The 41,728-nt window shown below is 65.6% G+C and carries 36 protein-coding genes and 1 pseudogene; 23 read left to right on the top strand and 14 right to left on the bottom strand.

The window, feature by feature from the left end:
- The first annotated feature begins 320 nt into the window (after positions 1 to 320).
- The 5 genes from O1Q03_RS21535 to O1Q03_RS21515 all read left to right on the top strand — a co-directional run bounded on the left by O1Q03_RS21535 (position 321) and on the right by O1Q03_RS21515 (position 8,475).
- Positions 321 to 1,322 carry a LysR substrate-binding domain-containing protein gene (locus tag O1Q03_RS21535; RefSeq protein ID WP_269505974.1) on the top strand — a complete coding sequence of 334 codons (1,002 nt, stop codon included), beginning with the start codon at positions 321 to 323 and terminating at the stop codon, positions 1,320 to 1,322.
- A 28-nt stretch (positions 1,323 to 1,350) separates the two neighbouring features.
- Positions 1,351 to 2,277 carry a LysR substrate-binding domain-containing protein gene (locus tag O1Q03_RS21530; protein ID WP_269505973.1) on the top strand — a complete coding sequence of 309 codons (927 nt, stop codon included), beginning with the start codon at positions 1,351 to 1,353 and terminating at the stop codon, positions 2,275 to 2,277.
- A 188-nt stretch (positions 2,278 to 2,465) separates the two neighbouring features.
- Positions 2,466 to 3,722 (top strand): aromatic ring-hydroxylating oxygenase subunit alpha, encoded by a 1,257-nt coding sequence (locus O1Q03_RS21525; RefSeq protein WP_269505971.1) that lies wholly within the window; start codon positions 2,466 to 2,468, stop codon positions 3,720 to 3,722.
- A gap of 751 nt (positions 3,723 to 4,473) precedes the next feature.
- Positions 4,474 to 4,680: a hypothetical protein gene (locus O1Q03_RS21520; RefSeq protein WP_269505970.1), complete on the top strand. Its 207-nt coding sequence runs from the start codon at positions 4,474 to 4,476 to the stop codon at positions 4,678 to 4,680.
- Positions 4,681 to 4,953: 273 nt separating this feature from the next.
- Positions 4,954 to 8,475, top strand: a complete 3,522-nt coding sequence (locus O1Q03_RS21515; RefSeq protein ID WP_269505969.1) for a pyruvate carboxylase — start codon at positions 4,954 to 4,956, stop codon at positions 8,473 to 8,475.
- A 195-nt stretch (positions 8,476 to 8,670) separates the two neighbouring features.
- Here O1Q03_RS21515 and O1Q03_RS21510 read toward each other — a convergent pair whose 3' ends face one another.
- The gene (locus O1Q03_RS21510; protein ID WP_269505968.1) at positions 8,671 to 8,817 is read right to left on the bottom strand and encodes a hypothetical protein; all 147 of its coding nucleotides are present in this window, start codon (positions 8,815 to 8,817) and stop codon (positions 8,671 to 8,673) included.
- A gap of 15 nt (positions 8,818 to 8,832) precedes the next feature.
- On the opposite strand from O1Q03_RS21510, the pseudogene O1Q03_RS21505 reads away from it, so the two are divergent.
- A pseudogene (locus O1Q03_RS21505) lies at positions 8,833 to 9,093 on the top strand (aldose epimerase family protein); the annotation flags it as partial.
- 77 nt (positions 9,094 to 9,170) lie between these two features.
- Here O1Q03_RS21505 and O1Q03_RS21500 read toward each other — a convergent pair.
- Positions 9,171 to 10,031, bottom strand: coding sequence for a PhzF family phenazine biosynthesis protein (locus O1Q03_RS21500; RefSeq protein WP_269505967.1), 861 nt, complete (start codon positions 10,029 to 10,031; stop codon positions 9,171 to 9,173).
- A 189-nt stretch (positions 10,032 to 10,220) separates the two neighbouring features.
- Positions 10,221 to 11,192, bottom strand: coding sequence for an AraC family transcriptional regulator (locus O1Q03_RS21495; protein ID WP_269505966.1), 972 nt, complete (start codon positions 11,190 to 11,192; stop codon positions 10,221 to 10,223).
- Positions 11,193 to 11,286: 94 nt separating this feature from the next.
- On the opposite strand from O1Q03_RS21495, the gene O1Q03_RS21490 reads away from it, so the two are divergent.
- Both O1Q03_RS21490 and O1Q03_RS21485 read left to right on the top strand, forming a co-directional pair.
- Positions 11,287 to 12,120, top strand: coding sequence for an oxidoreductase (locus tag O1Q03_RS21490; RefSeq protein WP_269505965.1), 834 nt, complete (start codon positions 11,287 to 11,289; stop codon positions 12,118 to 12,120).
- 397 nt (positions 12,121 to 12,517) lie between these two features.
- Positions 12,518 to 13,354, top strand: a complete 837-nt coding sequence (locus O1Q03_RS21485) for an alpha/beta fold hydrolase (protein ID WP_269505963.1) — start codon at positions 12,518 to 12,520, stop codon at positions 13,352 to 13,354.
- Positions 13,355 to 13,509: 155 nt separating this feature from the next.
- Here O1Q03_RS21485 and O1Q03_RS21480 read toward each other — a convergent pair whose 3' ends face one another.
- Both O1Q03_RS21480 and O1Q03_RS21475 read right to left on the bottom strand, forming a co-directional pair.
- The gene (locus tag O1Q03_RS21480; protein WP_269505962.1) at positions 13,510 to 14,916 is read right to left on the bottom strand and encodes a 3-deoxy-D-arabino-heptulosonate 7-phosphate synthase; all 1,407 of its coding nucleotides are present in this window, start codon (positions 14,914 to 14,916) and stop codon (positions 13,510 to 13,512) included.
- A gap of 175 nt (positions 14,917 to 15,091) precedes the next feature.
- Positions 15,092 to 15,853, bottom strand: a complete 762-nt coding sequence (locus O1Q03_RS21475) for a 2-keto-4-pentenoate hydratase (RefSeq protein WP_269505960.1) — start codon at positions 15,851 to 15,853, stop codon at positions 15,092 to 15,094.
- 275 nt (positions 15,854 to 16,128) lie between these two features.
- Between O1Q03_RS21475 and O1Q03_RS21470 the strand changes: the two genes are divergently transcribed.
- Both O1Q03_RS21470 and O1Q03_RS21465 read left to right on the top strand, forming a co-directional pair.
- On the top strand, positions 16,129 to 16,608 hold the full coding sequence (locus tag O1Q03_RS21470; RefSeq protein ID WP_269505959.1) for a universal stress protein: 480 nt from the start codon (positions 16,129 to 16,131) through the stop codon (positions 16,606 to 16,608).
- 15 nt (positions 16,609 to 16,623) lie between these two features.
- On the top strand, positions 16,624 to 16,815 hold the full coding sequence (locus O1Q03_RS21465) for a DUF2964 family protein (RefSeq protein WP_269505958.1): 192 nt from the start codon (positions 16,624 to 16,626) through the stop codon (positions 16,813 to 16,815).
- A 198-nt stretch (positions 16,816 to 17,013) separates the two neighbouring features.
- Here the strand turns inward: O1Q03_RS21465 and O1Q03_RS21460 are convergent, their stop codons facing one another.
- Positions 17,014 to 17,298, bottom strand: a complete 285-nt coding sequence (locus O1Q03_RS21460; protein WP_269505956.1) for a hypothetical protein — start codon at positions 17,296 to 17,298, stop codon at positions 17,014 to 17,016.
- Here O1Q03_RS21460 and O1Q03_RS21455 point away from each other — a divergent pair.
- Positions 17,297 to 19,033, top strand: coding sequence for a site-specific integrase (locus O1Q03_RS21455; protein WP_269505954.1), 1,737 nt, complete (start codon positions 17,297 to 17,299; stop codon positions 19,031 to 19,033). The genes O1Q03_RS21460 and O1Q03_RS21455 overlap by 2 nt on opposite strands.
- Before the next feature lie 213 nt (positions 19,034 to 19,246).
- Positions 19,247 to 20,158: a hypothetical protein gene (locus tag O1Q03_RS21450; RefSeq protein ID WP_269505952.1), complete on the top strand. Its 912-nt coding sequence runs from the start codon at positions 19,247 to 19,249 to the stop codon at positions 20,156 to 20,158.
- A gap of 50 nt (positions 20,159 to 20,208) precedes the next feature.
- On the opposite strand, the gene O1Q03_RS21445 is transcribed toward O1Q03_RS21450, so the two are convergent.
- Positions 20,209 to 20,784 (bottom strand): hypothetical protein, encoded by a 576-nt coding sequence (locus O1Q03_RS21445; RefSeq protein ID WP_269505950.1) that lies wholly within the window; start codon positions 20,782 to 20,784, stop codon positions 20,209 to 20,211.
- 587 nt (positions 20,785 to 21,371) lie between these two features.
- Here O1Q03_RS21445 and O1Q03_RS21440 point away from each other — a divergent pair.
- Positions 21,372 to 22,796, top strand: coding sequence for an aminotransferase-like domain-containing protein (locus O1Q03_RS21440; RefSeq protein ID WP_269505949.1), 1,425 nt, complete (start codon positions 21,372 to 21,374; stop codon positions 22,794 to 22,796).
- A gap of 51 nt (positions 22,797 to 22,847) precedes the next feature.
- On the opposite strand, the gene O1Q03_RS21435 is transcribed toward O1Q03_RS21440, so the two are convergent.
- Both O1Q03_RS21435 and O1Q03_RS21430 read right to left on the bottom strand, forming a co-directional pair.
- Positions 22,848 to 23,972, bottom strand: coding sequence for an aminotransferase (locus O1Q03_RS21435; RefSeq protein WP_269505947.1), 1,125 nt, complete (start codon positions 23,970 to 23,972; stop codon positions 22,848 to 22,850).
- An 84-nt stretch (positions 23,973 to 24,056) separates the two neighbouring features.
- Positions 24,057 to 24,839 carry an ABC transporter substrate-binding protein gene (locus O1Q03_RS21430; protein ID WP_269505946.1) on the bottom strand — a complete coding sequence of 261 codons (783 nt, stop codon included), beginning with the start codon at positions 24,837 to 24,839 and terminating at the stop codon, positions 24,057 to 24,059.
- Positions 24,840 to 25,104: 265 nt separating this feature from the next.
- On the opposite strand from O1Q03_RS21430, the gene O1Q03_RS21425 reads away from it, so the two are divergent.
- Both O1Q03_RS21425 and O1Q03_RS21420 read left to right on the top strand, forming a co-directional pair.
- Positions 25,105 to 26,253: a succinylglutamate desuccinylase/aspartoacylase family protein gene (locus tag O1Q03_RS21425; protein WP_269505945.1), complete on the top strand. Its 1,149-nt coding sequence runs from the start codon at positions 25,105 to 25,107 to the stop codon at positions 26,251 to 26,253.
- 44 nt (positions 26,254 to 26,297) lie between these two features.
- Positions 26,298 to 27,434 (top strand): succinylglutamate desuccinylase/aspartoacylase family protein, encoded by a 1,137-nt coding sequence (locus tag O1Q03_RS21420; RefSeq protein ID WP_269505944.1) that lies wholly within the window; start codon positions 26,298 to 26,300, stop codon positions 27,432 to 27,434.
- Positions 27,435 to 27,456: 22 nt separating this feature from the next.
- Here O1Q03_RS21420 and O1Q03_RS21415 read toward each other — a convergent pair whose 3' ends face one another.
- The gene (locus O1Q03_RS21415) at positions 27,457 to 28,074 is read right to left on the bottom strand and encodes a LysE family translocator (RefSeq protein ID WP_269505978.1); all 618 of its coding nucleotides are present in this window, start codon (positions 28,072 to 28,074) and stop codon (positions 27,457 to 27,459) included.
- 67 nt (positions 28,075 to 28,141) lie between these two features.
- Here O1Q03_RS21415 and O1Q03_RS21410 point away from each other — a divergent pair, with 67 nt between their 5' ends.
- Entirely contained in the window at positions 28,142 to 29,065 is a 924-nt protein-coding gene (locus tag O1Q03_RS21410; protein WP_269505943.1) for a LysR family transcriptional regulator, read from the top strand.
- A 183-nt stretch (positions 29,066 to 29,248) separates the two neighbouring features.
- Here the strand turns inward: O1Q03_RS21410 and O1Q03_RS21405 are convergent, their stop codons facing one another.
- Entirely contained in the window at positions 29,249 to 30,061 is an 813-nt protein-coding gene (locus O1Q03_RS21405; RefSeq protein ID WP_269505941.1) for an IclR family transcriptional regulator, read from the bottom strand.
- Positions 30,062 to 30,231: 170 nt separating this feature from the next.
- On the bottom strand, positions 30,232 to 30,798 hold the full coding sequence (locus tag O1Q03_RS21400; protein WP_269505939.1) for a VOC family protein: 567 nt from the start codon (positions 30,796 to 30,798) through the stop codon (positions 30,232 to 30,234).
- 146 nt (positions 30,799 to 30,944) lie between these two features.
- Between O1Q03_RS21400 and O1Q03_RS21395 the strand changes: the two genes are divergently transcribed.
- The 4 genes from O1Q03_RS21395 to O1Q03_RS21380 all read left to right on the top strand — a co-directional run bounded on the left by O1Q03_RS21395 (position 30,945) and on the right by O1Q03_RS21380 (position 36,179).
- The gene (locus O1Q03_RS21395; RefSeq protein WP_269505938.1) at positions 30,945 to 31,796 is read left to right on the top strand and encodes a fumarylacetoacetate hydrolase family protein; all 852 of its coding nucleotides are present in this window, start codon (positions 30,945 to 30,947) and stop codon (positions 31,794 to 31,796) included.
- A gap of 57 nt (positions 31,797 to 31,853) precedes the next feature.
- Positions 31,854 to 33,377, top strand: a complete 1,524-nt coding sequence (gene mhpA / locus O1Q03_RS21390) for a bifunctional 3-(3-hydroxy-phenyl)propionate/3-hydroxycinnamic acid hydroxylase MhpA (protein WP_269505937.1) — start codon at positions 31,854 to 31,856, stop codon at positions 33,375 to 33,377.
- Positions 33,378 to 33,475: 98 nt separating this feature from the next.
- Positions 33,476 to 34,801, top strand: a complete 1,326-nt coding sequence (locus tag O1Q03_RS21385; protein ID WP_269505935.1) for an MFS transporter — start codon at positions 33,476 to 33,478, stop codon at positions 34,799 to 34,801.
- Positions 34,802 to 35,054: 253 nt separating this feature from the next.
- A complete protein-coding gene (locus O1Q03_RS21380; RefSeq protein WP_269505934.1) occupies positions 35,055 to 36,179 on the top strand; it encodes a porin in 1,125 nt (374 codons plus the stop codon).
- Positions 36,180 to 36,520: 341 nt separating this feature from the next.
- Here the strand turns inward: O1Q03_RS21380 and acnB are convergent, their stop codons facing one another.
- Positions 36,521 to 39,106 carry a bifunctional aconitate hydratase 2/2-methylisocitrate dehydratase gene (gene acnB, locus O1Q03_RS21375; protein ID WP_269505933.1) on the bottom strand — a complete coding sequence of 862 codons (2,586 nt, stop codon included), beginning with the start codon at positions 39,104 to 39,106 and terminating at the stop codon, positions 36,521 to 36,523.
- A 349-nt stretch (positions 39,107 to 39,455) separates the two neighbouring features.
- Between acnB and O1Q03_RS21370 the strand changes: the two genes are divergently transcribed.
- From O1Q03_RS21370 to O1Q03_RS21360, 3 genes are read left to right on the top strand one after another with little or no spacing between them, the layout of a single operon-like run.
- The gene (locus tag O1Q03_RS21370; RefSeq protein ID WP_269505931.1) at positions 39,456 to 39,779 is read left to right on the top strand and encodes a hypothetical protein; all 324 of its coding nucleotides are present in this window, start codon (positions 39,456 to 39,458) and stop codon (positions 39,777 to 39,779) included.
- A 9-nt stretch (positions 39,780 to 39,788) separates the two neighbouring features.
- Positions 39,789 to 40,412, top strand: a complete 624-nt coding sequence (locus tag O1Q03_RS21365; RefSeq protein WP_269505929.1) for an ABC transporter ATP-binding protein — start codon at positions 39,789 to 39,791, stop codon at positions 40,410 to 40,412.
- Positions 40,409 to 41,008, top strand: coding sequence for an Arm DNA-binding domain-containing protein (locus O1Q03_RS21360; protein WP_269505927.1), 600 nt, complete (start codon positions 40,409 to 40,411; stop codon positions 41,006 to 41,008). The genes O1Q03_RS21365 and O1Q03_RS21360 overlap by 4 nt, the downstream gene beginning before the upstream one ends.
- Positions 41,009 to 41,088: 80 nt before the next feature.
- Here the strand turns inward: O1Q03_RS21360 and O1Q03_RS21355 are convergent, their stop codons facing one another.
- Positions 41,089 to 41,691, bottom strand: a complete 603-nt coding sequence (locus O1Q03_RS21355) for a TetR/AcrR family transcriptional regulator (RefSeq protein WP_269505926.1) — start codon at positions 41,689 to 41,691, stop codon at positions 41,089 to 41,091.
- Positions 41,692 to 41,728: the final 37 nt, after the last annotated feature.

Below are 41,728 nucleotides of genomic sequence, written 5' to 3'. Positions count from 1 at the left end.
CCCGGCGTGTCGCGGTGCGCTGCGCAAGCGCGCGGCGCTGCGAGCCGCGCGGCCCCCGGCGCTGCGATGTGCGGTTCGCGTTGCGGTCCCCGTCATCGATTCCGATAATAGCGACGCGGTGCACAAGCGATCGACAATAGGGGCATCATGACGCCGTCGCGGCGGCGGAGCCGCCCTTGCCAGCCTCCCGGCCGACGCGCAAGCTGCAATATTCGGATAATTGAAAAGTTTGCGATGGAACAGCCCGCGGCCAGCCTGCGCGACTGTCGTCGACGGGTTCGTCGACGCAGCGTCCCGGTTCCGTTTTGAGAGTGAAAGCCATGTTGAAGAAGCAACTATTTGCAGACCGACTCCTCGCGCAGATGCCGTCGTTGCGGGCGCTGCGGTGTTTCGTGACGGCGGCGCGCTACGAGAGCTTCACTCAGGCGGCCGAGGTGCTGTGCGTGACGCAGGCGGCGATCAGCCGGCAGATCAAGGAACTCGAGGATTCGCTGGACGTCGCGCTGTTCGAGCGTACCGGCCGGCATATCGCGCTGACGGATGCGGGGCGCATTCTCTACAACGCGTCGTACCTGTCGATCATGAACATCGCCGAGGCGGCGGAAGCCGTGCGCCGGACCGACAAGCATGCGCTGATGGTGTGCGTGTCGCATACGTTCTCGGCGCTGTGGCTGTCGTCGCGGTTGCCCGCGTTTCGCGAGCGGTTTCCTAATATCCAGCTGCACGTGATCGTTACCGAGCATTTCATGGAGCTGGACGGGCTCATCGAGCCCGACGTGATCATCACGAAGAACCCGCCGCGCGAGCCCGAGTTCGAAGCCGAGCCGCTGTTTCATGACATCGTCTATCCCGTGTGCAGCCCGTCGTTTCACGAACGCCATTTCCATGGCCGGTCGCTGAAGCCGCTGGACCTGCTGTCGAGCCCGACCCTGAACCTGTCGATGCTCGGCCGCGCGCAGGTGTGCGAGCACGTCGACTGGCGCGTGTGGCGTAACTGGTTCCAGCAGAGCGACGGCACCGATAGGATGACCGAGAACAAGTCTCTGGAAAGCAACGACTACCGGCTGCTCGTCGCGCAGGCCGAGGCCGGCGAAGGCACGCTGCTGGGCTGGCATCACCTGCTGCACCGGCAGATCGACCAGGGCATCCTGATGCGGCCGGTGCAGGACGTGCTGGTGTTTCGCGATCGCTATCACTATCTGATCACGCACCGCAATGCGCAGCCGCGCCCCGAATACCGGTTGTTCCGTCAATGGCTGAGCGACGAGGTCAGCGTGATGATGCGCGGCTGGCTCGATGCGGGCGTCGAGATCGAGCGATAGCGCGACCGTGGAACGACTCCAGCGTCAGATGAAACCCGCATCGGCACCACCGAAAGGCTATCGCCGGCTGATCCCGTCGGTCACGGCCCTCGTCGAATTCGAGGCCGTCGCGCGGCTCGGCAGCTTTACGCTTGCCGCGCACGAACTCGGCGTGACGCAGGCGGCGGTGAGCCGGCAGATCAAGTTTCTCGAGGATCTGCTCGGGCAGCGCCTGTTCCATCGGCTGCATCGCTCGATCGCGCTGACCGACGAGGGCGAGGCGTTGTACCGGGTGGTCGCGGAATCGATGCAGAAGATCGCCGGCGTGTTCGACCGGCTGACGAGCGGCCCGGTTCGCCAGGAGCTCGTGCTGGCCGCGACGTCCGCGTTCTCGCATTTCCGCTTGCTGCCGCGGCTCGCCGCGCTGAAGGCCGCGCAACCCGATCTGCAGCTGCGCCTCGCGACGCTGATGTTTACCGCCGATCTGCGCCACAACGAAATCGATATCGCGGTGCGCTACGGGAACGGCCGCTGGGCTGACGGCACCGCGATCCCGCTGTTCGACGAAACCGTGTTCCCCGTGTGCTCGCCGGCGTGGCTGCAGCGGCATGGCACGCCCGAAGCGCTGGCCGATCTCGCCGCCGTCGCGCTGATCGAGTCGGATTCGACGTCCGAGGGCTGGATGGGGTGGGAGGCGTGGTTCCATGCGTCGGGCTACCGGCCCGACCGGTTGAATTTCGCGCTGCGGTGCAGCCTGTACACCGATGCGATCGATGCCGCCCGATATGGGCACGGTGTCGCGCTCGGCTGGGGGCGGCTCGTCCAGGAACTGCTCGACGCGGGCGAACTCGTGCGCTTGCCGATCGCTTCCCTGCAGATGACGGACGCCTATTACGTCGTGGTGCCGCACGGAAAGACGATCACGCCGGCGATCGACGGTCTCGTCGCATGGCTGCGGGCGGACGCCCAGGGCTGATGCGGCCGAGTGGCGGACGATTGACGCGGCGCGCCCGCCGCCGTGCCCCTTCCTTTTCGCATAAGCGCAGGTAATGCCAGAACGAAAATAAAGCGCGTTGACGCTCTTTTTCGCCAATCCAATACTGGAATCACAGCGGGAATGTTCGAAGCCGCGCGATTTCATCAACACAGGATTGGAGAAAGACGATGTCTGAAGTGCATGTCAACACGCATGGGGACCTGATTCGCAGCCGCCGGCCCGGGCACGGGATGCCCGGCGAACTGTTCGGCCGTCAGGACGTGTTCGAAACGGATGTCGACGTCTTTTTCTCGAAGCACTGGATCCTGGTCGGCGTGACCGCCGACGTGCCGGAGCCGGGCGACGTGTCGACCGTCGATATCGGCAAGGCGTCGATCATCATCGTGCGCGACGACGACGAGAACGTGCGGACCTACCGGAACGTGTGCCGCCATCGCGGCGCGCGGTTGAAGGAGGCCGGGAAGTCGACCGTCGGCATGCTCGTGTGTCCTTATCATCAATGGACCTACGATCTCGACGGCTCGCTGCGCCACGCGACGCACATGGGCCGCGACTTCGACACGACATGCCGCAGCCTGATTCCGGTGCACACGCGCATCATCGGCACGCACATCTTCGTATGCCTCGACGACAATCCGCCGGCCGACATCGCGAAGCTCGAGGAAACGATGGTGCCGCGCTTCGCACCGTACGACCTGCGGAATACGAAGATCGCGTTCGAGCAGGAGATCATCGAGAACGGCAACTGGAAGCTGGTGATCGAGAACAACCGCGAGTGCTACCACTGCGCGGCCACTCACCCCGAGCTGACCGCGTCGTTCCTGCCCGAGGATTTCGGCTTCTGCCCGGAAAACCTGACGGAAGAGCAGCTTCAGGCGTTCGAAGCGTACAAGGCGCGCAATGCGGCCTGCCAGCTGAACTGGGAGAGCGAAGGCTTCATCGGCTCGACCGTCGAATGGCTCGACGAGGACGCCGTCACGCAGTTCCGGACGCAGCAGCTCGTGATCGCCGGCGCGGGTGAATCGCAGACGATGAGCACCAAGGTGGCGAGCACGAAGCTGCTCGGCAATCTGCAGCGGCGCGATCTGGGCGATACGCACCTGTGGACGCACAACTCGTGGACCCACGTGATGAGCGATCACGCGGTGATTTCGTACATCATCCCGCTCGCGCCGGACCGGACGCTCGTCCGCACCAAATGGCTCGTGCATGCGGACGCGGTCGAAGGCGTCGATTACACGCTGTCGGATCTGACCGAAGTGTGGGTCGCGACGAATACGCAGGACAAGCATCTCGTCGAGATCACGCATGCGGGAACGCAGGACCCGGCGTATGCGCCGGGCGTGTTCTCGCCTTTCACGGAAGCCTATGTCGACCAGTTCTCGCGCTGGTATGCGGCGCGGCTGAATGCGCATGGGGTTTGACGGGCGCGTGGGCTGACATGAAAAGGGGAGCGCCGGCGCTGATCGCGCCGGCGTTTCGACGGCAGGTTCGGCCGGGCATGGCCGGCCTCGTACGGGGCTCCGTTCGGCTGATCAGGCCGGCTCGCATGCGATCGCTACGGCTTGCGTACGGCTATGCGCATCCACTTTGTCGTTGATGTTCGACCGCGCGTTCAACCGCGAAGCGGCTGTAGTTCGAGGTAATCCAGATCGTTGCCGAGCGGGCGCCATTGTCCGACACGGCGCCTTAGTTCGGGATCCTCTACGCGCGCCAGTTCATCTTGTGCCACACGATGATGTCCCCGCACCAACAGGATGCGGGAGCGTTCGAGTTGCGCGCCAACTGGCCGGGTTGGCCGCCGGGGCCGCGCCGGCGCGAATGCGTCGATGACGATCGGGCCCGAGACGATTCCACGCTCCACCGTAACAGTCGCGCCGATCGCTCCATTCCAGAACCCGCGCCGCCACCGCGACCACCATCGCGACACGTTGCGACGGGCTGCGCCGATTTCAGAATTGAAATCTCAATTTCATCCCTGAGCCAGCGTCGGGCCCGATCGCGCGTGCGGCCCCCGTAGATCAACGCTCTCCGTCCAATCGCCGGCGTGGCCTGCTTTTTGCGTTACCGGACCGACATTCTCGATGTCCGCTCGTCTGACCGGTCTTTCCGCGCCGAACGGAAGCAACCCGACAGCTCGACGGACGACCCGCTTTCCAATCGTAAGGTGATGCAATGACTGACTACGGCAAACGAAACACGGCATGTGGCGACGACGCGCGTCGCGCTGTGCAGGAGCGGCAAGTGATGGACGCGAATCCCTCCGCGTCGCCACCCGGATGGTTCGGCGAACGACGCCGCGATACGAACTGGGCCTGGGCGAAAGGCACGACAGGTTACGATTGGATGGATCACGCACCGCTTTTCGATCACCGCGACTGATCCTGTTCCGAGCCGGGCAGTAGCGCGGGTCCGTCGTGCGTCGACCGCCGACCGACCGGCCGGTGAGCCGACCGTCGTTCCCGGTTGGTCGGCTGGATACCATTCGTCGTCGCGACGGTGATAGCGGCCGTCGGGCGATATGACGAACATGTTGACTGGCGAAAGCCGGGACGATGCAACCGCGAATGACCGATGCGACGATCCACGTCGCCCAGTGAAGCGAACGGGCGGAAGAGGGCGCGTCGGCATGCTCAATTCAACTATTCACTATCCATGGCTGCCGTGACGCCCACTCCCATCCAGTCCATCCTGATCGCGAACCGCTCGGAAATCTCGATCCGCGTGATGCGTGCCGCCGCCGAACTGAACATGCGTACGGTGGCGGTGTATTCGAAGGAAGACCGCCTCGCGCTGCATCGCTTCAAGGCGGACGAAAGCTACCTGATCGGCGAGGGCAAGAAGCCGCTCGCCGCGTATCTCGACATCGACGACATCCTGCGCGTCGCGCGGCAGGCGAAGGTCGACGCGATCCACCCCGGCTACGGTTTCCTGTCCGAGAACCCGGATTTCGCGCAGGCCGTGATCGACGCCGGCATCCGCTGGATCGGGCCGTCGCCCGACGTGATGCGCACGCTCGGCAACAAGGTGGCCGCGCGCAATGCGGCGATCGCGGCCGGCGTGCCGGTGATGCCCGCGACCGCGCCGCTGCCGGACGATCTGGACGCGTGCCGCGCGCTGGCCGCGGAAGTCGGCTATCCGCTGATGCTGAAGGCGAGCTGGGGTGGCGGCGGACGCGGGATGCGCGTGCTCGAGAACGAACGCGACCTCGACACGCTGCTGCCTGTCGCACGCCGCGAAGCGCTGGCCGCGTTCGGCAACGACGAGGTGTACGTCGAGAAGCTTGTGCGCAATGCGCGGCACGTCGAGGTGCAGGTGCTGGGCGACCTCCACGGCACGGTCGTGCATCTGTACGAGCGCGACTGCACGGTGCAGCGGCGCAACCAGAAGGTCGTCGAGCGCGCACCGGCGCCGTACCTCGATCACGACGGCCGTCACGCGCTGTGCGAATCGGCGCTGCGCCTGATGCGTGCGGTCGGCTACACGCACGCGGGCACCGTCGAGTTCCTGATGGACGCCGACACCGGCCAGTTCTACTTCATCGAGGTCAACCCGCGCATCCAGGTCGAGCACACGGTGACGGAGATGATCACCGGGATCGACATCGTGAAGGCGCAGATCCGCATCACCGAAGGCGGCCGGATCGGCCTCGCCGACGACGCGACGGACGGCGACGGCGCACTCGTCGCGCGCGCGGCCGGCGTGCCGGAGCAGCATGCGATTCCGCTGAACGGCAACGCGCTGCAATGCCGGATCACGACCGAGGATCCGGAGAACGACTTCCTGCCCGACTACGGGCGGCTCACGGCGTATCGCAGCGCGGCGGGCTTCGGCGTGCGCCTCGACGCCGGCACCGCGTATGGCGGCGCGGTGATCACGCCGTACTACGACTCGCTGCTGGTGAAGGTGACGACCTGGGCGCCGACGGCGGCCGAATCGATTCATCGGATGGATCGCGCGCTGCGCGAGTTCCGGATTCGCGGCGTCACGTCGAACCTGCAGTTCCTCGAGAACGTGATCAATCATCCGGCGTTCATCGCGGGCGACGTGACCACGCGCTTCATCGACAAGACGCCGGAGCTGCTCGAATTCGCGAAGCGCGGCGATCGCGCGACGAAGCTGCTGCGCTATCTCGGCGAGCTGAACGTGAACGGCAACGCGGAGATGAAGGGCCGTACGCTGCCGGCGCTGCCGTTGTCGAAACCGGTGCTGCCGAAGGTCGATACGGCGGTGGCGATTCCGTCCGGCACGCGCGATCGCCTGCGCGAGCTCGGCCCGGAGCAATTCGCGCGCTGGATGCTCGACCAGAAGCAGGTGCTGCTCACTGACACGACGATGCGCGATGCGCACCAGTCGCTGTTCGCGACGCGCATGCGCACGGCCGACATGCTGCCGATCGCGCCGTTCTATGCGCGCGAGCTGTCGCAACTGTTCTCGCTCGAATGCTGGGGCGGCGCGACCTTCGACGTCGCGCTGCGCTTCCTGAAGGAAGACCCGTGGGAGCGGCTCGCGCTGCTGCGCGAACGCGTGCCGAACATCCTGTTCCAGATGCTGCTGCGCGGCTCGAACGCGGTCGGCTATACGAACTACGCGGACAACGTCGTGCGCTTCTTCGTGCAGCAGGCCGCGCGCGCGGGCGTCGACGTGTTCCGCGTGTTCGACTCGCTGAACTGGGTGCGCAACATGCGCGTGGCGATCGATGCGGTGGGCGACAGCGGCATGCTGTGCGAAGGCGCGATCTGCTACACCGGCGACCTGTTCGACACGTCGCGCGCGAAGTACGACCTCAAGTATTACGTCGGCATCGCGCGCGAGCTGCAGCAGGCCGGCGTGCACGTGCTCGGCATCAAGGACATGGCCGGCATCTGCCGCCCGCAGGCAGTCGCGACACTCGTGAAGGCGCTCAAGGAAGAAACCGGGCTGCCCGTGCATTTCCATACGCACGACACGAGCGGGATCGCCGCGGCGTCGGTGCTCGCGGCAGTCGGTGCGGGCTGCGACGCGGTGGACGGTGCGCTCGATGCGATGAGCGGCCTCACGTCGCAGCCGAACCTGTCGAGCATCGCGGCCGCGCTGGCCGGCAGCGAACGCGACCCGGGGCTGGATCAGGATCGCCTGCACGAGGCGTCGATGTACTGGGAAGGCGTGCGTCGCTATTACGCGCCGTTCGAATCGGAAATCCGCGCGGGCACGGCCGACGTCTATCGCCACGAGATGCCGGGCGGCCAGTACACGAACCTCCGCGAGCAGGCGCGCTCGCTCGGCATCGATCATCGCTGGACCGAGGTGTCGCGTGCGTATGCTGACGTGAACCGCCTGTTCGGCGACATCGTGAAGGTCACGCCGACGTCGAAGGTGGTCGGCGACATGGCGCTGATGATGGTCGCGAACGATCTCGGCGTGGACGACGTGCGCAACCCGGACAAGGACATCGCATTCCCCGAGTCGGTCGTGTCGCTGTTCAAGGGCGAGCTGGGTTTTCCGCCCGACGGCTTCCCGGCCGACCTGTCGCGCAAGGTGCTCAAGAGCGAACCGCCGGCGCCGTATCGTCCGGGCGACCAGATTCCGCCGGTCGATCTCGACGCGGTGCGCGAGCAGGCCGAGACCGCGTGCGAGCAGCCGCTCGACGACCGGCAACTGGCGTCGTACCTGATGTACCCGAAGCAGACGATCGACTACTACGCGCACGTTCGCGCGTACAGCGACACGTCGGTCGTGCCGACGCCCGCGTTCCTGTACGGGCTGCAGCCGCAGGAGGAAGTGGCGATCGACATCGAGCCGGGCAAGACGCTGCTCGTGTCGCTACAGGGTCAGCACGCCGATGCGCAGGACGGCATCGTGAAGGTGCAGTTCGAGCTGAACGGCCAGTCGCGTTCCGCGCTCGTCGAGCAGAAGACGGTCGCGCATGTGGGCCAGGAGCGGCACGGGCTGAAGCGCGCCGAGCCGGGCAATCCGCTGCATATCGCCGCGCCGATGCCGGGCTCGGTGGTCACGGTCGCGGTACAGCCGGGGCAGCGCGTGACGGCCGGCACGACGCTGATCGCGCTCGAGGCGATGAAGATGGAAACCCACATCGCGGCGGAGCGCGATTGCGAAATTGCGGCCGTGCATGTGAAGCCCGGCGAGCGGGTCGCGGCGAAGGATCTGCTGATCGAGCTGAAAGATACGGCGCAATGAGGTGGGCCGCGATCGGTCGTCCGTGCTGACAGATGCCGGGCATCGTAACTGGCACGTCGGCCGACCGCATGGCGGCCTGAGCGTCCGGGACCGGCTGCCTGCACGTCGTGATCTGATGACGCGCGGGCAGTCGGTCCGCGATGTGGTCAGCAATCAGTTCGGCGAACGCGCTCCGCAACGGACGACGATGATCGATCAATCGCCTCCGTTCTTACCGGAAGTCTGCACGATCGCGCCGTGGGCCGCCACCGTCGCCGTATCGGCATGTGCGGCGTTCGCGACGGCTCCGAAGCGGCTTTCCCAGCCGCCGCCGAGCGCCTTGCACAACGTGACGAGGTGCATGGCCGCGTCGGCCTCGCTGCGCGCGCTTACGATCCGGCGTCGGGACGTTTTCTCGAGCTGTACACGACGCAGCCGGGGCTGCAGTTCTATACGTCGAACGGGTTGAACGGCAGCGTCGCGGGCAAGGGCGGCAGGGTCTACCGGCAAACGGATGCGTTCGCGCTGGAAGCCGAGCATTTTCCCGATTCGCCGAATCATCCGTCGTTCCCGACAACCGTGCTCAAGCGCGGGCAGACGCTGCACGAGGTGACGGTGTGGCGGGTCGGCGCGCGGTGAGCGGGCGGTTCGCCGGAGTACGCGTGTCGCGCGGGTAGCGGGCACCGCGCCGCGCGCGGCATGGCGGGCAGCGGCCGCTACACGTTGATCACGCCGCGCCCGAGTTCCAGCACACGGCCGCCGACGCTGATCGCGCCACGCTCGCTGACCGACAACCGAAGCAGGCAAGGGCGGCCGATGGCTTCACCCTGTTCGACCTCGAACGCGGCGGGCAGCGCATGACTGGCGGCAATCAGCCAGCCGCCCAGATTCGCGCAAGCGGACCCGGTGCCCGGATCTTCGGAGATGCCGCCGCCCTGTTTCGCAGAGAAGTAGCGGGCCACCACTTTCTCGGGGCGATGCGTGTCGAATGCGAACACATAGGCGGTCTTGCGACCGAGGCTGTTGGTCGGCCAGAGATCGACGTAAATGCTGTCGGGCCGCGCGCGGCGCACGGCCGCGGGGGTCTTGACGGCGACCAGCAATTGATCGACGCCGGTATCGACCCACAGCGGCGGCGCGAACAGGTCGTCCGTCGTCAGTCCGAGCATGGCCGCGGTGTCGGTATCGGGCAATGCGCACGGCGCCGTCTTCGGCATGCCCGTGTGCGGCGCGGTGAACGTCCACACGTTCTTGTTCGCATTGACGTCGACCACGCCGGCCCTGAATTCGAGCGACAGCGCATTGCTGGCCGCAAGCGTGTCGCGCACGACGTGCGCGGTGCCGAGGGTCGGATGGCCCGCGAAGCCCATCTCGTAGCCGGGCGTGAAGATGCGCACCCGCGCATGCGCGCGCTCCGACGGCAGCACGAAGGTCGTTTCCGACAGGTTGAACTGCACGGCGAGCGCCTGCATGGTCGCGTCGTCCATGCCGCGCGCATCCTCGAACACGCATAACGGGTTGCCGCCGAACGTGGACTCGGCGAATACATTGAGCAGACGGAACGCGTACGTGGTCATTCGAATCTCTCGTTGGGGCATGATGCAACGGCGTTCGTTCGATCCGATGCTGTCGTCGTGTAATCCGTCATTGTGCGTCGAACGCGCGCAGCAGGTGTCGCGCGACCGCGATCCGCCGGCCTGTGGAATCGGGCCGGCGATTTCGATGCGGACGCAACCAATGCGTGCGGCACCACGCCGTTTCCGATCTCAATGCGACGATACATAAACGGCATCCTCGAACGCCTGCGGAACGGCGAAACGTTCGCGCATGCGCTTCGTCTCCTGCGCGGGCGTGAGGCCGAACAGCCGCTTGAATTCCCGGCTGAATTGCGACGGGCTCGTATAGCCGACTGCATAGCACGCGGCTTCCGCCGTCAGGTCCTGACGCACCATCAACAGGCGCGCCTGATGCAGGCGCGTCGACTTCAGATACTGGATCGGCGACACCTGCGTGATCGCCTTGAAGTGACTGTGGAAGCTCGGCACGCTCATCCCGGCTTCCGCGGCCAGTTGCGGCACGTCGAGCGATTGCGCGTAGCCGGTATGGATCGCGCGCAGCGACCGGCCGATCCGGCCGAACTGTCCGCGCATCGCGAGCGCGCTTCTCATCGCGCTGCCCTGCGCGCCGGTGAGCACGCGGAAATACAGCTCGCGCAGCAGCGCCGGCCCGAGCACCGCCGCTTCGAGCGGCCGGTGCATCGCTTCCACGAAACGCAGCACGCTGGTCTGCATCGCGCCGTCCATCGGCGTCGACATCATGCTGCGGGGCGCCTGCACGGGTTCCGCGGTCCCTTCGCCGCCGATCTGCGCGGCCAGCTCGGCCGCCATCGTGAAATCGAGGTGCAGATACAGCGCCAGCAGCGGCCGCGCGGGCGTTGCATCGGTCTCCATGCTGAACGGCACGGGCACCGATACGGCCAGGTAGTGATCCGCGTCGTACAGATAGAGCTCGCCGCCGAAGTAGCCGCGCTTGCTGCCCTGGCAGACGATCACGATCCCCGGGTCGTACAGCACCGGGGTGCGCGACAGCGCGCGGTTCGAGCGCAGGATGCGCACGCTCGGCAGCGCCGTCAGGTTGTAGCCTTCGTCGGGCGCCAGGGCATTCAGCAGCGCAATCAGGTGTTTGCGGTTGCGCGCGGACAGCGACGACGATGGGGCGGAAAGGGATGCGGCACTCATAGTTTTGTGCAAGAAGATCAGCGGATTCCGACTTATTCAGCGTAGCGCATCGGACTAGCATGCAGGCTTCGATCGATATTCGGGAGAAGCTCACATGGCATTCGGCAACATCATCCTCGTCACCGGCGTCAGCAGCGGCTTCGGCCGTGCGCTCGCGCAACAGGCGCTGGCCGCGGGCCACACGGTGGTCGGCACCGTGCGAAGCGAAGAGGCGCGCGCGGCGTTCGAAGCGCTGTCCGCGCACGCGGCCTTCGCGCGCGTGCTCGACGTGACCGATTTCGAGCGCATCGACGGCGTCGTCGCCGAGATCGAAGCAAGCGTCGGGCCCGTCGGCGTGCTGGTAAACAACGCCGGCTACGGGCACGAAGGCATCATGGAGGAGTCGCCGCTGTCCGAGATGCGCCGGCAGTTCGACGTGAACGTGTTCGGCGCCGTCGCGATGATGAAGGCGGTCGTGCCGTTCATGCGCGAACGTCGCCGCGGCCGCATTCTGAACATCACGTCGATGGGCGGCCACATCACGATGCCGGGCATCGCGTATTACTGCGGTAGCAAGTTCGCGCTGGAAGGCATTTCCGAGGCGCTCGGCAAGGAGCTCGAACCGTTCGGCATCGCGGTGACCGCGGTGGCGCCGGGCTCGTTTCGCACCGACTGGGCCGGCCGTTCGATGACGCGAACGCCGCGCGCGATCGCCGATTACGATGCGATCTTCGATCCGATTCGCCGCGCCCGCGCGGAGAAAAGCGGCAGGCAACTCGGCGATCCGGTGAAGGCCGCGCGCGCGATGCTCGCGGTCATCGGCGCGGCGCGGCCGCCGGCGCATCTGCTGCTCGGTAGCGATGCGCTCGGGCTGGTGCGCGGCAAGTTGGCGGCACTGGAAGACGAAATCCGCGCATGGGAGGCGGTGACGGTTTCCACCGACGGTTGATGCGCAATTTCCGTGCGTCGTCGGGCACTTGTACGATGAGTTGCGTTGCGAGCGAGGGCCGTCCGTCATCGGCCTTCGGCGCGTGATGCCGCCCGCGCGGCATCCGGTGACGGACGCGAACGGGCCGGAACGGTGAATCCGACGCGATATTGGCGGCGCGACGCGCTGTCGGCATGCCGCCCATGCCGGAAACCTGAACCGCTTCATGACACCGTCGCGGTTTTCCGCTACAACGTGGAAGTGTTGCGTCGACTCGCGCGGTGTGCCGCCGCGCCGCAGCCCGACACCGACACCGACACCGACACCGACACCGACACCGACACCGACACCGACACCGATCACCGCCCGGGCGACCGGTCAGTACGCAGTGCCCACCTATCCCAAAGGAGCCGCAGCCATGCCGTACATCACCACGAAGGACAACGTCGACATTTTCTACAAGGACTGGGGCCCGAAGGATGCGCAGCCGATCGTTTTCCACCATGGCTGGCCGCTGTCTGCCGACGACTGGGATGCGCAGCTGCTGTTCTTCGTGCAGAACGGCTATCGCGTGATCGCGCATGACCGTCGCGGCCACGGCCGCTCGGCGCAGGTGTCCGACGGTCACGACATGGATCATTACGCGGCCGATGCGTTCGCGGTGGTCGAAGCGCTCGACCTGCGCAACGCGGTTCATATCGGTCACTCGACCGGCGGCGGCGAAGTCGCACGCTATGTGGCGCGCCACGGCGAGCCTGCCGGCCGCGTCGCGAAGGCCGTGCTGGTCAGCGCGGTGCCGCCGCTGATGCTGAAGACCGACGCGAACCCGGAAGGCCTGCCGCTCGACGTGTTCGACGGCTTCCGCAAGGCGCTCGCCGACAATCGCGCGCAGTTCTTCCTCGACGTGCCGTCGGGCCCGTTCTACGGCTTCAACCGGCCCGGCGCGACGGTGCATCAGGGCGTGATCCAGAACTGGTGGCGCCAGGGCATGATCGGCAGCGCGAAGGCGCATTACGAAGGGATCAAGGCATTCTCGGAAACGGACCAGACCGAAGACCTGCGCGCGATCTCGGTGCCGACGCTCGTGCTGCACGGCGAGGACGACCAGATCGTGCCGATCGCGGATGCCGCGCTGAAGTCGATCAAGCTGCTGAAGAACGGCACGCTGAAGACGTATCCGGGCTATTCGCACGGGATGCTGACCGTCAATGCGGATGTGCTGAACGCCGACCTGCTGGCGTTCGTGCGGTCGTGACGCGCGCGCGCGGCGCATGCCCGCTTCGGCGGGCTGCGCCGCGTTGGCCGGCAATGCCGGCCGTTTCGTTTTCGCTGGGTTTGCAGGGCGTGCGTCATGCAGCAAGACAGCGGCGGCGCATGCGCGTTCGTCCGGTGCGCAGCTTGCGCGGCGTATCACGCGTCATTCGCGGCGCTGTCGCCGAGGTCGCCTTCGATCGCGGCCGTCAGATCGTCGACGCCCACCATCAGCGCGCGCACCTGACGCAGCGATTCGTACTGGTGCAACACCGCGCGCCATGACGGCAGCGTCAGCAGCGCCTGCCAAATGACACCGAGGCCGTGCCGATCGGCGTCCTTTCGCTGCGCCAGCGCGCTCGCATATTCGAGGCTCGCCGGTGCCGACAACAACTGCATGCGGCTCGCGGCGCCCAGCAGGCGCGGCGTCGGATCCGCCGATGCATCGCAGCAGTACAGCACCTCGCGTTGCAGTGCCGCGTCGTCGGTCGTCAGCGCGTGCAGCGACGCGCCGTGCACGCGCACCGCGCCTTCGCGCGTGTCGAACGCGTACACGGTATTCGGATCGGCTTGCGCGAGCAGGCTCAGGCCGCGCGTGAGGCGCGGCAGATCGGTCGTCGCCGCATCGGCCGACGCTTTCGCTTCGACGAGAAAGCGGACGTGCCACGCGGCCGCCGGATCGTCGCCGCGCGCGCGGTCGAGCAGCACCGCATCCCATTCGGTCTTCGCGCGATCGTGCTTGCCCGGAATCGACGACGGCACGCGCATCGACGTGACCACGCGATACGTGCGTTTCGCATCGCCCGCGTCGAGTTGGGCCGCCAATGCGTCGAGTGCCTGCGCGGCCAGCGCTTCGACGGCCGCGCCGCGCTGTTGCGACGTCGCACCTTGCGCGACGGCGAGTGCGCTGCCTTCGAGCGGACCCTGGCGTTCCCACAGCGTGCGGTATTGCCGGACGTCCGGATCCGACAGCAGTGCGTCGAGACGCTGCAGCCGGCCGAGCGCCGGGTTGTCCTTCAGCTTGACGATGTCCTGGGCGAACGCGGTGTCGGTCGCCATTTCCGGTTGCGCGAGCAACTGTTGCAGCGTGGCATCGAGATCGTCCCACGACGCATCGGTGGCCGCCGCATGCAGCCGCGCGAGCGGCGCGCGCTGCCACGCCTGCGCGTGGCGCTCGAGCCGCGCCGGATGCGCGATCGTGTTGACGGCCGAGCGCAGCGTGCGGCGGTCCTGCTCCGCATGCGCGGCGAACGACGCGTATTCGCGCACGGCTGCCGCGCCGTGCCGAAGCACCGCGGCCTGAAACGCCGGGTCGCCGGATCGAGCGTCGATGGCGTCGCCGATCATTCGTGCGAGCGCATCGACGAAGCGATGTTGCAGTTCCGGGCCGGGCGTGCGGCCGCCGGCCTGCACGCGGCGCGCTTCCTCGATCACGATCGCGATGACGGTGGCCGGATTCGCTGCGTCGGTCAGCGACGCAGCGCGCGCGAGCGGCGGCAGCCGGAAACGGCGGTCGACGGTGCGCAGGACTTCATCCAGCAGGGCGGGCAACGGTGTCGGCGGCATGGCGAATGGCGGCTGTGAACGCGGGTCGCGCGTTCGTGACGTTCGATGTGCAACGGTAGCACGCAGCGCCGGGCGTTGCGCGCCGCGCCTTTCTGTCGGCGACGCGTTGCACGCGGACGACGTTGCGTGTCGTCCGCCGTCTGCTGCGAAGCGTCTGCCGCCGGGCGTCGGGCCATCAGGCCGTCAGCGTCACCGACAGGCTGCCGAGTTCGCCGAAACGCACCGTCAGTGCGTCGCCGAGCGGCACGTCGATCGCGCCCGCATACGAACCGGTCGTCACGATCTGGCCGGCCCGCGCGCCGTCGCCGCGCGACGCGAGGAAGTTGACGAGCCACACGAGCGGCTTGAGCGGATCGCCGTCCGGATGGCTGCCGTCGATCGTCCGGTTCAGCGCACCTTCGAACGACAGCGCGAGCGTCGCGAGCGGTACGTTCAGCCCGTCGGGCACGACGGGGCCCACGCACAGCCCCTGGTTGAATTGCCCGTCGGCGAGCAGTTCGAACTTCGACGCACGCGCGGGCTCCGCATAGCGGCAGCCCAGCACCTCGAGCACGATGCGCACTTCGCGGATCGCGGCGCGCACGTCGTTCTCGTCGTACGGCTCTTCGCGCGCGGGCAGGTCGCGATCGAGCACGAAGGCGATTTCCGGCTCGATCCGCACGATCGGGCCGCCGACGACGCGGTACGGGGCATCGGCTTCGCGGATCGTCGACGCGAAGATCGGCGCGGCGATCACGCGGTCGGGCGGCGGCAGCGCACATTTCCATCCGCCGATGGATTCGCCGAGCAGGTCGGCGACGCGACGCTGGATCGCGAGCGCGGTCTCGACGTCGTCGGGGCGCAACGCGTCGGGCAGCAGCGGGCCGGGCGCGCCGGCATGGCGGGCGGCGACGAGATGCTGGGCGGCGCCGTCCACGCGTTCGGTAGTCGTTGTCATGTCGGTTGAGCGAGTTGAAAGTGAGTCGGCAAAAAAGGGCCGGACGAAGGTCGCAACGTCGATGATAGCGCCTTCGGCGTGCCGGCCGCTCGAATGGCCGTCGCGAAAGCCCCAAGCGCGCGCCGGGCACGCCGGTTTTCTCCTGTGGCGCCTTGTCGCACGGGTGGTTTCCGGCGAACTTGACGGGCGTCAACCCTCGAACCTGCCGCCCGCCGATGATGGTGACATGGCCGTGCGCGCTCCCGCGTGCGGCAGTTCACCCCAGCGAGGTTCGCATGTACGAGAAGATCATGGTGGCCGTCGACGGCAGCGCATCGTCGAAGCAGGCCCTTGCCGAGGCAGTGAAGTTGGCGCTGGCGGGCGACACGCACGTCAGCGTGGTGTACGTGGTCGACAAGTCGGTGCTGTTCACGTATGCCGGCCGTTTCGACCCGCATGCGCTCGTCGAGGAAATTCGCGGCGACGGCATCAAGGTGCTGCGCGAAGCCGAACAGATCGTCGCGCTGGCCGGCGCGAAGGGCGAAGCCGAGCTCGTCGAGACCGAAAGCCTCGGCGAGGACATCGCCGAGCGCCTGCAGCGCTACGTGAAGGAGCGCGGCATCGATCTCGCGGTGGTCGGCACGCACGGGCGGCGCGGGCTTCGGCGCGTGCTGCTCGGCAGCGTCGCCGAGCGTTTCCTGCGCGGCTCGACGTGCCCGGTGCTGCTGATTCGCGGCGACGATGCCGACGTCGCGGCAGCCGCCGTTGCGGCCTGATACGGCGGGTGCGCGATGATACGTCGCCAGTACCGGATCGTCGTCGCGGCGATCGCCGTGTTCGTGTCGCTCGCGGGGATGATGGCCGTCGTGAGCGGCCTGCTGTTCGATGAAGCGATCGCGCTGCGCGGCGGTGCGATCGCGTTGATCGTCGGCGTCGCCTGCTTTGTCGTGATGCTCAATCCGGGGCCGAAAGGAGAAGGGTGACGCGATCCGCGATACGTGCGCGGTGACGTACCGCGCGTATCGGTATCGGACGCCGCCGCCCGCTCCGGGCCGGCCTGCACGTTCAGCCGCTTCAACGTTTCCACCAGCTCGGCATTCTACGGCTGTACCTTGCGTGCCTGCGCGACCGCATCTCGCGCTTCTTCCTGCCGCCCCGGCTTCCACAGCTTCCACAGCACTTCACCCTTGCGCGTCAGGGCCGGTCGCCCATGTGTCGCGCACATCGCTGTCGCCGTACTCATCCTTCGCGAAGATCGCGATCGCGCGATCGAACCACACGAGCGCTTCGTGGTTGCGGCCGTGCGGGAAGCTGCCGGGCGGCGGGTCGCCCGACGGGCCTAACGTTCCGGTTCGACGGGCTCGCGCGATGCCGGATATTGCCGGCATCGCGCCGGTGCTTCGCCTGCGTTTCACCGCCCCGCAGGCGTTTTCTGCCGCGCGCGGTTCTGTCAAACTGGCGCCCATGAAACCGCGCCTTGCTTCACCGCCTTCCTCCGATTCCGCGCCTGCGCCCGCAGGCTTTCCCGACGCCGACGAACTGGCCGCGCTGCGTGCGTGGTACGCGGGCATGACCGTGCGCCGGGCGGTCGAGCGCTATCTGCCCGATCGTCTCGGCGACGGGCGCTCGGCGCGCGGCGTGATCGGCGGCATTCGGCGCCGCCTCGTGCGTATCGCGCGGCAGGTCGGGCGGCCCGATCTCGCGGAGCAGCTCGGTCATGCCGATGGCGAACGCACGCAGATGGCCAGGGCGATGGCCGACGCGATCGGCATGCTGCGCCATGCGCGCGTGCCGGTGCCGCAGATCAGCGACGACGTCGGCCTGTGGTTGCCCGCGCGGGCCGTGGCCGCGCTGCGTGCGCACGGCATCGCGACGCTGGCAGACCTGACCGTGCGGATTCCGCGCCGGCGTCAGTGGTGGCGCGCGATCGACGGGCTCGGCATGGCGAGCGCGCGGCACGTCGAGGCGTTCTTCGCCGCGCATCCCGAATTGACCGAGCGCGCCCGCGCGCTGATTGCCGCGACGCCGCGCGGCAGCATCGTGCCGTGGGAGCAGCTGAAGCTGCCGCACGAAGTCGACGGATCGGCCGGCACGTTTCGCGCACCGCGTGCGACCAGCACGCTCGACGCGGACAACGATTACGCGGCCGTGCATGCGTGGCTGTCGCTGCACGAGTCGGCTGCGACGCGGCGCGCGTACCGGAAGGAGGCCGAGCGGCTGATCCTGTGGGCGATCGTCCAGCGCGGGCGCGCGCTGTCGTCGCTGACGACCGAAGACGCGGTCGCGTATCGCGCGTTCTTGCGCAACCCGACGCCGCACGAGCGCTGGGTCGGCCCGGTGCGGCCGCGCGGCGCGCCGGACTGGCGGCCGTTCTCGGGCGGGCTGTCCGCGCGTTCGGCCGCGTACACGCTGTCGGTGCTCGGCGCGCTGTTTCGCTGGCTGATCGAGCAGCGCTACCTGCTCGCGAATCCGTTCGCGGGCGTCAAGGTGCGCGACACGCGCGGCGCGAATGCGCTCGACACGTCGCATGCGTTCACCGAAGGCGAGTGGCTGCTCGTGCGCACGATCGCGGACGGGCTCGAGTTTCGCAAGGACACGTCGTCGAGCGCGCCGCAGTCCGGCTGGACGCCGGCCGCCGCGCAACGGCTGCGCTTCATCCTCGATTTCGGCTACGCGACCGGCTTGCGTGCGAGCGAACTGGTCGGCGCGACGCTCGGCGACATCGAGACGGACGCGCACGGCGATGCGTGGCTGAAGGTGATCGGCAAAGGCAGCAAGGCCGCGCGCGTCGCGCTGCCGCCGCTCGCGCGCACGGCGCTCGATCGTCATCTGGTCGCGCGGCGGCTGCCGGTGACGCCGGTGCGCTGGCGACCGGATACGCCGCTAATCGCGAGCCTCGCGGAAGACGGTGCGGCCGGGATCACGAGTGTGCGGCTATGGAAGGTGATGCAGCGCTTCTTCGCGCAGACGGCCGCGCTCGTCGACGAGGACAACCCGGCGCTCGCGCAGAAGCTGCGAAAGGCGAGCCCGCACTGGATGCGGCACACGCATGCGACGCACGCGCTCGCGCGAGGCGCGGAGTTGACGACGGTGCGCGACAACCTGCGGCATGCGTCGATCTCGACGACGTCGATCTATCTGCACGGCGACGACGTGAAGCGCGCGCGGCAGATGTCGAGCGCATTTTCGGCAGACAAATGACGCGGTGTGTGGCGCTGCACGCGAATCGCACGGAACGACACGGCATCGGTCGCGGTCAGACGGTTTATCGGGCCACGCAGCGGCGCCTCGCATCGTCGCGGCCGTTGTGCCTGCAATCGACCGCGAGTGACCGGCGGCGCTGATCCGGATCGCGGCCGCGTATAGTCGGTGAAAGAGGTGCGCGAGCATCGCGCACTCCGCTGGAGCACAAGAATGGAGACATCCCAACACCCGCAACGACCACGGTTCGCCCGCCACGCATGGCGCGCGCTCGTTGGCGCGCTTTGTGTCGGCTGGAGCGCGCTGTCGTTCGGCGCGGACGGCGGCGCGGCGCTGCTTGACCGCTATCACAGCCTCGGCGAGCAGCTCAAGAACAACCCGTTCCATCGTCCGCTGTACCTCGAATCGTCCGAGGCCTCTTCGTCGCTGAAGGGCGATATCTACGCGGTCGTCGACTATCCGTACTCGGTCGTGAGCGGCAAGCTCGACGATCCCGCGCAGGGCCCCGCGAACTGGTGCGCGGTGCTGATCCTGCACCTGAACACGAAGTATTGTCACGCGTCGACCGGCAGCAACGGCCCGGTGCTCGACGTGAATCTCGGCCGCAAGGTCGAGCAGAAGCTGTCGGACACCTATCGCGTGCAGTTCCGCTACCGCGTGGCTGCCGCGACGCCCGACTATTTCCAGGTCGACCTGAGCGCCGACAGCGGCCCGATGGGCACGAAGGACTACCGGATCGCGCTGGAGGCCGTGCCCGTCGGCGCATCGCGCACGTTCCTGCATCTCACGTATTCGTATGGCTTCGGCACGGTCGGCCGCATGGCGATGAAGACCTACCTCGCGACGATCGGCAGCGACAAGGTCGGGTTCACGCTCGCGAGCGGCGCGTCGGCCGCGCAGCCGCAATACATCGGCGGCGTGCGCGGGCTGCTGGAGCGCAACACGATGCGTTACTACCTCGCGATCGACGCGTATCTCGCGACGCTCGACAAGCCGCTCGACCAGCGCTTCGCACGCTGGTTCGACGCGACCGAGCAGTATCCGCAGCAGCTGCATGAGCTCGACCGGAGCGCGTATCTGCAGATGAAAGCGCAGGAAGCGCAGCGGCAGCAGACGGCGCGATAGGCGCGGCGCGCATCGTTCAGCGCCGCTCGCCCCGCTCGCCGCTCGCCCGCTCAGTCGAGCAACCCCGCGACGACATCGACGATCCGCTGCAGCAGCGCTTCGTCGTACGGCAGCCACGGCACCGCGCGCAGCGGCGACGCCGGCGGCGCGATCGGCGTATCGACCGGCTCGCCGTCGCGCATCACGCGGCCGGTTGCGCAATGCACCGACCACCCGCCGACGCGCACATGGCGTTCGTCGAGCGTGATTCGCCGTTGCGCGATCGCGTCGGCGAACACGAGCGACAGCACGTGCCGGCGATGCGCCGCCATCACGCCCAGCGGCAGATCCGACAGCCGGTTCAGACGATCCCGGCGTTCCGTTTCCAGCGCGCGGCGGCGCACCGGATCCGTCGCGCGCGATGCCGTGGCGGTGCGCGTTGCGTCGTCGTCGAGCGCGAAGGCTGCGACGCTCACCAGCAGGTCGACTGCACGCGCGATTTCAGAGAACCCGACCGGGTCGACCTCGCCGATCGGCACCGGCGCCCAATGCCGTTCGCGCCTGCGCTCGACGTGCAGCCGGCGCGACGTGCCGTGGCTGCCCGCGCCCGGATAGAGCGGCGCGTCGACGCCGAAGGTCGCGCGCACGTCGCCGAACTCCCGTACGAGCCCGTCGTCGTAAGCACGCAGCGCCCATCCTTCACTGCGCGCGACGTGTCCGCGCCGCGTTCGGCCTTGACCATGAACGACTCGCTGACGCCCGCGTGTTCGGCTGCGTCGTTCTGGCGCCATTTTTGTGCCTTGCGGGCGGCGCGGATCACGCCGCCGAGGTCGGATGCCTGTTCGATCGGGTGCTGCATACGGAACGCCGTCGATAAAACCGTGCGATCGCACAGTATTGGACTCCGATCACCGCCTCGTCGCCGCTTCGTAAGACGTACAGTTTGTCAGAAATCGCCGATCGGCGCCGAACTGTACTCTTGTGTGCGCGTTCCATGTGTGTACCCCGGGGCAACTGTTCTGCTTTTAAGATCAAGCCATCAAGTGCACAGTGCTGCGGGCCCAGACATCACGGGCCTCCCGGCGCATCTTCAAAAGCGAGCCACTGCGATGGAAAAGGCAAAACCGGAGGGAGCAATCAGGGATCACGACAGCCCGATCGGCGGGCAGAACACGCGCGTATCGGACGCCCACGACGCGGCGGCGCGCATGCGCGGGCCGGCAGGGAGCGCGCGATGAAGCTCTACGAAAAACTCGCGGACGACATCGAGCGCCTGATCCGCCAGGGCGTGTACCGGCACGGCGACCGGATTCCGTCGGTGCGGCAGGCGAGCCAGCAGCACCGGATCAGCATCACGACCGTGCTGCATGCGTATCTGCTGCTCGAAAGCCGCGGGTTGCTGGAGAGTCGTCCGCAGTCGGGTTACTTCGTGAACCTGCGTCGCGACGACGGCCATGCGCCGGTGCGCGAATTGCGGCCTTCGAAGCCGATCGCGGTGTCGTCGTCGGTCGACATGAGCCGGCTCGTGCTGTCGACGCTGCGCTCGATCGGCACGGACGACGCGGTGCCGCTCGGCTCGCCGTATCCGGACCCGAGCCTGTTTCCGTTCGAGAAGCTGAACCGCTATGCATACGCGGCCGGTCGCGACAAGTCGTTATGGGGCGTGACGGACGGGCTGCCGCCCGGCCATCCGCGATTGATCCGTCAGATCGCGCGACGCTATCTGGAGAACGGGATGTCGGTGGACCCGAACGAGATCATCGTGACGGTCGGTGCGACCGAGGCGATCAATCTGTGTCTGCAGGCGGTCGCGAAGCCGGGCGATACGATCGCGGTGGAATCGCCGACGTTCTACGCGATGCTGCACGCGATCGAACGGATGGGGATGAAGGCGATCGAGGTGGCCACGCACCCCGAATACGGAATCGACATCGCGGCGCTGGCGGCGATCGCGAAGTCGCAGCCGATCGCCGCGTGCATGGTGATGCCGAACTTCCAGAACCCGCTCGGCTTCCAGATGCCCGACGAGCGCAAGCGCGAACTGGTTGAATTCGCAACGAAGGCCGATCTGCCGATCATCGAAAACGGTGTGTATAACGAACTGTATTTCGGCGATTCGCATCCGAGCACGCTGAAGTCCTACGACCGCAGCGGCATCGTGCTGCATTGCGCTTCGTTCTCGAAGAGCCTGACGGCCGCGTACCGGATCGGCTGGGCATTGCCGGGACGCTATCGGGATCAGGTCGAGAAGCTGAAGTTCCTGAACACGCTGGCGACGCCGTCGATACCGCAGCTCGCGATCGCCGAGTTTCTCGAACGGGACGGCTACGAACATCACTTGCGGCGGTTGCGCAAGGCGTATGCGCAGCAGGCGAACCTGATGCGGGCGATGGTGTCGCGGTTCTTTCCCGAAGGCACGCGCATCTCGAGCCCGGCGGGCGGCTACGTGCTGTGGGTCGAGTTGCCGGCGCAGGTCGATGCGATGCGGCTGTATCAGCTTGCGCTGGAGCAGGGGATCACGATCGGGCCGGGCTACATGTTCTCGATCACGGACAACTACCGGAACTTCATCCGGCTGAACTACAGCAGCCCGTGGTCGCCGGAAATCGAGCAGGCCGTGATCGCGGTCGGCAAGCTCGCGGCGTCGTGCATGCGATGAAACGAAGGCCGGTACGCAGCGCGTACCGGCCTTTCGGTGCGGAGGTTCGGATCAGTTGGCCTTCGCGCGCAGAAACTCCGATACGCGCGCAAGCCCCTGCTCGAGCACGGTCCGGTTGTTCGCATAGCCGATCCGCACGTAGCCTTCCATGTCGAGCGCGCTGCCCGGCGTGAACATCACGCCGGTCGCTTCGATCAGCTCCGTGCAGAACGCGCGCGACGGCATGTCGAACGCATACTTGAGCAGCGCCGTCGTGCCGGACTTCGGCTTGACCCACGAAATCGCCGGCTCGCGCTCGACCCATGCATCGAGAATGGCCAGGTTGGTGCGCACGATGTCGTGATTGCGCTGCAAGATCACGTCGCGGTGTTCGAGCGCGAGCGTCGCGAGATAGTCGTCGATCATCCCGACGCTGATCGTGTTGTAGTCGCGATGCACGCTCACTGCATGGATCAGCTCGACGGGGCCCGCGATCCAGCCGAGGCGCAGCCCGGCGAGCGAGTACGTCTTCGACATGCTCGCCGTGCTGATCCCGCGTTCGTACAGGTCGGCGATCGATGCGCTGTAGCCGCTGCCGACCTGATCGGTGCCGCGATAGACCTCGTCGCACAGCACGTATGCGCCGCACCGTTTCGCGATGTCGACGAGCTTGCCGAGCATCGCTTCGTCCATCAGCGAGCCGGTCGGGTTGTTCGGGTTGTTGATCGCGATCAGGCGCGTCTTGTCGTCGACGAGAGACGCGAGTTCCTCGAGATCGGGCAGAAAGCCGTTTTCCTCGCGCAGCTTCAGCACCTTCACGTTTGCGCCGTAGCTTTCCGGAATCGAATAGTGCTGCTGGTAGGTCGGCAACACCGACACGACCGTATCGCCCGCTTCGACCAGCGTTTCGTAGATCAGTGCATTGCCGCCGATCGCGCCGTGCGTGACGATCACGTTCGCTGCGGACTGGCGCGCGTAAGTCGACGCGATCACGTCGCGCAGACGCTGCGTACCTTCGATCGCGCCGTACGTCAGCTTCATCGGACGCAGCTCGTCGAGCAGCGTGTCCTGCTTGCCGGTCATGGTCAGCAACTGGTCGACCGTCAGCGATTCGACGCACGTCTCCGCGAGGTTGTACGTACAACGGTTTTCGTACAGGTCCATCCAGCGTTCGACGCCGAATTCCTTGATCTTCATGTTCGTTCCTTTGTCGGGTGAGTTGGGTGCGGCACGTCCGCGCCGCATGGAGAGGGAAACGGGCAGCGCCGGTGGCGGCGCGCGCTACCTGACGATGATGTCGCGCTTGAAATACTGGACCGACAGCCGGCTCAGCGTGCCGTCCTTCTTCAGCGCGTCGAGCGCCGCGGTGACCTTGCCGCGCAGTTCGGCGTCCTGTTTGCGAAATGCCATCCCGACGCCTTCGCCGAGCGTCGCGGCGTCGCGGATCGGCTCGCCGAGGACCGCGAATTCGCGGCCTTGCGGCTTGTCGAGGAAGCCTTCCTGTGCCGTCTGCGATTCCTGTACCGCGGCGTCGAGGCGGCCGGACGCGAGATCCGCATAGACGAGATTCTGATCCGAATACGACGTGATCGTGACGCCGCGCGGCGCCCAGTTGCGCTTCAGGAAATCCTCCTGCGCGGATGCCTGCAATACGCCGATGCGCTTGCCCTTCAGGCGTGCCGGATCGGGCAGCAGCCCGGAATCCTTGCGCGCGACGAACACCATCGGCACTGCGTAGACCGGCGGCGTGAAATCGACGATCTGCTTGCGCTTTTGCGTGATGTTCATCGCCGAGTTGACCATGTCGAACTTGCGTGCGTGCAGCGCCGGCAACAGGCCGTCGTAGACGTTCTCGACCCACACGCAGCGAACCTTCATCTTCGCGCAGATCGCGTTGCCGATGTCGATGTCGAAGCCCTGCAACTCGCCGGACGCCGTCTTGCTCTCGAACGGCGGATAGGCGGCTTCGATGCCGATTCGGAGCGCCGCGGTGTTATCCGCGAACGCCAGCCCGGACACGCCCGCGGACAACGCGACTGCGACGACCAGATGCTTGAGGTTCATGCCAGCTCCGATAAGGGGAATCGAACGACGACCGTTGCCTGCTGCGGCCGGCCGGAGCCGTGAAAACTGCTGCGGCGCACCGTGAAGCGGGACAGGCGACCATGACGGATGGTGCTGCCAAGTATCTTCTTTAAAAAACGAATTGTCCATAGTAGACTAAAAATCTACATTTTATGGACGGTGTGACGAGGGCGTCGACGCGCCGCGAAGCGCGCGTTCGGGCCTCTCGCGACTGCACACCGACATCCGTTCGAGGAGACAGCAGGTGACCTACCAACGTATCGAACTGCCTTTGCCGTCGCCGGCACCCGGCGTCGCGCTTCATCTGACCGCACACCGATTCGGCAATCCCGACGCCGGGCGCAGCCTGTATCTGCAGGCCGGGCTGCACGCGGACGAACATCCGGGGCTGCTCGTGCTGCAGCATGTGCTCGATGCATTGCACGAACTCGAGCGCGCGGGACGCATCGCCGGGGCCGTCACGGTCGTGCCGTATGCGAATCCGATCGGGCTGTCGCAGCGCTTGTTCGGGCCGGTCGTCGGGCGCTTCGACTTCGAGAACGGGGAGAACTTCAATCGCAATTTCCCGTTGCTGGAGCGGGCCGTCGCGCAGCGTCTCGACGCGCCGCACGCGCGCGACATGACGCGGCAGGACTGGAAGCGTTTGTTCCGCGAGTTGCTCGACGCGCGCAGCGAACTGACGCCGGCGGCCGCGATGAAGCTCGCGTTGGCGCGACTGGCGGTCGATCACGACATCGTCCTCGACCTGCATTGCGACACCGACGCGATCGCGCATGTCTACGCGTCGACGTTGCAGCGCACGCGGGCCGAGACGATCGCGCGGATGATCGGCGCGCCGGTGGTCATGCTGGAGCCGCACGGCACCGGCGGCGGCGCGTTCGACCAGACGCATTCGAGCGCATGGGGCGCGCTGCAACAGGCCGGCATCTTCGACGAAGCGCAGGGCGGCTTCTCGGCGACGATCGAGTTGCGCGGCCAGGCCGATGTCGACGATGCGCTGGCGCGGCGCGATGCGCGCAACCTGCTGCGCTTCGCGCACGCCGAAGGGATCGTGTCGCTGCCGGAAATCGGTGATGGCGACGATCGGGCCGACGTCATCCCTGCCGTGTTACCGCTGCAGGGTGCCGCGCATGTGCGGTGCCCGTGTGCGGGCGTGATCGCCTATCGGCGCGCACCGGGCGATCGCATCGCCGCGGGCGAGACGTTCGCGGAAGTCGTGCGTCTCGACGGCGACGGCATCAACGCGCGCATGCCGGTGGTCAGCCCGATCGACGGCGTGATGGTCGTGCGGCAACTGCAGAAGCTCGTGCGGCCCGGGCAGCGCGCCGCGCTGATCGCCGGCGACACGATCCTGGCGGAGCGGGATCCCGGGAACCTGCTGCTCGACTTCTGATATCGGCCGCACGAATCGTATCGATCCGAACACTGGAGTGCCGGATGGAACAGCTGGAAATCCCGCTGCCGGGAACGGCGCCGGGCATGCGCATCGCGTTGCGCGAATACACGTTCGGCCCCGCGGGCGCCGCGCGCTCGCTTTACGTTCAGGCCGCGCTGCACGCCGGGGAGGTGCCGGGGCTGCTGGTTATCCAGCATCTGCTTGAACGACTCGTTGCGCTCGAGCGTGCCGGCATGCTGGGCGGCCGCGTGGCCGTCATGACGTGGGCCAATCCGATCGGCATGCAGCAGTGCATCGGCGGCGCGCTGACCGGGCGGTTCGATTGCGCCGGAAGCGGCAACTTCGATCGGCGCTTTCCGGACATGCGGGCCGCGGTCGCGCGGCGGATCGAGGCAGGCGACGTGCCGCGCAGTGTGCGCGACGCGAAGGCGTGGCTGACGGCGTTATCTGCGCCGCCGGCCGCCGCCGCCGATCCGGTCGACTATCTGAAGGCGATGCTGCTGCATCGCGCATTCGCGCACGACGTCGCGCTCGATCTGCATTGCGACAAGACTGCAGTGATGCACGTGTACGGCAACTGGGCGCACGAAGCACGCGCGACGGCGTTGGCGCGCTGCGTGGATGCGTCGATCCTGTTGCTCGAGGAGCATGCGGGCGGCGGCACGTTCGACCAGGCGTTTCACGATGCGTGGGCACAATTGCGCAAGCACGGCGTGCCCGGTTTGCGCGCCGATGAAGCGGGGCCGGGTTTTTCGGCGGTCGTCGAATTGCGCGGGCAGCGCGACGTATCCGATGCGCTCGCCAGCCGCGATGCCGACGGGTTGATCGAGTTCCTGCGAACGGAGGCGATCGTCGCCGATCGCAGTGCGACGCTCGCGCATGCGGCGCCGGCCGTGGCTGCGCTGGAGGCCGTCGATCACGTGAAGGCCGAGCGTACCGGCATCGTGTGCTGGAAGGTGGCGGTGGGCGAGCACGTCGACGCCGATGCGGTGATCGCGGAAATCGTCGACGCAGCCGCGGACGGCGCGCAGCATCGCGTGGCGGTGCGCTCGCGCACACCGGGAATGCTGGTCGCGAGGATGCACGTGCCGTTCGTGCTCGCCGGGCAGCGCATCGCGATGATTGCCGGCCGCGATGCGATACCGGGGCGGGTGAGCGGGGCGCTGCTGCCGGATTGACGTTGGGCAGGCAGTTCGCCGCTCAACGGCTGCCGCGCGCGATGGCCAGCATCACGCCGAAGCCGACGAGCAGGATGCCAAAGGTCCGGTCGATCCAGTGACGTAAGGATAGCAAACGATCGCGGACGGCATCGGCCGAGAAACAGACGGCCACGAGGCTGAACCAGCCCGCGTGCGCCAGCGCGATGAACAAGCCATAACCGATCTGCACGAACAATGGCGTTTCAGGGCGGACCGCCTGCATGAACAGGCTGACGATGAACACGGTGGTTTTCGGATTCAGCACGTTGGTCAGAAAGCCGGTGCGCAGCGCCGCCGGATCGGACAGCGGCACGGCCTGCGTCGAGGGCCGATCGTCGGCGGGCTTGGCCGCGAGCATCTTCACGCCGAGGTAGATCAGGTAGATCGCGCCGACCAGCTTGACGGCGTTGAAGAGCCACAGCGACTGGCGGATCAGCAGGCCCACGCCGAGCAGTGTGTAGCTCACGTGAATCGTCACGCCCAGTCCGATCCCCCACGCGGTGAGCAAGCCCGATCGGCGCGACAGCATCAGGCTGTTGCGCGTGACCATCGCGAAATCCGGCCCCGGGCTGATGACGGCCAGCAAAGTGATGGTGACTACGACTATCCATTCCGTCATTGCATCGTCCTTTTGATTTTCATCGTGATGAGCGAATATTAGGGACCATGATTCGCCAGGAAAAGCGATGATTTCTGACCAGAATGGTGAGTTCGACTCACATGAGATGCGTGCCAATCTGCCGTCGCTGATGGCGCTGCGCTGCTTCGAGGCGGCGGCGCGCCATGAGCATTTCAGCCGCGCCGCCGATGAGTTGCATCTGACGCACGGCGCGGTCAGTCGCGCGGTGCGTCTGCTCGAGGACGATCTCGGTGTGGCGTTGTTCCAGCGGCGCAGCCGGCGTGTGTTCCTGACCGATGCGGGGCGGAAGCTGGCGCAGGCGGTACATGACGGTCTGCATTTGATGAAGCAGGCCGCAAACGAGTTGCGGGCCGACGCGGCCCGTGCGCAGCGCTGGGTGCTGTCGTGCGAGCCCACGTTGCTGATGCGCTGGCTGATTCCGCGCTGGCCGGACTTCCAGGCGGCTTACGCGGGCGTCGATATCCATCTCGCGGCGGCGGGCGGCCCGTTCTCGTTCGACAACGGCATCGACATGGCGATTCGTCGCAACGATTTTGCGTGGCCCGCCGGTTATCACGCGGAGAGACTGTTCGCGGAAAGGGTGGGGCCGGTGTGTCGGCCGGACAAGGTCGACACGTGGTTTTCGGGCAGTCGCGGCGACTGTGCGTTGAAGCGCGGCGTGCCGCGACTGCATACGCGCACGCGGCCGCACGCGTGGAAGGAATGGGCGGCGGCCGCGCATCAACCGCCGGGAGGCGGACGCGGGCAGACGTTCGATCATTTCTATTTCAGCCTTCAGGCGGCCGTCGCGGGGCTGGGTGTCGCGATCGGCCCGTGGCATCTCGTGCGCGATGATCTCGATAGCGGCGTGCTGGTCGCGCCGATGGGGTTCGTCGAAGATGGTTCCCAGTATTGCCTGCTGACGCCGGAGCCGGTGAAGGACGGTAGCGCGCAGTCGGCGCTGTTGGGCTGGTTGAGGAAGATGGTTTGACGTGTGCGCCGGATCGTTGTGCGACCTCGGTGCTATGCAAAAATAGTGCTTCGTGGATTTCCGTAGGCGTCGCTTGTGCACTCGTTCCTGCCTTTCACGAACGTCCTCTAGCCGCCTCAAGTCGGTTTTGAAGCGGCCCTTCGGAAGCTGGACCGACCGCTCATCGGCGCAAATGGCCGTGAATTATGCCGAACGCCTGGTTGGCGACACGGTGTGCGACAGCGAAGCCGTTGCAGTTCCATGGCTTTCAATGGCCGCCCGCGTGCGTTGTGACATGCGCGCCGCGGCTTCCCGTAGCGATTCGACGAGACGCTCCAGATTGGCGAACTCGAGACGTTGAGTCGGAATGATCAACGCAAGCGATCCGACCGCTTCGCCGGAGTCGTCGGTGAATAGCGGTGATGCGAGCGCCGACACGCCGTGTTCCAACTCATCTCTCGAGAGATAAAAGCCCGCGCGCCGGATTTTGAACAGCGAAGCTCTAAACTCTTCCAGCGTCGTCCCGAGGCCGCTTTGCGCGATGTCCTCGGGATATTGTTCGAACAGGAACGAGAGCTTGGCCTTCGGGAACGTGGAAAGTATCGCCTTCGGAGCGGCGCCGAGAAACAGGGGGCGTGGCCGGCCGCGGCCGTATCGGAGATCAAGCGTCGCGTCGTGAGTCTCCCGGTGCGTGTCGACAAGCTCGTTTCCGTACCAGCGCGACATCACCACATCAAAGCCGGAATGCTCGCTCAACTCGTGCATGATCGGCTGGCCAACGGCAAGCAGAGGATCGGAAGCGCGCAGATGGTAATCCAGCCTGATGATGCGCGGGCCGAGACCGTATTCCCCGCCGGTGAACCGGACGAGCAAACCCGCATCCACGAGTTCACGCACATAGCGATAAGCCGTGGGCGCCGAGCAATCGAGTTCGGCAGCAACGTCTTCGGCGGACAAAAAAGGCTTGTTCTCCGAAAACAGTTCAAGGATGGATAAAAGCCGGGTGATGCTCGACATTTGGGCACTGAACTCCTGTCATGTAAGCGGATTATGCCACTCGCGCGCTTTCCCGACGGCCTTCCCGGCTCACCGCAAGCGCTCGGGCGCGCCACGCCCGACAGCCTGCTTTGTGCACGGCCCCTGATTTGTGCTGGCCCTATAGCCCGCCAACCGAGCAAGCAGCTTGCTTACGCAAGACCCATGCGCACAGCCATCTCCGCTTGCCACTCGGCGCGTGGCCTGAATCCCGGTAATGCGCGCGCGTGTTGTTCGACGGCGGCCATCAGCGCTGCGTCAGGCAAGTCGAAATCCACGGGTACGCGCATCGGCTGATCGACATACCAGGGCGTGTCGACGAACAGCTCCAGCCGGTTGCCTTCGGGATCTCGCGCGTAGATCGAAATCGCATTGCCGTGCGTGACGGGGCGGATCTCCTCCACGCCTTCCGAGACAAAGCGCGCGTGAAACTGCCTGAGGGTGTCGAGACTGTCCGCTTCGAGCGAAATCTGATTGATCGGATTGAATGCCAGCTGCTCCGGCCGCCCGCTCGCCAGCACGATCTGGTGATGCACCGCGGGATCACGACTCAGGAACACCAGCCGCACCTCACCGTTGGGCGTCTGCAGCATCCCACGATCGGTCACTGTGAACTCCAACACCCGCGAATAGAAGTCCTCCACCCGTGCCATGTCGCACACGTAGAAGCCCATGTGGCTCAACGACAGGCCGCGTCGCGCTTTCTTCATACCATCCATGCTCGTCTCCGGTAGTGATAAACCCTAAGGAAAAACACGTTGTGTTCATCGTTAAATGTAGCTTATTCTCAAAATACGATAAATGCACGACTTTATTTCGGTCGACGGCGTTGATCTAACCGACTTTTTATCCCTCTGGAGCATCAATGAAACTCGTCAGCTTTTCTACCCATCAAGGCTCTTCGTTCGGTGTCCTTCGCGACGATGACGTCATCGACCTTGGCAAACGCCTGAACGGTCGTTATGCCGACCTGAAGGCACTGATTGCCGCCGACGCGCTGGGCGAGGCCGCGCAGGCGGCTCGGACTGGTAAGGGCGACTATCCGCTGTCGGAAGTGACGCTGCTGCCGGTGATTCCGAACCCCGAGCAGATCTTCTGCGTCGGACTCAACTACGCTGAACACGTGAAGGAAACCAATCGCGAAACGACCGAGCAGCCGGTCATCTTCATGCGGCTTCCAGCCTCGCAAGTGGGCCATGGACAGCCAATGTTGCGTCCGCCCGAGTCGCAGCAGTTCGACTACGAGGGTGAAATCGCCGTGATCGTCGGGCGCGGTGGGCGGCGCATCGCTGAAGCCGACGCGTGGAATCACATCGCCGGATACGCGTGCTACAACGATGGCTCGGTGCGCGACTGGCAGCGTCACACCACCCAGTGGGGACCGGGCAAGAACTTTTATCGCACGGGCGCCTTCGGGCCGTGGATGGTAACGAGCGACGAGATCGAGCCGAACGCCCTCATGACGCTCGTCACGCGTCTGAATGGTCAGGAGGTGCAGCGCGCGACCACGCAGATGCTGATTCACGGCATCGCCAGGCAGATTGCCTACCTGTCGACCTTTACGCCGCTCGCGCCGGGCGACGTCATCGTCACCGGGACGCCCGGCGGCGTCGGAGCAAAGCGCAATCCGCCCCTGTTCATGAAGCCTGGCGATCGGGTCGAAGTAGAAGTCGACCGGATCGGCGTGCTCTCCAATCCGATTGCCGACGAAGCATGAAGATTCGTTTCCGGGCGCGCCCCTGCGCGTCCGGCGCCTCATCAAGTGGATGTAGACATGTCAGATAAAACCATTTCGATGCACGCATGCGACTACGATGTCGCGATCATCGGCCTCGGTCCTACTGGTGCGACGCTGGCCAACTTGCTGGCGATCGAGGGCTTGCGGGTACTCGTGCTGGAGCGAGACAAGGACATTTTTGCGTTGCCCCGCGCAGTGCATTTTGACGGTGAATGCATGCGGGTATTTCAGAGCATCGGGCTCGCAGATACGCTGCTTCCCAAACTGTTTGTCGCGCCCGGCATGAAATTCGTCAACGCCGCCGGCCAACTCCTGATCGACTGGCCACGCCCCACGTGCATTGGGCCGCACGGCTGGTGCGCCAGCTACAAGTTTCATCAACCCGACCTCGAAAGCGCGCTGCGCGATCGCCTGGCGGGTCAGGCAAACGTCGATGTACGGCTGCGTCATGAAGTGTTCGCGCTTGACGAGACCGGCGACGGCGTCCAGCTCCGCTTCGAAGACACCCGCTGCGGCAAGCTTGGCCGTGCGACGGCTCGCTATGTGGTCGGATGCGATGGCGCGCGCTCGATTGCGCGACGATTCATGGGTACCGAGCTCACCGATCTGAAATCGCACGAACGTTGGGTCGTCGTCGATGTCTTGCTCGACACGCCGCGCCCCGACCTTGGTGATTTCTCCATTCAGTATTGTGATCCGGCGCGCCCGACGACCTATACCCGCGGCCCGGAAAATCGCCGCCGCTGGGAAATCATGGTCATGCCGGGAGATGACGTGACGCAACTCGCGTCCCCGGAATGGCTGTGGGATAAGCTCGCCCGCTGGATTTCGCCCGCCGACGCCCGGCTCGAGCGTTCCGCGATTTACACCTTCCACTCGGTCGTGGCGAATGGGTGGCGCCGCGGACGACTGCTGCTGGCTGGCGATGCTGCGCATCAGACACCGCCCTTCATGGGCCAGGGGATGGCGGCCGGCATCCGCGACGCGTCGAATCTTGCATGGAAGCTCGGCGCCGTCATTCGTGGCGCTTCGCCCGATACGCTGCTCGATACGTACGAATCGGAACGTTCGCCTCATGTGCGCGAGTTTATCGAAACCGCGGTGCAACTCGGGTCAGTCATTCAGACGACCAATTCCGAGGCCGCGACTAGCCGGGACAACGAGATGAGCGCCGCGATTCGCAACTTTGTCACGCCGCAACCGAAGCTCGGACCGGGGGCCTGTCTCGACGCTTCCTCGTCAGCGGCGGTGGGACAGATCGCGCCGCAGCCCCGCCTGGCAGACGGGCGTCTGATGGATGACGTGATCGGCTATCGGTTTGCGCTCGTCGCGCTGCCCGAACTGCTGGCCGTATGTGATGACATTGCCGAGCGCGCTAAACGGGCGGGCGTCGAGCTCGTCAACGACACAGACGCCGTGCGTACATGGTTAGCGTCAACGGGCGCCGCAGCGGCGCTAATCCGGCCCGACCGCTACGTGTACGGCGTCGCACGCGATAGCGCATCGTTGCATGCGTTGCTCGAACACGCGTTCCCCGTACTGCAGACCGCCACCGCCTGATCGGGCAGGACGACACACAGACAGCGTCAAACCGCTGACATATCGCGGCAACGCACACAACCGATTGGCCGAAAAAGCCAACAATCCTTGGAGGAGTCATGGAGCTATCTCGCCACCCGCTCGGCGTCGCTGACCACTCGCGCGCTACCGGCTTATCGCGGGCGCAATGGAAGATGATTCTCATCGCGAGCCTGGGCGGTTCGCTGGAGTTTTACGACTTCATCGTCTACGGTTTCTTCGCGCATCATATCGCGGCCCAGTTTTTCCCGAACGCGTCGTCGTTGATCAGCATGCTGGCCGCATTTTCAGTGCTGGCGATCGGCTACGTCATCCGGCCGCTCGGCGGCATCGTCCTCAGCAGCTGGGGGGACCGGTACGGCCGACGTCCGGTGTTTCTGGGCTCGATCATTGTGGTGACCACAGCCACGATCTGTCTGGGGCTGCTGCCCAATTTCCAGAGCTGGGGAATCGCGGCCTCGATCCTGCTGATCCTGTTGCGCATGCTGCAAGGCTTTTGCGTCGGCGGAGAAATGCCCGGCGCCATTACCTATGCCGTGGAAGCGGCGCCGCATCGTGCGGGGCTAGCCGCTGGCATCATCATCTGCGCGGTCAACGTGGGTGTCTTGCTCGCCACCTTCGTTAATCTCGGCATTCAAAGCTACCTCTCCAGCGCCGACGCGGCCGCTTATGGCTGGCGGATTGCGTTCCTGTTCGGCGGATTCTGCGGACTCCTGTCCTACTGGATGCGTCGCAATCTGGACGAGTCTCCCGAGTTCAAGGAGATGCAGGGCGCGGTCGTCAAACAGCCGTTCCGGAAGACCCTGCGGGATCATCACAAAGCTGTCGTCGCAGGAGCGCTCACGATCGCGGTGATGGCCGGCGTCAATGGCATCCTCTACGGTCACATGCCGGCCTATCTGGTCCAGCAACTGCACTATGCGCCCCGCACGGCGGCAATCGCCCAGAACGCCTATCTGGTCGTCAGCTCCTTCGGTCTGCTCGCTGCGGGCTGGCTCGGAGACAAGATTGCGCGCCGATACCTGCTGCGAACGTCAGCGGCGCTGCTGATCGTGCTCTGCTACCCGTTTTATTGGGCGCTTGTGAATCACACCGTCAATCCGGTGGTTTTATTCGTGCTCGCCGCGGTGGTCTTTTCACTCGCAAGCGGTACGTGGCCGTCCGTCCTCGCCGATCAGTTCCCTGTCCAGGTCCGCTTCAGTGGCATCGCCCTGACATACAACATCTCGGTGGTCGTGTTCAGCGGCTTTGCCCCGTTGCTCGCCACCATGCTGGTCCGTGAGACAGGATCATTGATCGCGCCCGCCTACTACGTCGTCGGGGCATGCGCGATCGCCTTGCTCGCGAGTTTTGCGTTGCCGAAAGCAAGTTTGCTGCCCACCTCGGCCCGCCGGGAAACCGCATGACGTGTGACGTCGCATTCAACCGCCGCGAAACAACGTAGCCGCCCAACGGCGCGCTCCCCGGTTCTGTTTGTTCCGAGCCGAAGGGCAACCTGTTCGTAAATCGTCTGCCACGCTCCGCGCCTCGGAGGCTCGCGCCTGTCCGCAGGCCGGCCCTTTCGCGCAGCGCTTTTGGACGGCACTTCGGCCGGAAGCGCCGCGCACATCGGTGCCAATCTCTTCGACACCCATGTCGTCAAATATAACGAGACACAGAATGAACAAGCATTGTCTGATTTTAGTCGCCGCACTTTGCGCCTCCGGCCATGCAGCCGCCCAAAGCAGCGTGACGTTGTACGGCCTGATCTCCGAGGGGCTCACCTGGGCAAATAATGAAGGCGGGGCCCATAGTTATCGCCTTCTAAGCGGTTCAAATCAGAACAACCGTATCGGTTTCAAGATCAACGAGGACCTCGGGGGCGGCACGCAGGCCATCGCCCAACTCGAAAACGGTTTTGACATCAACAACGGCCGTTTCGGCCAGGGCGGTCGCATGTTCGGGCGACAGGCCTTCGTAGGCCTGTCGGACGCGCGATTCGGTACGCTGACGGCTGGACGCCAGTACGACATGTTCTGGGACTACCTTACCCCGTTTGCCGCGGGCGTCGCCAATACCGGCTTGCTCGCCGCCCCCGGCGACGCAGACAATTTGATGGGAAGCTGGCGGTACAACAACGCGATCAAATATCGCTCCCCGAACCTTGGCGGCTTTGACGTCGAGGCGATGTATGCGTTCAGCAATGCGGCCGGTCAGTTCTCGGTGAATCGAGCGTTCAGCGCAGGCGCGCGGCTTGTACACGGGCCGTTCCAGATTGCGGCGGCGTACGTCGAGATAGATCAGCCCGGCACCGTCAACGCGAACGGCGCAGTCACCGACGACTACGCGGGCGCACCTTTCTTCCTGTTCCGAACGAGTCCACTCAATGCCACTGCGGGTGTCAAGAGACAACGCAACTACGGGATCGGCGGCCGCTACGATGTTGGTTATGGGGTTCGGCTTAATGCCGTGATCGACGCGATCCGTTACACCTATAGTGATGGAACCAGTCTGTCGCTGAATAACTATGACGTGTCTGTCTCTTATATGGCAATGCCGGATTTGACGTTCGCGGCGGGCTATAGCTACACGAGTGGCAGGTACGGCGGTCTGGACGCCAACCCACACTGGAACGGCGCTCAGCTCAGCATCGACTACAACCTGTCGAAACGTACCGACGTATACATCTTCGACACGTTTCAACGCAAGTCCGGTCCCCATGCCGTTGCCGATGTCTACCTGTATGCGCCGTCTACCACCAGCACCCAGAACGTCGTGGTCGCCGGAATCAGGCACCGCTTCTAACACTGAGCGCGGCTCCGTCCAGCTCCGCATGAGAGGAATAGGATATCCGGGCCGAGTATCGTGCGATTGTACGATCTTGCGATCGGATGCCCATATCGCGTCGTCCAATGCGCCGATCGAGACGGACCAGCAGGCGGCGGCTGTCTCTGCGAAAGCGGTTGGACATAAGGTTCTTGTCCGCGTTTGCATTGGACTGCTTCTAGCGGAAAGCCGACGTTCCTCCCCGGTGTTTCCCCGGAAATTCAGGTAGAACCAAAAAAAATGGCGCCGCAGGCATCAAGCCCGCGGCGCCATTGCGTGCTGCTACGACGGGCGTAACCCGCCGCAGCGCGGCAGCATGCTTAGACCTGCACGGTGTCGGCGACTTCCTTGAAGTCTTCGATCTGGTCGAAGTTCATGTACTGGTAGATCTTGTCGCCGTTCGCGGTGAGCACGCCCATGTCGGCCATGTACTCTTCCTTGGTCGGGATCTTGCCCAGACGCGAGCAGATCGCTGCCAGTTCCGCCGAGCCGAGGTACACGTTCGTGTTCTTGCCCAGGCGGTTCGGGAAGTTGCGAGTCGACGTCGACATCACCGTCGCGCCTTCGCGCACTTGTGCCTGGTTACCCATGCACAGCGAGCAGCCCGGCATTTCGGTCCGTGCGCCGGCCGTGCCGAACACGCCGTAGTGGCCTTCTTCCGTCAGTTGCTTCTGGTCCATCTTGGTCGGCGGCGCGACCCACAGCTTGACCGGAATGTCGCGCTTGCCTTCGAGCAGCTTCGACGCGGCACGGAAGTGACCGATGTTGGTCATGCACGAGCCGATGAACACTTCGTCGATCTTCGCACCGGCGACGTCGGACAGCGTCTTCACGTCGTCCGGGTCGTTCGGGCAGGCGACGATCGGCTCGTGGATGTCGGCGAGGTCGATCTCGATGACGGCCGCGTATTCGGCGTCGGCATCCGGCGACAGCAGTTGCGGGTCGGCCAGCCATTGCTCCATCGCAGCGATGCGGCGCTGCAGGCTGCGCGGATCCTGGTAGCCCTGCGCGATCATCCACTTCAGCAGCGTGACGTTGCTGTTCAGGTACTCGATGATCGGTTCCTTGTTCAGGTGCACCGTGCAACCGGCGGCCGAACGCTCGGCGGACGCATCCGACAGCTCGAACGCTTGTTCGACCTTCAGGTCGGGCAGGCCTTCGATTTCGAGGATGCGGCCGGAGAAGATGTTCTTCTTGCCTTGCTTGGCGACCGTCAGCATGCCTTGCTTGATCGCGTACAGCGGGATCGCGTTGACGAGGTCACGCAGCGTGACGCCCGGCTGCATCTTGCCCTTGAAGCGGACCAGCACCGATTCCGGCATGTCCAGCGGCATCGTGCCGGTGGCGGCCGCGAACGCGACCAGGCCCGAGCCCGCCGGGAAGCTGATGCCGATCGGGAAGCGCGTGTGCGAATCGCCGCCGGTGCCGACGGTGTCGGGCAGCAGCATGCGGTTCAGCCACGAGTGGATCACGCCGTCGCCCGGACGCAGCGCGATACCGCCGCGCGTGCTGATGAAGTTCGGCAGCGTCTGGTGCGTCTTCACGTCGACCGGCTTCGGATACGCGGCGGTGTGGCAGAACGACTGCATCACGAGGTCGGCGGAGAAGCCGAGGCACGCCAGATCCTTCAGTTCGTCGCGGGTCATCGGGCCCGTGGTGTCCTGCGAGCCGACCGAGGTCATCTTCGGTTCGCAGTACGTGCCCGGGCGCACGCCCTGGCCTTCCGGCAAACCGCATGCGCGGCCGACCATCTTCTGTGCGAGCGAGAAGCCCTTGCCGCTGTCGGCCGGCTGATGCGGCAGGCGGAACAGCGTCGACGGCGCGAGGCCGAGCGCTTCACGTGCCTTCGCGGTCAGGCCGCGGCCGATGATCAGCGGAATGCGGCCGCCGGCGCGCACTTCGTCGAACAGCACGTCGGACTTGACCTGGAATTCGGCGATGACCTTGCCGTCCTTCAGCGCCTTGCCTTCGTACGGGCGCAGTTCGACCACGTCGCCCATGTTCATTTGCGACACGTCGAGTTCGATCGGCAGTGCGCCGGCGTCTTCCATCGTGTTGTAGAAGATCGGCGCGATCTTGCCGCCGAGGCACACGCCGCCGAAGCGCTTGTTCGGGACGAACGGGATGTCTTCGCCGGTGAACCACAGCACCGAGTTGGTGGCCGACTTGCGCGAGGAGCCGGTGCCGACCACGTCGCCGACGTAGGCGACCAGGTGACCCTTTTCCTTCAGCGATTCGATGAACTTGACCGGGCCGCGCTTGCCGTCTTCTTCCGGCGTGATGCCGGGGCGCGCGTTCTTCAGCATCGCGAGCGCGTGCATCGGGATGTCCGGGCGGGTGGTGGCGTCCGGTGCCGGCGACAGGTCGTCGGTGTTGGTTTCGCCCGTGACCTTGAACACGGTGATGGTCAGGCTTTCCGGCACTTCCGGACGGCTCGTGAACCATTCTGCGTCGGCCCAGCTCTGCAGCACGGCCTTCGCGTGTGCGTTGCCCTTGTCGGCGAGTTCCTTCACGTCATGGAACTGGTCGAACATCAGCAGGGTTTTCTTCAGCGCGTCGGCGGCGACCGCTGCGACGGCTTCGTCGGACAGCAGCTCGATCAGCGGCTGGATGTTGTAACCGCCGAGCATCGTGCCGAGCAGTTCGGTCGCGCGTTCGCGCGAGATCAGCGGGCAGGCCGTCTCGCCCTTCGCGACGGCGGCCAGGAAGCCGGCCTTCACGCGAGCGGCTTCGTCGACGCCTGCGGGCACGCGGTGGGTGATCAGATCGAGCAGCGTCTGCTCTTCGCCTGCGGGCGGGTTCGCCAGCAGTTCGACCAGTTCGGCCGTTTGCTGAGCCGTCAGCGGCAGGGGAGGAATACCGAGCGCGGCGCGGGCGGCAACGTGAGCACGAAAGTTTTCAAGCATGGGGGGACCTGCTGAGATTGCGTTTCAGGGGAAGGGCTTTCCAGGCACGCCGAGGCTGTTCCGGACACGACTTCACTACTTTGAGCGGGATTCTAATCGCAATATGGTGAAGCGTCAAATGTCTTATGTCTTATATAAGAGTTGATCCAGAAGCGCGGAAAATCGGCGTGTTCCTTGACGCACGACACGGGCCGGGCGGTGTGCGGGAACGCGTTCGCACATAAGGGGACAGATTCGTTCCGGCGAGTGCGCGCGGAATCCGGCGCCGTTCGCGGCACGTAGCCGACATGTTGTCGTGCGATCGTCATCGGGCGGGGCGGCAGGCCGATCCGTCATCGCGAGAAGCGGTATGCGGTTGTCGCGCGATCTGCGTACGGCGCACGCGCATGCCGCCGCGTTCATGCGGTCCATGCCCCGCGCGAGAGCCGCACAGGTTGGCGCCGATGTGCTGACCGTCGCGGTGCTGGCATTGCCATTCGCGGCCGTCGGGCCGATGATGCTGGCGGCGCACGGCGTGCTGTCGCTCCCGCGCGCTGCTGCGGTGCTGTTGTCCGCGGCGCCGCTGTTGCCGTTGCTGCGATGGCCGCAGTGCCATCTGCCGCGGCAAGCGGTCTTGCTCGGCGCGACACTGGCTGCACTGTGGGTCGCCGTCATGTGGCCCATCTTCATCTGACGATACATCATGCTTCGATTCGAAAACCTGTCGAAACGCTACGGCGAACGTGTCATTTTCCACGGCCTGCACCACGATCTCGGTGCAGGATGCGTCGCGCTCTGCGACGAAAACAGCAGCGGCAAGACCACGTTGCTCGGCATCCTGGCCGGCACGCTCGACGCCGATGAAGGCGAGGTCTGGCTCGACGGACATTCGCTGCGCGCCGAGCCGCTGAAGGCGAAATCGGCGCTCGCCTATGTGCCGGACGACTGCATGGCGTACCCGTTCCAGACCGGACGGGCGTTTCTCGAACTGGTCGCGTCGGCCAAAAAGACGGTGGTCGGCGACAGGACGCTGGAACTCGCGGATCGTTTCGGACTCGCGCCGCATCTCGACAAGCGTTTCGAGCAGATGTCGCTCGGCACGCGCAAGAAGATATTTCTGACCGCGGTCTCGCTGGGCGAGCCGGCCGTCGTCATCGCCGACGAGCCCGGCAACGGGCTGGATGCCGGTGCGCGCGCGGTGCTGGTCGACCTGTTCAAAACGTTGTCGAAGGATCGCGTGGTGTTTTTCTCGAGCCACGATCTGCGATTGGCTCAGGCTTGCGGCGCCCGAACGATCGGGTTCGCCGAGCTTGGCACGTCGGTGTGACGGGAAGGTGGGCGGCTGTCGGCGCGGACGATGACGAACTGCGGGGCACTCTGGTCCCCGGATTTTTCTGCAAAGTCACCGCTCACGGCCGCAAGGCCTTCACGCTCCAGTACCGCACGACCGGGGGCGAGCGCCGTCGACCAAAAATCGGCCAATTCGGGGAGCTGACCGTCGAGAACGCCCGCGCGGTTGCGCAGGGCTGGCTGGCCGACGTGCACGAGTGCAACGACCCGAGCGCCGCCCAGCTGGCCGAGCGGATGGCTTCCACGGCCAAGGCGTTGTGCGGACAGCTCATCGAGAAATACGCCAAGCCGCGAACCGTCGAGAGGGACGAACGCTTCATCGATCGTCACGTCGTTCCGGCTCCGGGCAAGCTCAAGCTACCCGATGTGACGCGGGCGCGCGTCGCCACACTGATGCGGGACACCGCACGCATCGCCGCTACGGCGAACCGGCTTCCGGCATGCCTGCGCAAGATGCTCAACCTGGCCGAAGTGCGGGACTACGCGCCGCACCGGCTCCTTCCTGATTGGCTCCTGGCTCGACGGGATGGCTTTTCGTTCAGGAACCCGAATTTCATGTCAACCGTTGCCTGACATGGCTTTGCGGACGACGACCAACCCAATTTGATCGCAGGCGCGAGTACCTATTTTCGAGCCCGATCCAACTCGCCGGATCAGGCTTCTCGCCCGCGCAACAGCCAAAGCGTCAGTTCTCGAAGCTGGCGGGGCGTGATGCGTTCGCGCAGCACGAATGTTCGCAGGTAGACCGCGCCAATCAGGCAATGAAGCAAAGGCATCGGGTCGGCTTCCGCAGGCCACTCGCCCTTTTTCGACGCGCGTTCAAAGATCTGCTGGACCGCTGAAAAACGGTTGCTCCACAACCTGTGCAACGCGCTGGTTACGCCGGCATCGTTGTAAGTGGCGAGCACGAACTGAATAGCGGACCTGCCCACCCCCGTTCGCAAATAGCGCACGGTCGCCGACATGAGCGCGACGAGATCCGCATGAAGCGAGCCTCGGTTGGGTATCACGATGTTTTCGGCGAAAAGCTCGAAGATGGCCTCCATCATCAGGCCTTCCTTGCTCTTCCAGCGACGATAGATCGAACTCTCGTTCACGCCCGACAGCGCGGCGACCGCACCAATGCTGAGCCCCTCGAAACCGGATACCTGCAATTGCGCAATCGTGGCGGCAACCACGGCATCGCGGACTCGCGCGCTACGGCCGCCGAGACGGCGGCGTGGCGATGGCGATTCGTGTTCGATTGAATTTGGCATGGGCCGATTTTACACGCGGCATCGGCTGACGCTTGCG

Origin of the sequence: Burkholderia sp. IMCC1007 (assembly GCF_027257875.1) — a bacterium.
Lineage (GTDB): Bacteria > Pseudomonadota > Gammaproteobacteria > Burkholderiales > Burkholderiaceae > Burkholderia.
This window is presented reverse-complemented; position numbering and strand designations above follow the sequence as displayed.

Coding starts and splice junctions, on each gene's coding strand:
- O1Q03_RS21535 (WP_269505974.1), top strand. CDS start 321: ATGTTGAAGAAGCAACTATTTGCAGACCGACTCCTCGCGCAGATGCCG.
- O1Q03_RS21530 (WP_269505973.1), top strand. CDS start 1,351: ATGAAACCCGCATCGGCACCACCGAAAGGCTATCGCCGGCTGATCCCG.
- O1Q03_RS21525 (WP_269505971.1), top strand. CDS start 2,466: ATGTCTGAAGTGCATGTCAACACGCATGGGGACCTGATTCGCAGCCGC.
- O1Q03_RS21520 (WP_269505970.1), top strand. CDS start 4,474: ATGACTGACTACGGCAAACGAAACACGGCATGTGGCGACGACGCGCGT.
- O1Q03_RS21515 (WP_269505969.1), top strand. CDS start 4,954: ATGGCTGCCGTGACGCCCACTCCCATCCAGTCCATCCTGATCGCGAAC.
- O1Q03_RS21510 (WP_269505968.1), bottom strand. CDS start 8,817: ATGCACCTCGTCACGTTGTGCAAGGCGCTCGGCGGCGGCTGGGAAAGC.
- O1Q03_RS21500 (WP_269505967.1), bottom strand. CDS start 10,031: ATGACCACGTACGCGTTCCGTCTGCTCAATGTATTCGCCGAGTCCACG.
- O1Q03_RS21495 (WP_269505966.1), bottom strand. CDS start 11,192: ATGAGTGCCGCATCCCTTTCCGCCCCATCGTCGTCGCTGTCCGCGCGC.
- O1Q03_RS21490 (WP_269505965.1), top strand. CDS start 11,287: ATGGCATTCGGCAACATCATCCTCGTCACCGGCGTCAGCAGCGGCTTC.
- O1Q03_RS21485 (WP_269505963.1), top strand. CDS start 12,518: ATGCCGTACATCACCACGAAGGACAACGTCGACATTTTCTACAAGGAC.
- O1Q03_RS21480 (WP_269505962.1), bottom strand. CDS start 14,916: ATGCCGCCGACACCGTTGCCCGCCCTGCTGGATGAAGTCCTGCGCACC.
- O1Q03_RS21475 (WP_269505960.1), bottom strand. CDS start 15,853: ATGACAACGACTACCGAACGCGTGGACGGCGCCGCCCAGCATCTCGTC.
- O1Q03_RS21470 (WP_269505959.1), top strand. CDS start 16,129: ATGTACGAGAAGATCATGGTGGCCGTCGACGGCAGCGCATCGTCGAAG.
- O1Q03_RS21465 (WP_269505958.1), top strand. CDS start 16,624: ATGATACGTCGCCAGTACCGGATCGTCGTCGCGGCGATCGCCGTGTTC.
- O1Q03_RS21455 (WP_269505954.1), top strand. CDS start 17,297: ATGAAACCGCGCCTTGCTTCACCGCCTTCCTCCGATTCCGCGCCTGCG.
- O1Q03_RS21460 (WP_269505956.1), bottom strand. CDS start 17,298: ATGGGCGCCAGTTTGACAGAACCGCGCGCGGCAGAAAACGCCTGCGGG.
- O1Q03_RS21450 (WP_269505952.1), top strand. CDS start 19,247: ATGGAGACATCCCAACACCCGCAACGACCACGGTTCGCCCGCCACGCA.
- O1Q03_RS21440 (WP_269505949.1), top strand. CDS start 21,372: ATGAAGCTCTACGAAAAACTCGCGGACGACATCGAGCGCCTGATCCGC.
- O1Q03_RS21435 (WP_269505947.1), bottom strand. CDS start 23,972: ATGAAGATCAAGGAATTCGGCGTCGAACGCTGGATGGACCTGTACGAA.
- O1Q03_RS21430 (WP_269505946.1), bottom strand. CDS start 24,839: ATGAACCTCAAGCATCTGGTCGTCGCAGTCGCGTTGTCCGCGGGCGTG.
- O1Q03_RS21420 (WP_269505944.1), top strand. CDS start 26,298: ATGGAACAGCTGGAAATCCCGCTGCCGGGAACGGCGCCGGGCATGCGC.
- O1Q03_RS21415 (WP_269505978.1), bottom strand. CDS start 28,074: ATGACGGAATGGATAGTCGTAGTCACCATCACTTTGCTGGCCGTCATC.
- O1Q03_RS21410 (WP_269505943.1), top strand. CDS start 28,142: ATGATTTCTGACCAGAATGGTGAGTTCGACTCACATGAGATGCGTGCC.
- O1Q03_RS21405 (WP_269505941.1), bottom strand. CDS start 30,061: ATGTCGAGCATCACCCGGCTTTTATCCATCCTTGAACTGTTTTCGGAG.
- O1Q03_RS21400 (WP_269505939.1), bottom strand. CDS start 30,798: ATGGATGGTATGAAGAAAGCGCGACGCGGCCTGTCGTTGAGCCACATG.
- O1Q03_RS21395 (WP_269505938.1), top strand. CDS start 30,945: ATGAAACTCGTCAGCTTTTCTACCCATCAAGGCTCTTCGTTCGGTGTC.
- mhpA (WP_269505937.1), top strand. CDS start 31,854: ATGTCAGATAAAACCATTTCGATGCACGCATGCGACTACGATGTCGCG.
- O1Q03_RS21385 (WP_269505935.1), top strand. CDS start 33,476: ATGGAGCTATCTCGCCACCCGCTCGGCGTCGCTGACCACTCGCGCGCT.
- O1Q03_RS21380 (WP_269505934.1), top strand. CDS start 35,055: ATGAACAAGCATTGTCTGATTTTAGTCGCCGCACTTTGCGCCTCCGGC.
- acnB (WP_269505933.1), bottom strand. CDS start 39,106: ATGCTTGAAAACTTTCGTGCTCACGTTGCCGCCCGCGCCGCGCTCGGT.
- O1Q03_RS21370 (WP_269505931.1), top strand. CDS start 39,456: ATGCGGTTGTCGCGCGATCTGCGTACGGCGCACGCGCATGCCGCCGCG.
- O1Q03_RS21365 (WP_269505929.1), top strand. CDS start 39,789: ATGCTTCGATTCGAAAACCTGTCGAAACGCTACGGCGAACGTGTCATT.
- O1Q03_RS21355 (WP_269505926.1), bottom strand. CDS start 41,691: ATGCCAAATTCAATCGAACACGAATCGCCATCGCCACGCCGCCGTCTC.